This is a genomic window from Rahnella victoriana, from assembly GCF_021276285.1.
Taxonomy (GTDB): domain Bacteria; phylum Pseudomonadota; class Gammaproteobacteria; order Enterobacterales; family Enterobacteriaceae; genus Rahnella; species Rahnella victoriana.
Map to the genome: position 1 here is coordinate 1,959,407 of NZ_CP089919.1, position 57,671 is coordinate 2,017,077.

The 57,671-nt window shown below is 54.4% G+C and carries 48 protein-coding genes and 1 pseudogene (2 of these 49 running past the window's edge); 28 read left to right on the plus strand and 21 right to left on the minus strand.

Features of this window, described 5'->3' with window-relative positions; translation table 11 throughout:
* Positions 1–2,772, plus strand: partial view of an alpha-2-macroglobulin family protein gene (locus J9880_RS08985; protein WP_232770344.1) — the end only. Its footprint begins 3,237 nt before the window's first position; the window shows 2,772 of its 6,009 coding nt (coding positions 3,238–6,009); its start codon lies beyond the left edge, outside the window; the stop codon is at positions 2,770–2,772.
* A 58-nt stretch (positions 2,773–2,830) separates the two neighbouring features.
* Entirely contained in the window at positions 2,831–5,200 is a 2,370-nt protein-coding gene (gene pbpC, locus J9880_RS08990; RefSeq protein ID WP_232770345.1) for a penicillin-binding protein 1C, read from the plus strand.
* A 14-nt stretch (positions 5,201–5,214) separates the two neighbouring features.
* Here the strand turns inward: pbpC and J9880_RS08995 are convergent, their stop codons facing one another.
* The 4 genes from J9880_RS08995 to J9880_RS09010 all read right to left on the minus strand — a co-directional run bounded on the left by J9880_RS08995 (position 5,215) and on the right by J9880_RS09010 (position 10,297).
* Positions 5,215–6,330: a fimbrial protein gene (locus tag J9880_RS08995; protein WP_095923819.1), complete on the minus strand. Its 1,116-nt coding sequence runs from the start codon at positions 6,328–6,330 to the stop codon at positions 5,215–5,217.
* A gap of 9 nt (positions 6,331–6,339) precedes the next feature.
* A complete protein-coding gene (locus J9880_RS09000) occupies positions 6,340–8,883 on the minus strand; it encodes a fimbria/pilus outer membrane usher protein (protein WP_408637233.1) in 2,544 nt (847 codons plus the stop codon).
* A 72-nt stretch (positions 8,884–8,955) separates the two neighbouring features.
* Positions 8,956–9,642 carry a fimbrial biogenesis chaperone gene (locus tag J9880_RS09005; protein WP_095923817.1) on the minus strand — a complete coding sequence of 229 codons (687 nt, stop codon included), beginning with the start codon at positions 9,640–9,642 and terminating at the stop codon, positions 8,956–8,958.
* Positions 9,643–9,748: 106 nt separating this feature from the next.
* Positions 9,749–10,297: a fimbrial protein gene (locus J9880_RS09010; RefSeq protein WP_232770347.1), complete on the minus strand. Its 549-nt coding sequence runs from the start codon at positions 10,295–10,297 to the stop codon at positions 9,749–9,751.
* Between the two features lie 600 nt (positions 10,298–10,897).
* Here J9880_RS09010 and ompR point away from each other — a divergent pair.
* Together ompR and envZ are read left to right on the plus strand one after the other, a co-directional pair.
* The gene (gene ompR, locus J9880_RS09015; RefSeq protein ID WP_009635740.1) at positions 10,898–11,617 is read left to right on the plus strand and encodes an osmolarity response regulator transcription factor OmpR; all 720 of its coding nucleotides are present in this window, start codon (positions 10,898–10,900) and stop codon (positions 11,615–11,617) included.
* Positions 11,614–12,975 (plus strand): two-component system sensor histidine kinase EnvZ, encoded by a 1,362-nt coding sequence (gene envZ / locus J9880_RS09020; protein ID WP_095923815.1) that lies wholly within the window; start codon positions 11,614–11,616, stop codon positions 12,973–12,975. The genes ompR and envZ overlap by 4 nt, the downstream gene beginning before the upstream one ends.
* Before the next feature lie 338 nt (positions 12,976–13,313).
* Here envZ and J9880_RS09025 read toward each other — a convergent pair whose 3' ends face one another.
* The 7 genes from J9880_RS09025 to J9880_RS09055 form a co-directional block, all read right to left on the minus strand.
* Entirely contained in the window at positions 13,314–13,793 is a 480-nt protein-coding gene (locus J9880_RS09025) for a PIN domain-containing protein (protein ID WP_232770348.1), read from the minus strand.
* The gene (locus J9880_RS09030; protein WP_095923813.1) at positions 13,790–14,002 is read right to left on the minus strand and encodes a FitA-like ribbon-helix-helix domain-containing protein; all 213 of its coding nucleotides are present in this window, start codon (positions 14,000–14,002) and stop codon (positions 13,790–13,792) included. The genes J9880_RS09025 and J9880_RS09030 overlap by 4 nt, the downstream gene beginning before the upstream one ends.
* Before the next feature lie 103 nt (positions 14,003–14,105).
* Positions 14,106–15,728 (minus strand): phosphoenolpyruvate carboxykinase (ATP), encoded by a 1,623-nt coding sequence (gene pckA / locus J9880_RS09035; protein WP_232770349.1) that lies wholly within the window; start codon positions 15,726–15,728, stop codon positions 14,106–14,108.
* Between the two features lie 227 nt (positions 15,729–15,955).
* Entirely contained in the window at positions 15,956–16,840 is an 885-nt protein-coding gene (gene hslO, locus J9880_RS09040) for an Hsp33 family molecular chaperone HslO (RefSeq protein WP_232770350.1), read from the minus strand.
* Between the two features lie 22 nt (positions 16,841–16,862).
* Positions 16,863–17,267 carry a ribosome-associated heat shock protein Hsp15 gene (gene hslR, locus J9880_RS09045; RefSeq protein WP_095923810.1) on the minus strand — a complete coding sequence of 135 codons (405 nt, stop codon included), beginning with the start codon at positions 17,265–17,267 and terminating at the stop codon, positions 16,863–16,865.
* 24 nt (positions 17,268–17,291) lie between these two features.
* Entirely contained in the window at positions 17,292–17,981 is a 690-nt protein-coding gene (yrfG, locus tag J9880_RS09050; RefSeq protein ID WP_232770351.1) for a GMP/IMP nucleotidase, read from the minus strand.
* A 118-nt stretch (positions 17,982–18,099) separates the two neighbouring features.
* Complete coding sequence (locus tag J9880_RS09055; protein ID WP_232770454.1) at positions 18,100–20,232, minus strand: intracellular growth attenuator family protein; 2,133 nt, start codon at positions 20,230–20,232, stop codon at positions 18,100–18,102.
* A gap of 212 nt (positions 20,233–20,444) precedes the next feature.
* Here J9880_RS09055 and nudE point away from each other — a divergent pair, with 212 nt between their 5' ends.
* Entirely contained in the window at positions 20,445–21,002 is a 558-nt protein-coding gene (gene nudE / locus J9880_RS09060; RefSeq protein WP_119825301.1) for an ADP compounds hydrolase NudE, read from the plus strand.
* A gap of 74 nt (positions 21,003–21,076) precedes the next feature.
* Here the strand turns inward: nudE and mrcA are convergent, their stop codons facing one another.
* Positions 21,077–23,632, minus strand: a complete 2,556-nt coding sequence (mrcA, locus tag J9880_RS09065; protein ID WP_095923807.1) for a peptidoglycan glycosyltransferase/peptidoglycan DD-transpeptidase MrcA — start codon at positions 23,630–23,632, stop codon at positions 21,077–21,079.
* A gap of 121 nt (positions 23,633–23,753) precedes the next feature.
* Between mrcA and pilM the strand changes: the two genes are divergently transcribed.
* From pilM to trpS, 12 genes and pseudogenes are all read left to right on the plus strand, one after another.
* On the plus strand, positions 23,754–24,593 hold the full coding sequence (pilM, locus tag J9880_RS09070) for a pilus assembly protein PilM (RefSeq protein ID WP_119825299.1): 840 nt from the start codon (positions 23,754–23,756) through the stop codon (positions 24,591–24,593).
* Positions 24,593–25,156, plus strand: coding sequence for a PilN domain-containing protein (locus tag J9880_RS09075; protein WP_232770352.1), 564 nt, complete (start codon positions 24,593–24,595; stop codon positions 25,154–25,156). The genes pilM and J9880_RS09075 overlap by 1 nt, the downstream gene beginning before the upstream one ends.
* Positions 25,153–26,010, plus strand: a complete 858-nt coding sequence (locus J9880_RS09080) for a pilus assembly protein PilO (RefSeq protein ID WP_232770353.1) — start codon at positions 25,153–25,155, stop codon at positions 26,008–26,010. Before J9880_RS09075 ends, J9880_RS09080 begins: the two co-directional genes overlap by 4 nt.
* Positions 26,011–26,015: 5 nt before the next feature.
* A complete protein-coding gene (gene hofQ, locus J9880_RS09085; RefSeq protein ID WP_232770455.1) occupies positions 26,016–27,278 on the plus strand; it encodes a DNA uptake porin HofQ in 1,263 nt (420 codons plus the stop codon).
* Positions 27,279–27,626: 348 nt separating this feature from the next.
* Positions 27,627–28,148, plus strand: coding sequence for a shikimate kinase AroK (gene aroK / locus J9880_RS09090; RefSeq protein ID WP_014333540.1), 522 nt, complete (start codon positions 27,627–27,629; stop codon positions 28,146–28,148).
* Between the two features lie 57 nt (positions 28,149–28,205).
* On the plus strand, positions 28,206–29,288 hold the full coding sequence (aroB, locus tag J9880_RS09095; RefSeq protein ID WP_232770354.1) for a 3-dehydroquinate synthase: 1,083 nt from the start codon (positions 28,206–28,208) through the stop codon (positions 29,286–29,288).
* A 126-nt stretch (positions 29,289–29,414) separates the two neighbouring features.
* Positions 29,415–30,386 (plus strand): SPOR domain-containing protein, encoded by a 972-nt coding sequence (locus J9880_RS09100; protein ID WP_232770355.1) that lies wholly within the window; start codon positions 29,415–29,417, stop codon positions 30,384–30,386.
* A gap of 67 nt (positions 30,387–30,453) precedes the next feature.
* Positions 30,454–30,755: pseudogene (locus J9880_RS09105) on the plus strand (SPOR domain-containing protein); the annotation flags it as partial.
* Positions 30,756–30,834: 79 nt separating this feature from the next.
* A complete protein-coding gene (dam, locus tag J9880_RS09110) occupies positions 30,835–31,647 on the plus strand; it encodes an adenine-specific DNA-methyltransferase (protein WP_095923801.1) in 813 nt (270 codons plus the stop codon).
* Positions 31,648–31,697: 50 nt separating this feature from the next.
* Positions 31,698–32,375 (plus strand): ribulose-phosphate 3-epimerase, encoded by a 678-nt coding sequence (rpe, locus tag J9880_RS09115; RefSeq protein WP_095923800.1) that lies wholly within the window; start codon positions 31,698–31,700, stop codon positions 32,373–32,375.
* Complete coding sequence (locus J9880_RS09120) at positions 32,368–33,066, plus strand: phosphoglycolate phosphatase (RefSeq protein ID WP_095923799.1); 699 nt, start codon at positions 32,368–32,370, stop codon at positions 33,064–33,066. The genes rpe and J9880_RS09120 overlap by 8 nt, the downstream gene beginning before the upstream one ends.
* A 1-nt stretch (position 33,067) precedes the next feature.
* On the plus strand, positions 33,068–34,084 hold the full coding sequence (trpS, locus tag J9880_RS09125) for a tryptophan--tRNA ligase (protein WP_095923798.1): 1,017 nt from the start codon (positions 33,068–33,070) through the stop codon (positions 34,082–34,084).
* Positions 34,085–34,148: 64 nt separating this feature from the next.
* On the opposite strand, the gene J9880_RS09130 is transcribed toward trpS, so the two are convergent.
* The 5 genes from J9880_RS09130 to nirB all read right to left on the minus strand — a co-directional run bounded on the left by J9880_RS09130 (position 34,149) and on the right by nirB (position 41,716).
* Positions 34,149–35,861 (minus strand): ShlB/FhaC/HecB family hemolysin secretion/activation protein, encoded by a 1,713-nt coding sequence (locus tag J9880_RS09130; RefSeq protein ID WP_232770356.1) that lies wholly within the window; start codon positions 35,859–35,861, stop codon positions 34,149–34,151.
* Between the two features lie 106 nt (positions 35,862–35,967).
* On the minus strand, positions 35,968–37,119 hold the full coding sequence (locus J9880_RS09135) for a collagen-like triple helix repeat-containing protein (protein ID WP_232770357.1): 1,152 nt from the start codon (positions 37,117–37,119) through the stop codon (positions 35,968–35,970).
* A gap of 224 nt (positions 37,120–37,343) precedes the next feature.
* The gene (cysG, locus tag J9880_RS09140) at positions 37,344–38,741 is read right to left on the minus strand and encodes a siroheme synthase CysG (RefSeq protein WP_232770358.1); all 1,398 of its coding nucleotides are present in this window, start codon (positions 38,739–38,741) and stop codon (positions 37,344–37,346) included.
* Positions 38,742–38,816: 75 nt separating this feature from the next.
* Entirely contained in the window at positions 38,817–39,167 is a 351-nt protein-coding gene (gene nirD, locus J9880_RS09145; protein ID WP_095923794.1) for a nitrite reductase small subunit NirD, read from the minus strand.
* Positions 39,167–41,716, minus strand: a complete 2,550-nt coding sequence (gene nirB / locus J9880_RS09150) for a nitrite reductase large subunit NirB (protein ID WP_232770359.1) — start codon at positions 41,714–41,716, stop codon at positions 39,167–39,169. The genes nirD and nirB overlap by 1 nt, the downstream gene beginning before the upstream one ends.
* Before the next feature lie 223 nt (positions 41,717–41,939).
* On the opposite strand from nirB, the gene J9880_RS09155 reads away from it, so the two are divergent.
* The 8 genes from J9880_RS09155 (at position 41,940) to argD (ending at position 49,901) form a co-directional block, all read left to right on the plus strand.
* Entirely contained in the window at positions 41,940–43,223 is a 1,284-nt protein-coding gene (locus J9880_RS09155; protein ID WP_232770360.1) for a cytosine deaminase, read from the plus strand.
* Between the two features lie 144 nt (positions 43,224–43,367).
* Positions 43,368–43,934 carry a peptidylprolyl isomerase A gene (ppiA, locus tag J9880_RS09160; RefSeq protein WP_232770361.1) on the plus strand — a complete coding sequence of 189 codons (567 nt, stop codon included), beginning with the start codon at positions 43,368–43,370 and terminating at the stop codon, positions 43,932–43,934.
* A gap of 140 nt (positions 43,935–44,074) precedes the next feature.
* Complete coding sequence (locus tag J9880_RS09165) at positions 44,075–45,598, plus strand: helicase HerA-like C-terminal domain-containing protein (protein WP_232770362.1); 1,524 nt, start codon at positions 44,075–44,077, stop codon at positions 45,596–45,598.
* A gap of 244 nt (positions 45,599–45,842) precedes the next feature.
* Positions 45,843–47,048, plus strand: a complete 1,206-nt coding sequence (locus tag J9880_RS09170) for an aldose 1-epimerase family protein (RefSeq protein WP_095923789.1) — start codon at positions 45,843–45,845, stop codon at positions 47,046–47,048.
* Positions 47,049–47,147: 99 nt separating this feature from the next.
* Positions 47,148–47,318: a YhfG family protein gene (locus tag J9880_RS09175; RefSeq protein WP_232770363.1), complete on the plus strand. Its 171-nt coding sequence runs from the start codon at positions 47,148–47,150 to the stop codon at positions 47,316–47,318.
* A complete protein-coding gene (locus J9880_RS09180; protein ID WP_119825274.1) occupies positions 47,308–47,910 on the plus strand; it encodes a putative adenosine monophosphate-protein transferase Fic in 603 nt (200 codons plus the stop codon). Before J9880_RS09175 ends, J9880_RS09180 begins: the two co-directional genes overlap by 11 nt.
* A gap of 77 nt (positions 47,911–47,987) precedes the next feature.
* Entirely contained in the window at positions 47,988–48,563 is a 576-nt protein-coding gene (locus tag J9880_RS09185) for an aminodeoxychorismate synthase component II (protein ID WP_195817644.1), read from the plus strand.
* 123 nt (positions 48,564–48,686) lie between these two features.
* The gene (gene argD / locus J9880_RS09190) at positions 48,687–49,901 is read left to right on the plus strand and encodes a bifunctional acetylornithine/succinyldiaminopimelate transaminase (protein ID WP_119825272.1); all 1,215 of its coding nucleotides are present in this window, start codon (positions 48,687–48,689) and stop codon (positions 49,899–49,901) included.
* A gap of 196 nt (positions 49,902–50,097) precedes the next feature.
* Here the strand turns inward: argD and J9880_RS09195 are convergent, their stop codons facing one another.
* Both J9880_RS09195 and crp read right to left on the minus strand, forming a co-directional pair.
* A complete protein-coding gene (locus J9880_RS09195; RefSeq protein ID WP_095923784.1) occupies positions 50,098–52,173 on the minus strand; it encodes a YccS/YhfK family putative transporter in 2,076 nt (691 codons plus the stop codon).
* Positions 52,174–52,234: 61 nt separating this feature from the next.
* Positions 52,235–52,867, minus strand: coding sequence for a cAMP-activated global transcriptional regulator CRP (gene crp, locus J9880_RS09200; RefSeq protein WP_013573634.1), 633 nt, complete (start codon positions 52,865–52,867; stop codon positions 52,235–52,237).
* 363 nt (positions 52,868–53,230) lie between these two features.
* Between crp and J9880_RS09205 the strand changes: the two genes are divergently transcribed.
* Positions 53,231–53,638, plus strand: a complete 408-nt coding sequence (locus J9880_RS09205) for an OsmC family protein (protein WP_013573635.1) — start codon at positions 53,231–53,233, stop codon at positions 53,636–53,638.
* 1 nt (position 53,639) lies between these two features.
* Here J9880_RS09205 and J9880_RS09210 read toward each other — a convergent pair whose 3' ends face one another.
* Positions 53,640–54,551, minus strand: coding sequence for a LysR substrate-binding domain-containing protein (locus J9880_RS09210; RefSeq protein ID WP_095923783.1), 912 nt, complete (start codon positions 54,549–54,551; stop codon positions 53,640–53,642).
* Positions 54,552–54,744: 193 nt separating this feature from the next.
* Here J9880_RS09210 and J9880_RS09215 point away from each other — a divergent pair, with 193 nt between their 5' ends.
* Both J9880_RS09215 and J9880_RS09220 read left to right on the plus strand, forming a co-directional pair.
* Positions 54,745–55,935 carry an MFS transporter gene (locus J9880_RS09215; RefSeq protein WP_095923782.1) on the plus strand — a complete coding sequence of 397 codons (1,191 nt, stop codon included), beginning with the start codon at positions 54,745–54,747 and terminating at the stop codon, positions 55,933–55,935.
* 15 nt (positions 55,936–55,950) lie between these two features.
* Complete coding sequence (locus tag J9880_RS09220) at positions 55,951–57,135, plus strand: amidohydrolase (RefSeq protein ID WP_095923781.1); 1,185 nt, start codon at positions 55,951–55,953, stop codon at positions 57,133–57,135.
* A 5-nt stretch (positions 57,136–57,140) separates the two neighbouring features.
* Here J9880_RS09220 and J9880_RS09225 read toward each other — a convergent pair whose 3' ends face one another.
* Positions 57,141–57,671, minus strand: the 3' portion of a protein-coding gene (locus J9880_RS09225; RefSeq protein ID WP_095923780.1) for a phosphoribulokinase. Its footprint extends 339 nt past the window's final position; only the last 531 of its 870 coding nucleotides appear in the window; its start codon lies beyond the right edge, outside the window — the gene reads right to left on this strand; the stop codon is at positions 57,141–57,143.

The following is a 57,671-nucleotide window of genomic DNA, read 5'->3' on the forward strand; positions in this document are numbered from 1 at the left end:
ACCGTGGCCGGTAACGCCAACCTCAGTCGTTCGCTGGACAGAAATGCCGAGCTGAAGCTGAAACTGAATCAGGCGGAATATCAGCCGGGTGAAGAAATCGAGGTGTCAGTCAACGCGCCGTACACCGGCAGCGGGTTGATCACCATCGAGAAAGATAAAGTATACAGCTGGCAGTGGTTCCACACCGACACCACCAGTTCCGTGCAGAAAATCCGCGTACCGGCGGGAATGGAAGGCAACGGCTATATCAACGTGCAGTTCGTGCGGGATGTGAATTCCAACGAAATCTTCATGAGCCCGCTGAGCTACGGCGTGATGCCTTTCAAAATCAGCACCAAAGCGCGTCAGAACTACCTTGAAGTGGATGCGCCGGAAGTGATTAAGCCGGGCGAAAATCTGGCCATGACGGTGATGACGGACGGCCCGCAACAGGTGGCGCTGTTTGCTGTCGATGAGGGCATTTTGCAGGTGGCGCGTTATCGCCTGAAAGATCCGCTGGAATACTTCTTCCGTAAGCGCGAACTGGGTGTGGAAAGCGCGCAAATCCTCGACCTTATCCTGCCGGAATTCAGCAAGCTGATGCAGCTGGCGGCTGCGCCAGGGGGCGACGCCGGAGAAGGACTGGATCTGAACGTCAATCCGTTCAAACGTAAGCGTGATAAGCCGGTGGCGTACTGGTCGGGCATTACCGAAGTGAACGGCGAGAAGCAGTTTGATTATCAGGTGCCGGATTACTTCAACGGCAAGATCCGCGTGATGGCCATTTCCGTGACGCCGGACAAAATCGGTAAAGCGCAGACTTCTGCGACCGTGCGCGACAACTTCATCATGACGCCGAACGTGCCGTCGATGGTGGCGCCGGGTGATGAGTTTGATGTCAGCGTTGGCGTGAGCAATAACCTCGAAGGTCTGAATGGCAAAAGCATTCCGGTTGCGGTTCACCTGACCGTGCCACCGCAGCTTGAAGTGGTCGGTAAAGCCGAACAAAGCCTGTCACTGGCGGAAAAACGCGAGGGCGTGATGAATTTCCGTCTGCGCGCGAAATCTCTGCCGGGGGATGCGCCGCTGGTGTTTGACGCGACGTATGGCGACAAAACCAGTCGCCGGACGATCAGCACCTCGGTGCGTCCGGCGATGCCGTTCCGTACGCAATCAGTCATGGGACGCATGAGCGGCAGCAGTCAGAACGTCGATAACCTGCGTCAGATGTTTGATGCTTACGCGGTGCGCAAAGCGGCGGTATCCAACTCGCCGCTGGTGCTGACTAACGGGTTGTCGCAGTATCTGGCGGATTATCCGTATTACTGTTCTGAGCAGATTGTCAGCCGCTCGGTGCCGCTGATCCTCGAAACGGTACATCCGGAAATGCGCGGTAACCTCAGCCCGGCGGACAGCAACAAACAGCTTAAAGACATGCTGGCGGTGCTGCGTTCCCGTCAGAATGACAGCGGCGCGATTGGCCTGTGGCGCTCATCGCCGCAAACCGATCCGTTCGTCACGCCGTACGTGGTGCAATATCTGCTGGAAGCCAAAGCCGCGGGCGTTGCATTGCCAGCCGGAATGCTGGAAGAGGCCAATTCGGCTCTGCGCGAACTGGCGGCAAATCAGAATGATGATCTGTATACCCTGCGTCTGCGCGCGTGGGCGGTGTATCTGCTGACCCGTCAGGGTGAAATCACCACCAGCTCGCTGGCCTCGGTGCAGGACACCCTGCAACAGCGTTACCCGGACACCTGGAAAACCGATCTCAGTGCGATGTATCTGGCCTCGTCTTATCGTCTGCTGAAAATGGATGATGAGGCGAATACCCTGTTGCAGCCGACGTGGAAGCAACTGAGCAAGGCGTATGACAAAGCCTGGTGGACACAAAGTTACTTTGATCCGCTGGTACAGGACGCGACGCGGTTGTATCTGATCACCCGTCACTTCCCGGAAAAAGTCTCCGCCATTCCGCCGCAGGTGCTGGAAAATATGGTTAAGGCGCTGAAAGAGGAACGCTACACGACTTACTCCTCGGCGATGAGCATTCTGGCGCTGGAGAGTTATTCCGCCCAGGTGGCCGCGCAGGCCACGGCACCGGATGCGTTGAAAATTACGCAGATCAGCAAAACGAAAAACGTCGAACCGCAGGTCATTTCGCAGGTTCAGGGGCTGTTTGCGAAAGCGAACTTCACCGCCGACGCGAAGGCACTCCGCATTGAAAACGGCAACAATGCGCCCGCGTGGTACGTGGTGACGCAGGCGGGTTACGATCTGGCTGCACCGAAGAAAGCCATTTCACGCGGTCTGGAGATCACCCGTGATTACACCGATGAAAAAGGCAACGCCGTCACGCAGATTACGCTGGGGCAGAAGATCAACGTGCATCTGAAAATCCGCGCCAATTCGCAGGAAGGACAGGATAATCTGGCGATTGTGGATTTGCTGCCGGGCGGATTCGAAGTCGTCCAGCAAACGCCACCGGAACCGGAATCCGACGACAGTGATGAAAACAGCGACGCCGACGCGTCGGCATCCTGGCTGTCACCGCTGGCGGCATCGGGTTCCACATGGGCACCGGATTACAGCGATATTCGTGAAGACCGTGTGGTGATTTATGGCAGCGCCAGCACCGATGTGCAGGAGTTTGTGTATCAGATTAAAGCCACGAACACCGGCAGTTTCCTGATCCCTCCGGCTTACGGCGAAGCGATGTATAACCGCGAGGTTCAGGCGCTTTCCGTCAGCGACCAGAAACTGGTCGTCGTGCCCGCGGCTGACGCTAAAAAATAATAAACCGTCGCTAACGCCCCGCTAAAATCGCGGGGCGTTAGCGGGTCTGAGTAGCAAGATGATCACCTTTCCCGCGTTTTTCAAATCCACCAAACGGCTGCTGCAAAATATCGCGATGGCCGTTTTTTTACTGGCGCTGATGGTGCTGGCGTGCCGTCTGTGGCCGCATCCGCCTCTTTCTCAGGGACAACCTTTTTCCACCGTCTATTATGACCGGCAGGGTACGCTGATGCGCATCACGCTGGCGAACGACGACCGTTACCGGCTCTGGACGCCGCTGGAGCAGATATCTCCGCTGGCAATCAATGGCCTGTTACTGCATGAAGATCGCTGGTTTTATATCAACCCCGGTTTTAATCCGTTCAGTCTGTTGCGCGGATTCTGGCGCAGCTATGTGGCGGGCGGCAAAATGCAGGGCGGCTCGACCATCAGCATGCAGCTTGCGCGTATGCACTGGCATCTCAATACCCGCTCGCCTTCCGGCAAAATCATGCAGGTTCTGCGCGCGGTGCAGCTTGAACTGAGTTACTCCAAACACGATATTCTCGAAGCCTATCTCAACGCAGCGCCTTATGGCCGCAACATTGAAAGCATCGGCGCGGCCAGTCTGATCTATTTCAACAAAGCGCCGAAAGATCTGACCTTGCCGGAGGCGCTGACGCTGGCCGTTTTACCGCAATCCCCCAGCTACCGCATTGACCCCAAAACCGGTGTGCTGGGTAATGCACTGACGCAGGCGCGTAACCGGCTTTTCCTGCGCTGGCAGACGCATTATGCCACCGACAGCAGCCAGACCTCCTTGTTCCGGTTGCCGCTGGCGCTGCGTCAGCCTGAACGGATGCCGTATATTGCGCCGCATCTTATCGAGCAGTTACGCCAGCAAAACCAGCAACTTGCCGGTACGGATACCCGTACGGACACCACCATAGACGCCGGTTTGCAGCGGCTGACTGAGCGGCAGGTGAATGCGTTTATCACCCGTAACGAAAGCCGCGGCATTCACAACGCCGCCGTTTTGCTGGTCGATACCCGCGATATGGGCGTGCGGGCGCTGGTCGGTTCCGCTGATTATTACAACCGGACTATTCAGGGGCAGGTGAACGGCACCAACGCCCGGCGCTCGCCCGGCTCTGCGCTGAAACCGTTTATTTACGCGCTGGGCATGGAACAGGGGGTGCTGCATCCGATGACCATCCTGAAGGATGTGCCTTCGGCGTTTGGTGCCTACGCACCGGAGAACTTTGACCGGCGATTTCTTGGTCCGGTGACGGCCACCGATGCGCTCAACTTCAGCCGTAATATTCCTGCTGTGTATGTCGCGTCGCAGCTTCGCCAGCCGACGTTCTATCAGTTTCTGCGCCTTTCCGGCGTCGCGGATATGGCCAGCGAAAACCATTACGGGTTGTCGCTGGTACTGGGTGGCGGCGAAGTGACGATGCAGGAACTGGCAAAGCTGTATGCACTGCTGGCGAACCGGGGTGTGTTGCAGCCGTTACGGATGCAAAAAAGCGATCCGCGCCAGACAACGCCGGTGCGTTTGCTGAGTGAGGAAGCCAGTTTCATGACGCTCGATATGCTGCGTCAGCACCGCCGTCCGGGGGATACGCTGGCGCAGACGCCTTCCTCGCTGCCGGTGTACTGGAAAACCGGCACTTCGTGGGGATTTCGCGATGCGTGGAGCGTGGGGATTTTCGGGCCATACGTGTTAGTGGTATGGGAGGGGAATTTCGACAGCAAAGGCAATAACGTGTTTGTCGGCGCAGACGCCGCTGCGCCGCTATTCTTCAATATTATCGACAGCATTAACGCCAGCTATCCCGAATTGCAGGAGCCAAAACGCCCGTTGCCTAAAGGGCTGAAGCGGGTGGATATCTGCCTCGCCAGCGGTGATTTGCCGACGCCGTGGTGTCAGCAAAAAGGCAAAACCTGGTTTATTCCCGGCAAATCGCCGATCAAAGTGGATACCGTTTACCGGCCGGTGCGTCTCGATAAACTGACCGGTGAAGTGGCGTGCCCGCCTTTTGAGGAAGACCAGACCCGTACGGAAGTGTTTGAGTTCTGGCCGTCAGATCTGGCGAATGTCTTTGCGCAAGCCGGGCTGCCAAAACGCAAACCACCGGCCAGTCACTGCAAGGATGAAGGCATGGATGTCGGCGGTAACCCGCCGCGCATCACCTCACCGCTGAAAAACACCACGTACACCTTGCGGCAATCCCGGCAAGGCCGGGACCGGATTTCCTTTAACGCGGTGACGGATGCGGACAGCAAAACGGTCTACTGGTTTGTGGATGATATCTATCTCGGCAGTTCCGCCAGTAAAACCGCCATCGACTGGCAGCCCATCAATAACGGGCAATACCGCATCCGCGCAGTGGACGACCACGGACGCGCGGACAGCCGGTTGGTGAGTATTGAGATTGTGAACTAGGAGCCATCGCGGGCTTATCTGATATCGACTTTCAGCGTTGCCATACCACTGAACTCGCCGGTATCCAGCCCGCCACCAATGAGGTTAACCGGGTAGGCGGTCATAGATATATTGCCGATACCATTTTGGTTCATCGGAAGGTTTCCTGATTCGAAAGGGATTGCCAACCCGCCCGCGTTTTCAACCCGAATACCTATGTCAGCTTTGTTATCTGAAGGTCGGCGTCTTGCCACCAGCGTGTACTGATCCGCCAGATCGTCACCTTTCAGCAGCATGGCCAGCTGTGTACCTGTCGGGATCTGAGGCAATCCATGTGCTGTACAGTCATATGTGATGTTGAACGTGGAAGGAATAAAGCCCTTAGGGGGTTGACCGAGTGTGGTGAATTTGTTGGCTGCGATAGCACCGAAGTTGACAGTGATTGTCTCACCCTTATTGATTTCGCAACTTTGAGGCACGGTCAGTTTGCCACTGATGTACACGCGTGCAACGGGGGAGCCCAGCGGTGGCGCGGTCACTATCGCCGTACCTGAGGACAAGTAAACCTGTGCAATCTCTGTTCTTGGAATCTCCAGTTCACCGATGAAAGGAGTGGTAATAGAAAAGGATAATGAACCTTTTGCCCCAACATCGAAGCTGGCACGGGTATTTTGCTGGGCGCAAACGCCGTTATTATTGGCATCAGTGTGATGCGTCGCATCACCGAGTGTTTTCGCTGTTGGTACAGCAATACCTGTTGCTGGCGGCAGATCGAGCAGTGCTTTGACGTCAATATGATCGTTAATTTTGTAATATCCCGGCTCAGTGCCTTTAGGCAGGGCCGTTTTCACGGTGTACATCAGCAATACACCGCCACTGCTATTGGCATCATTGTCAGTACAGTTGCAGACGATGGTGTAATTCTGCATCCCCCCGTTCATATTCCGTTCATACTTTTTCCCTCTCTCGTTATCAGTCGCGGGAATATCTTCGTGAAGAAAATTTTCATAATCCGCCCCTGCGCCATCTTCCGGCGAACACATGGCTGACCCTGCCAGTGCAAAGGATGAAAAACTGTTGAGGGTAATCCCCAGAAGGGTGAGCTTTAAGAGAGATGTCAGGTTGCGCAGGATCTGTTTTTTAGTGTGCATAAATTATCCTTAAATACACTTAGTCGTCAGTGAGTTAACCTGAGCGGTTGAGGCGGAAAGGCTGATCTGAGCCTGACATTGCTGGGATGCGGCATTTCCCCATTTCACATGGAGCAGAACAGGTTTCTCCAACGGAATACCCGACAGATAAACGACGCCGCCTTCATCAACGATATTGCTTTGTTTTTCAGTCGTAGCGACGGCACCGAAAGGTACCGTCGCCCCGTTTGAGCGCACCAGCGTCACCAGCACCCTGGCGCCCACGCGGGCATCAAAGTGTGCGGTCACCATAGCGCCAGAATTGGGGATCACGGTGGCTGAGGTGTTTTCGATATCCACATCCCCCGGCAACGTCGTTGTATCCATCGCAATGCGGTTTTCGTTATACGCAGTCAGGTATGGGACGACAGCAAACCCGCGCCAGTCAGTTCTGACGCCGGGAAGGTTTTGCAGACGTGCGCCACTGGCACCATTGGTGTCTATTAATGCAAAAGATTCCCCGAGCGGTTGAGACAACGTGATGCCATGAGCATGAGCCACAATGCCCCCCGCAATGCCATAGCTGAATTGCTGCGAATCCTCGCTGTAGTTGTAACCGGCATTGAGATTGCCAAAGGACGAGCGATAGGATGAATACAGGTTGCTGCTGCTTTCGCTGTCCTGATCGGTGTAACTTTGCTGCATCGAATAACTCAGGCGACGATCGTCAAGTGCGGTTCCGCTCAATCCAACCTGATGACGCGTGCCTTCGCCTTTCTGGTTAGAGACATTGTAAGTGGCCCAGCTTTGAGGCAACCAGCGACTCAGAGGGATACGAAGGTTCAGGGATACCTGCTGATCGTCATCCTCACCTTGTAATTTGCTGTAGGAATAACTCAGGTTATAACTGATGCCAAACACGCTGTGGTTGAAGCCAAGCGAGAGATTTTTCTCTTTGCCGCTGTTGTTCCAGTAGTCCTGCTCATAACCTGAAAGATATAAGCTCGCACCGTCCCACAATGTCTGGTTGATATTGAACTGAACTTTGCTGCGCTTGTGGTAATCAAGAGCAGATGTATCCCCTTCATCAATATGCTGCGTTGATTCGTCAAAATCGTAATAACCGGCACTCGAATAGCGATAACTCGCCAGACTGAAATTGGTGTCTGTCATTTCTATATTCTTGGAATACTGGACGCGATATGACTGACCCGATGTGGTCTGATGGTTGTCCAGTGTCGTGCGGGCATGGGTAAAATCTGCGGAAATTCCGCCTAACCACTGAAGGTTATAGCCGAGCCCGAAAAGGGCTGAGAGGTAATCTTCCGATGCCACCGAGCCGCCGTAGATGGTGATGGTATTGGAAAAGCCATAAATAGCCGTGCCCTGGGCGAAAGTGGGCTCTTTTTCATCGGCATTCGTGGCCCGGTAAACACCCGCGGTTGCGGTATATTTCAAACGCCCCGGACGCTGCATGATCGGAATAGCGGAAAACGGCTGATTAAAGCGACGCTCCGTGCCATCCGCTTCTTTCACCGTTATCTCAAGATTTCCGCTATAGGAAGAAGGATAAAGATCGTTTATCTCAAATGCGCCTGGTGGTACAAAGGACTGATAAATAATGTGATCATTTTGCCGGATGGTCACTTCAGCATTTGAGTTCGCGACGCCCCGTATTGTCGGTGCGAAACCCCGCTGACTGTTTGGCAGCATATTATCGTCGGAGAAAAGCTGAACCCCTGAGAAAGGAACACTGCTGAGGATTTCCCCGGACGTTGAATTTTCACCGATCTGGAATTTTGATTTTAAGGCTTTTATATCCCGTTCGGCATAGGTTGAGATCGTATCCCAACGCTGCTCATCCCCGCTGTTACTGTAGGTCGTGTAATTGCGTACGCGCCACGGGCCAGCGTTAAACCCGTTTTGTAAATTCAGATACTGACTGGAGTCGTCGCTGCCATTGCGGTTGCTACGTTGGCCGCCGGAATAGGAGTAATTTGAGAAGAGGGCGGGTTCGCCATCATCCCATTTTGTCGGGTCAATATAATCCTGAGCATTATGGACGATCGCAGCCTGTGGAATGCTGAAGTTAAGCTGCATGAGGAAGAAATCAAATTTGACGTCGGCAGCAGGGATATATTGCGCAAGCTGACCCAGCGGGGTATCAGGCTGATGATTTTTTAACGCCGGAAAAGCATCAACATTGACGCCCAGTGCCCGCAATATATCAGGCGTAATTTGTGGCTCAAGCGTGCCATCTTCTCTGGATAAGTAGCTTATTGAACGACGTAATTTTAACTTTTTGTTCACATATAAAGCGGTGTCATAGTCACCGGGCAACTGTGCCTGATCATTATTCTGGAACAAGGAGAGATCAACTTCCCCCACATCCCCGGCTTTGCGCTCGATGAACTGAGGATCGAAATAGACGCTTTCTGAACGGGCGGCGTGAGAGGCGAGTAATCCAAAAGCCGTACCGGCCAGCAGGCGACTCAGTTTAAGCACGAGCGGCGCTGAGTGTTTTTTAACGTCTCCAGACAAGCGTGTCTGTAAAAATTTTTCATCCGTGAGCATAGTTTTCTCGTACTTCTGAGTGGTCGTCATCAGGCGATGGCTGCGAGTTATGGGGTGGCTTTGTTTGTCTGATTACAAAGGTTGTTCATAGGGTTCCGTTGTTCCGCCATAGTCATTAATCGCATCCCATTTCACGCTGCTGCCTGAAGTATTCGCCGGTAGAACGACATCCAGCTCACTTAAAGGAGCAATCATCGCCACTTCTTTTAAAAAGGTAGGGCCAATGCTGAGTGAGCTGAACACGACGTGATAGGGACTCGGGTTTTTAATAATGAGATGCCCGTTGTTTCGCGTAAAAGTGAGAGACTTTGGTGCTTCAAACGCTTTTCCTGACAGTGATGTCGGCCGGTAAAAGAGTTTTATCCGCGTATTGACCACCAGTTTGAGTTCATTTTTTGTATTTTTAGGCGTTGAAGGTATCGCCTTAACATTGATATAGAAAACAGACTCTCTGTCGGCAGGAAGAGACTTTCCGTTATAGGAAATGCGAAGGTTGCTTTCCTGTTGTGCATTCAGGCGAAATAACGGCGGCGTGATGATGAAAGGACCGCGTGTTTTTTCTCCCCCGGCATCAACCCAGGACTGTATCAGGAATGGATTGCTTTCTGAGTTGTTTTTAACAGAAAGACTCGCTTCTCTTTTATTCTCATCATAAATAACGCGGGTTCGCCCCACGACAATGCCACCCGCATAAGACAGTTGTGATGTGAGTAATGAAAATATAATCAAAATCAATGTAAGTGGATTTTTTTTACCCATACAGATATCAACCCTTAGAGTAGTAATATATTCAGACGATAATTAGATGAACGCTTAATAAAAATGCCCTGTAAGGATTTTCCCTACAGGGCATGATGAAAAGTGCTTATCGGTAATCGAGAGTAACTTTTACACGCGCGTCTGCGGCACCGGCAGTGATATCACCAGCTAATTTAAATGACTCATAGTATGCAAGCAGATCGACAGTCATGACTTTACCAGGGATAGGATAAATAATGTCTGGTAACCCGTTGATTTTCATAATCTGATTCGTTTTGGCATCTTCGACCCGAATACCGACGCCATCTGCCATGGCATCGCCATAATCATTGCCAAGGGCAATCAAATCAGTGGTATCAGCAACGGTATCTGCTTCCAGCCATATCCGGAAATGGGGAGTAGGGTTCGTCGCTGTAACGATAGGGCAGTTATCAAGTGGCAGGGTGAAAGGGATTTTTGGCGAGAGGTCACCAATTTCCTGGAATTGTGCTGCTGAATAAGTCCCTAACGGTATATTGAGTTCTTCCCCACCATTAATCTCACAGGCTTCTTCGACAATTGCCCCGGTAAAGTTTATGGCACCATCGATCGCATAGCTATTTGCAGCCATAGCCAAAAATATCCCGCCCGCTAAGAGCTTGAACTTGTTTTTCATTTTTTGCATCCATTCAGAAATAGAAAATAAAGGGTTGTCTAAAGATAAGTTGAGTCAATAAGAGTAAAGCCAATTCAACCTCTTTAGGCGGCGGATTCTATCAAGTGTTTTATACCTTGAATAGTAGAGGGTCGCTAATCGATTTCAATGATCTGAACTTTTTATCCTAATATATAAATATGGATGATCTTTAATATTTGAAAATTCACTTGAATGATCGGTTGGTGGCTAAATGATCTCTTTTTAAAAGAAAGCATCATTTTCACTCCTGTATTATTAAGTAAACTTATTTTTCGATTCATTAAAATTAATAATTATTTTACCGGACAGCGGTTGTTTTGCTTTTTTTTCACCCAAAAGGTCAGGTCAGAAAGGTCAGGTCATGTACAGCGGAAGGAGAGGCGCAGCTTTTCGTGGGTGGACAAACGGTAACAAACCAACCTTCGCGTGCGGAAGATTCCTCTGATATTGTTGATAAATTAGGAAATCCATAATCATTGTTACAATTTCGGCTAGAATATATACCATTAAACGCTGTTTGTTTTGGCTGACATTTCTAACAATACAAGCTTCAGGCACTCACGCCTTTGGGAGAGTTACATGCAAGAAAATCACAAGATTCTGGTGGTCGATGATGACATGCGCCTGCGCGCACTTTTGGAGCGTTATCTGACCGAACAGGGCTTCCAGGTGCGTAGCGTTGCCAATGCTGAACAGATGGATCGTTTACTGACCCGTGAGTCATTCCACCTGATGGTGCTGGATCTCATGTTACCTGGTGAAGACGGGCTGTCTATTTGCCGTCGTCTGCGCAGCCAGAGCAACCCGATGCCGATCATTATGGTCACCGCTAAAGGTGAAGAAGTTGACCGTATCGTGGGCCTCGAAATCGGTGCCGACGACTATATTCCTAAACCGTTTAACCCGCGTGAACTGCTGGCCCGCATCCGCGCTGTCCTGCGCCGTCAGGCCAATGAACTGCCGGGTGCGCCTTCTCAGGAAGAAGCGGTGATCTCCTTCGGTAAATTCAAACTGAATCTCGGGACCCGCGAAATGTTCCGTGAAGACGAGCCTATGCCGCTGACCAGCGGAGAATTTGCCGTGCTGAAGGCGCTGGTAAGCCATCCTCGTGAGCCGCTGTCCCGTGACAAGCTGATGAATCTGGCGCGTGGTCGTGAATACAGTGCGATGGAACGTTCTATCGACGTGCAGATTTCCCGTCTGCGCCGCATGGTGGAAGAAGATCCTGCTCACCCGCGCTATATCCAGACCGTCTGGGGCCTGGGCTACGTGTTTGTGCCGGACGGCAGTAAGGCATGAAGCGAATACGCTTTTCACCGCGTAGCTCGTTTGCCCGAACACTGTTATTAATCGTCACCTTGCTGTTCGTCAGCCTGGTGACGACCTATCTGGTGGTACTGAACTTCGCCATTCTGCCCAGTCTGCAGCAGTTCAATAAGGTGCTGGCATACGAAGTGCGTATGCTGATGACCGACCGGTTGCAGCTGGAAGATGGTACGTTACTGGCCGTTCCACCGGCATTTCGTCGCGAAATCTACCGTGAACTGGGCATTTCTCTTTATACCAACTCTGCGGCCGAAGAGAGTGGTCTGCGCTGGGCGCAGCACTACGAATTCCTCAGTCAGCAGATGGCGCAGCAGCTCGGTGGCCCTACCGATGTGCGCGTCGAGGTTAATAAGAATACCCCGGTGGTGTGGCTGAAAACCTGGTTGTCGCCTGACATCTGGGTGCGTGTCCCGTTAACCGAAATCCATCAGGGCGATTTCTCGCCGTTGTTCCGCTATACGCTGGCGATTATGTTGCTGGCCATTGGTGGCGCGTGGCTGTTTATCCGTATTCAGAACCGACCCCTGGTGGAGCTGGAGCACGCGGCATTGCAGGTGGGGAAAGGCATTATCCCGCCTCCGCTGCGCGAATACGGGGCGTCTGAAGTCCGTTCCGTGACCCGTGCGTTCAACCAGATGGCTGCCGGGGTCAAATTGCTGGCGGATGACCGCACCCTGCTGATGGCGGGTGTCAGTCACGATCTGCGGACCCCGCTGACCCGTATCCGTCTGGCGACAGAAATGATGAGTGATGATGACAGTTATCTCGCCGAGTCGATCAATAAAGACATCGAAGAGTGCAACGCAATCATTGAGCAGTTCATCGATTATCTGCGTACGGGCCAGGAGATGCCGACCGAAATCACCGATCTCAACGGTATTCTGGGGGAAGTGATTGCAACAGAAAGCGGTTATGAACGTGAGATCGACTCTGATCTGGCCGACGGCGAATTGCTGGTCAATGCGCATCCGCTGTCCATCAAGCGTGCCGTGGTCAATATGGTGGTGAATGCCGCCCGTTACGGCGATGGCTGGATTAAAGTCAGCAGTGGCCGGGAACTCCAGCGGGCGTGGTTCCAGGTGGAGGACGACGGTCCGGGCATTGCGCCTGACCAGCTTAAGCATCTGTTCCAGCCGTTCGTACGCGGTGAAAGCGCACGAACGACCAGCGGAACCGGACTGGGTCTGGCGATTGTTCAGCGTATTGTGGATGCCCATTCAGGCACACTGGATATCGGGAAGAGTGACCGGGGTGGATTACGGATCCGGGCGTATCTGCCGTTACCGGTGGAGATGCTGAAAGCGGTGGCGGTTCAGCAAAAACCGGTTTGATTAAGGGGAGTCTTAATGATCCTGTTTTCAGACGGATGAAAGTTTCGGTTTCTCCATTCGGGATTGCAGCCTCAGGTCTGCAACCTGTCATTCAGCACGTTTCTGAACCGCCCGCACGAGGCAGATTTGCTCCTCCCCCTGCGAAGGGGGAGGCAGGGAGGGGGTTTTAAGGGCTAACACCGGGTCAGAGCAAACGCTAACACCTTAATTTTTCTTTAATACCCCACCCCAACCCTCCCCTTCGCAGGGGAGGGCGTTTTACGGTTGTCGCTGCAGCACCGGAAGCAAAGTCAGCGGGCGGAGCGCGCAGTGAAAGGCCAGTGCCGGCAATCCACCCCTCAACTCTTCCTGCTCATCACATAATATTCTGCCGCTTCTTCCCGCCATCTCGGGGTCTCCGCTGCATCCCACGGATTAATCAGTTCTACGCCGGTGTGGACAAACACGTCTGCGTGATCCGTCGCCAGCGTTGCCTGATGGTTCAGACAGATTGCGGCGAGCTGAATATCACGCTCCGCCATCTCCATATTGGCCGCCTTCGATAAGGCCGTCACCCGCGGATAATACAGCGCGCTGGGCGCATCAAACGGCAACAGCCTGCCAGCGAAATCCTCATTGAGCATGTCCAGCAAGGCGGCAGAAAGTGCGACTTTGGGGTGTTCCGGTGCCAGATTGTCGACCCAGCTGAAAAGCGCCGCGACGCTCAGACTGGTCAGGTATAACTGTCCGATGTCCTGCGTATCCAGCCATTGCAGGACGTTTTTTTGCGGCCTGGGATGGATCATCTCAAGGATCACGGCGGTATTGAGAATCATCATTCGGGAGGCATTTCCAGTGGTGCGCTGCTCAGATCAGCGAAACGCTGGCGGAGCTGGCTGCCCAGCCCAAAATCAGGCGCCGTTGTGGTCAGCGCCTGTTTCAGAATCAGACGCGCTTCTTCTTCCATCGAATGGCCTTTTCTGGCCGCCGCGATGCGCAATAATTCCTTCACATCATCATCCAGATTCCGAACGGTAATCGTCGCCATATGAGGCTCCTCTGACAGCAATGCTGTCATTCTGAAATGCCGTGGGGCCGGTTGCAATAAAAAAGGCGCGGAAGTCCGCGCCTGTGATGAGATTGCCAGAAGATTAGCGTTTCGGGCCCGCACTGACCAACGCGGCACCGGCCGGGGTATCTGTGTATTTATCAAAGTTATCGATAAACAACTGGGCCAGATGTTCCGCTTTTTCCTGCCATTGCTCACGGCTGCCGTAGGTATTACGCGGATCCAGAATGTGCGTGTCGACGCCCGGCAGCGTCACCGGCACCGTCAGGTTGAACAGCGGTAACGTGAAGGTTTCCGCATCATCGATCGTCCCGTTGAGGATCGCATCGATAATGGCCCGGGTATTTTTCAGTGAGATGCGTTTGCCGGTGCCGTTCCAGCCGGTGTTCACCAGATACGCCTGCGCCCCTGCGGCTTCCATACGCTTCACCAGCACTTCGGAATACTGTGTCGGATGCAGCATCAGGAACGCCGCGCCAAAGCAGGCGGAAAAGGTCGGGGTGGGTTCAGTGACGCCACGCTCGGTGCCTGCCAGTTTGGCGGTGAAGCCGGACAGGAAATGGTATTGCGTCTGCGAGGGGGTAAGGCGTGAAACCGGCGGCAAGACGCCGAACGCATCGGCCGTCAGGAAAATCACTTTGCTGGCGTGGCCCGCTTTCGATACCGGTTTGACGATATTCTGGATGTGATAAATCGGATAGGAAACGCGGGTGTTTTCGGTTTTGCTGCCATCGTTGAAGTCGATTTTGCCGTCCGCACTGACCGCCACATTTTCCAGTAACGCATCGCGTTTTATCGCACCGAAAATTTCAGGTTCGGCTTCCTGACTGAGTTTGATGGTTTTGGCATAGCAGCCACCTTCAAAGTTAAACACGCCGTCATCGTCCCAGCCGTGTTCATCATCGCCGATAAGCTTACGTTTCGGATCGGTGGATAACGTGGTTTTACCGGTGCCGGAAAGCCCGAAGAATACCGCCACATCGCCTTTTTCGCCGACGTTCGCCGAGCAGTGCATCGAGGCGATCCCCTGCAATGGCAGCAGATAATTCATCACCGCGAACATGCCTTTCTTCATTTCGCCGCCGTACCATGAGCCGCCGATCAGCTGGATACGTTCGGTCAGGTTGAAGGCGATGAAGTTTTCAGAATTCAGCCCCTGTTTCTGCCAGTCCGGGTTGGTGCATTTCGCGCCGTTCATCACGATGAAATCAGGTTCGAAATTTTCCAGTTCGCTGTCGTCCGGGCGGATAAACATGTTTTTGACGAAATGGGCCTGCCAGGCGACTTCTGTAATAAAACGCACTTTCAGACGGGAATCGGCATTTGCGCCACAGAATGCATCAACGATAAACAGACGCTTGCCGGACAACTGTTTGCTGACCAGCGCTTTCAGCGATGTCCAGATTTCCTGCGACAGCGGTTTGTTGTCGTTTTTCCCCTTGCCCTGATCAGACCACCACAGCGTATCGCGGGTGGTGTCATCACGGACGATGTATTTATCTTTCGGCGAGCGGCCGGTGAAGATGCCGGTATCGACATTCACAGCGCCAAGCTCTGTCACCTGCCCGCGCTCAAAACCCTCCAGGCCCGGCGCGGTCTCTTCGGCAAAAAGAGTATCGTAATCAGGGTTATAGACAATTTCGCTATTCTGGTGGATCCCATAAAGGGCGAGTGTTTCGGCGGTGATCCCGATAGTGGTAGGCATTTCCCTGCTCCTTGCTGAACTTGAACCCCTCAGATAGGGATAAATCAGTTGTTATTGTAGGTATATATCGCGTTTGTGCCGCGACAGGTCTCAAAGAATAACGGGAGATGTGAAGGTTTTTCCAGAATTGTGATGAAAAACCCGAAAGGTGTGCAAATGAGGTTATGGAAAAGCAATAAAAAAGGGACTTTCCGGTGAAAAGTCCCTCAGGCTGAATGTGTTACCGATCAATGAACGTGGTCATCGCCGGAATGAACATCACCGCCCGCTTTCAGCGTCGCCATATCCATTGCGTCAAACTCATAGTCTGCGCCGCAATAATCGCAGTGCATTTCGATTTTGCCGTCAGCTTCCAGCATTTCGAGAATATCTTCATCCGGCAGCGTCATCAGCGCACCTGCACAACGTTCGCGGGAACAGGTGCAACGGAAACATACGGCCTGCGGTTCATACAGGGTGACTTCTTCCTGATGATAGAGGCGATACAGCACTTCGTTGGCGGGCAGGGTGAACAACTCTTCCGCCTTGATGGTGGTGGTCAGCTGTGCCAGATGGCTGAACTCTTCCGGGTCGGTATCTTCCGCTGGCAGAACCTGCAACAGCATACCGCCTGCGGCTGGCTGGCCTTCCACTTCACCGGTACGGATGAAAATACGGGTCGGCAACTGCTCGGACTGCATAAAGTAGTTTTCCAGGCATTCCGCCAGATTTTCGCCTTCCAGCCCCACGACGCCCTGATAGCGTTCGCCGACACTCGGAGAAATGGTGATCACCATATAGCCGTTGCTAATCATCTCTTTCAGCGAGCTGCCTTCTGCGATGTCGCCTTGCAGACGGGCGATGCCGCGTAGTTCCTGTTGGTTATTACCGTTAATCACCGCCAGTTTCAGCGGGCCATCGCCCTGCAACTGCACGGTAATATCGCCGTCGAATTTCAGGGTGGCGGTCAACAGGCTGGTCGCTACCAACATTTCACCCAACAGGTTACGCACTTCGGCCGGATAATCGTGACCGGCAACAATCTGCTGGAAAGTTTCTTTGAGCGAGACCAGTTCACCGCGGACGGCGTGATGGTTGAACAGGTAGCGATGCAGTTGGTCGTGGTTTGACATAATTTTCTCTCTTTGTGGCGATTTATTCCGAATCGCCATATTTAAATTTGATCAGGTTGCGGCGTTCCTTTTTGTCCGGACGGCGGTCCGGATGCGGCATGGCATTCATTTTGCGCGCCTCGGAGATTTTTTCCCGGCTGGCAATGCTCGCCCCGGTTTCCTGATACAGTTTCTGTGCTTCTTCCGCACTGCGGCGCTGAGTCGTCAGCCCCAGAACAATGATCGTTTTGGTGTCATTTCCCTGACGCAACGTAATTTCGGCATTCAGTTCCATCAGCTTGCTGGGTTTCCCCCGCTGGCCGTTGTAATGCACTTTGCCGCCATCAATCATCTCGCGTGCCAGCGCGCGGGTCTTATAAAAACGAGCCGCCCACAGCCATTTATCGAGGCGAACGGCATTATCGTCGTCTTCCTTTTTACCTTTCATGTTTCTCCCCTGAGCTTACCGGTATTACTGAGCCTGGCCTGTTACGGGGTGAATGGCGGGCAACAGGCTTCGGTAGTCACTAATGGAGGGATGCCCCTCAAATGACTTGTTTGCCATGGTCGAATCCGGATTTTCTATACCCAGACAATAGCGGATACCGAAGGTTTTTGCCGCATTGAGGATAGGTTCACCGTCATCGACAAATAAGGTTCTGTCAGGGTTAAAGCCTGTTTGCTGCTGCACCGCCGACCACAACCGCTGATCTTCCTTCGGATAACCAAATGTGTGGGTAGAAAGTAATAAATCAAGGTGCTGGTCTAATCCGGTATGTTCAATTTTAACGGAAAGACTGTGCGGATGCGCATTGGTCAGCAAAATGGTCTGTCGCCCGCTTTTCCGCAGATGCGCCAGAAAGGGCAGCGTATCGTCGCGTAAGCGCGCATTTTTGCCGATGCGGGTCGTCATCTGGTAAATATCCAGATCCAGCCTTTCGCTCCAGTAATCAAAGCAATACCAGTTCATGGTGTGCTGAACGGCAAGGTATTCGTCATGAATTAACTGGCGCGCATTTTCCAGCGGAATGGCGCGTTGCTGGCTGAGGGCGAGCGGCACGTCTTGTAGCCAGAACTGGCTGTCGAATGCCAGATCCAGCAGGGTGCCGTCCATATCCAGCAAAACGGTATCAATGCATTTCCAGTCAAAATCAGGGGGCATGAAAACTCCATGTCCTGCGGCCGGAGGGAACAGCGAACGCAGGAACGCATCAGTGAAAGCAGGGAAGGGGGTCAGATTAGCATAAACGGGCCGGGTGGCGCAGAGCCACCCGGCAGTTTCAGCCCAGCTGATGAGCCGGCATCGTGATCAGCGTAGGATGGAAACAGGAATTGTAATATTGCTGAATGTCGTCGATACGACGTTTATCTTGCACGAAACGGCGGATAAACAGCACGGTATTGACCACCAGTACGCCCACCAGCAGGAACAGCAGCAGACTGGTACCAAGATACCGCCACAACGTCGCAATATCCGGTTCACTGTGCAGCGAAATATGACGGGTGCCGTTGGCATCCACGCTGATACTGGTGATCACGCCCTGCGCGCTGAACGGCGTGTGCAACAACTGCGTTGATAAGTGTTGCAGCTGTTTCCATTGTTCCTGCGGCGGATTAGCAAATACGCCCACCGGCGGCACCGGCAGTTCAATCAGCTGACGACCTTCGTCATTGCTGATGAGGAAGCCACCCGGTGGCGGACTGTTAAGGCTGTCTGCCGCACGGCGGGTTTCCTGAATAAAGAACGAAGAGGTCGCGTTATTCACCAGTTCGCTCAGGGACTGGGCGCTGACCGGACGTAACAGAACGTTAATTCCCTGCAACGTGCCCGCTTTAGCCCGCTTCAGCAGCGAATTCCAGTTACTTGAATTACCCAGATTCACCAGCGCATTTTTCAGCCGGACGCAGTCGTTGCTGTTTCCGCACAGTGCTTCGGTTTTCAGTACGATATCCGCGAAGTCATCGAGCAGGATCATGCCGGATTTTTCAATGGCGGTGGCCAGCTGCGGGTTAATGTTTTGTTCGGGTGCCTGGTTCTGGCCGGGGTGTAACTGGTTGTTCACCGTCGTTTGCAGCGCCGTAGCGGCATCAATGATTTCTGACTGAGGCACCGGCAGCGGCGTCGCGGTATTCCAGTAAATGGCAGAACAATCAAAAGGCATAAAACCGGACGCAGAACGGCTGGCGGACGGCGGCACATAACACATGCCGGTTCCCTGAACTTTCAGGGTATCGCCGACGCGCAGGGCGGCCTTTTCCAGTTCCTGCACGCTGTTAACCTGTGAGCTTTGCGCGCCCTGAAGCCAGGCCACGCTGAGTTTGAGCGGCAGGCCAAGCGGAACATACACCAGTAACGCCAGCAGCAGAAGGAAGGCGCTGGTGGCGAGCACCAGATTTCTTCCCCATTGCTGGAGCGGAAATTTCTTCACCTCTTCATGCAGCGACAGCACACTGCCCTGACGCACGACGTGGCTGTTCATATAGACTTCCACATCCGTCGGCTGGCCGAGATCACGGCCAATATAGGGCTGCCAGTGCGGCGGATATATCAGGTCTACTGCACCGAGCGAAATATTGCTGATATCGCCCTGTTTGGATTCCCCAAACAAACCCCAGCGTTTGGGTAAACCGCGCAGGCAATGGATTTCCTTGCGGTTTTTACCTAAGCGTTCGCAGACCAGTCGCCAGATAACCCACACCGCCAGTCCGGCGGAAATGGCCAGCAGCCAGGGAAGGAACATCACCGGGCTTTGCAGCGTGACGAAAAACATCAGCAGGATCGCGGAAACCGCCAGCGCTTCTTTGACACCGTTGGAACGGGTCAGGGCGTGTTCCTCGCGGGTTTCGCGGCGGACTTTAACCAGTTCAATGTGTTCGCTTTCTTCATGACGAATCGAGGCGTTCTGCGGCTGTGAAGGCATCACCGCCGACACCGGCGCAGGTCCTTCATAAACGTGATCCGCCAGCGTATGGCCGTTGAGTGAAATCACCAGCGGCAGGCTTTGCGTCTTGATCAGTTCGACCTGATTTTCCTGAGCGATGTATTGCTCCCAGAACGGGGGCAGGTGAATTTCAGTCGCATCGAGGAAATAGCGCCATTTATTGGGATCTTCGCTCGCCACCCCATAGCGGGTGATCGCGCGTTTCAGGCTGTAAACATTTTCGCTTTTGGTGGTCAGCGTCAGTTTATCGCGCAGGATGATCAGATTATTGCGGTGGGTAATAGGGGTCTGGCCGAGGCCTTCGTTTTGACGCAGATAACGCTCAACAGCATCACGTTCTTTCTGAGAAAGTTTGCGCTGACTCGGTGTGGAGAAACGCACGACGGACTCGTCGCGTTGGCGGCGGCGCAATACAAGCCAAAAATAAGACGCTGTGGCAATAATTGCGATACACAACAACACCAGTGTCACCAGCCATAAGCTAACGTGCTTTTTTTGCACGATTAACGCTGTTTTTTTACGGGTATTTTGTACGGGAAATACGCAGGGGCAAGACCGTTTTTCAGTAAAGATTGCGATGCTGGCGTTCATTAACGCACAATGACGTCTGATAGCCGTCTGTAAACAGAACAACGAACCCATTTGAACACCTCTGGTCAGGTGAATAATACGTTGGGGAAGACATGACAAAACACCTGCAAAAACCGAAAATCATGAAGGTGGAAACCGTGGCCCGTTCGCGTTTGTTCACCATCGAATCTGTCGATCTGACGTTCAGCAATGGCGCTGAACGTGTGTATGAACGCATGCGTCCTTCCGATCGGGAAGCGGTGATGATTGTGCCGATCATTGATGATGAGCTGCTGTTAATTCAGGAATATGCCGTGGGCATCGAAAGCTACGAGCTGGGCTTTCCCAAAGGGCTGATTGATCCTGGCGAAGGTGTGCTTGAGGCGGCTAACCGTGAACTGATGGAAGAAGTGGGCTACGGCGCGCGCCACTTTGATGTGCTGGCAAAACTGACCATGGCGCCTTCCTACTTCTCCAGCCGCATGAATATCGTCATTGCCAAAGATTTGTACCTGAAAAGTCTGGAAGGCGATGAACCGGAACCGTTGCCGCAAACGCGCTGGCCGGTGTCGCGCATGATGGAATTGCTCGAACACCCTGATTTTTGCGAAGCCCGCAATGTCAGCGCGTTATTCCTGGCGCACGATTTTCTGACACGAAACGCCCGCTGATCCCGCCATAAAAAACCATTAAAAAAGCCGGTCATGCATGATGCAGACCGGCTTTTTGTTTTACAGCTCAGGCATCAGAACAACTCGTGTTCCTGACCGTTATCCATAATGGTCGTCCCGACTTCATGCACCGCATGTTCAGTCGGTTGCGTTCCGTCCACGAAGTATTCCGGACGGCTGTTACCGCCGCCGTCAGACAACTTACCGGTGCTCTTGTCGATAGTGACCGTCACCACGCCCGGAGGCGGGGTTTGTGGCTGCTCCGGCACACCGTCCAGCACGGCTTTCATATAATCATCCCAGGCTGGCTGAGCACTTTTCGCGCCGCCTTCAGCCCCGGAGATTTGATCCGGGATCACGCCTGAAGCTGTTGAACGCCCCAGGTCACGGCGGTGATCGTCAAAGCCAATCCAGACCGACGTCACCACGTCAGGGCCGTATCCGGAGAACCAGGCATCTTTCGAGCTGTTGGTGGTACCGGTTTTACCGCCAATGTCATGACGCTTCAGATCACGTCCCGCACGCCAGCCCGTCCCCATCCAGCCCGGTTCCCCGAAGATGTTAGAGTTCAGGGCATCACTGATCAGGAATGACAGCGGCGTGCTGATCACATGCGGCGCATATTGCTGCGCGGCATCGACCTGAGGCGAGTTCGGTGGCACCTGTTCCAGTTGCGGCGTAGGCACGCTGTTATTGCTGTTGGTGGCCGAGGTGGCAACGTTTTCGACGTTATCATCCGACAGCACCGCAGATTTTTGCGTATCGCCATAAATCACCGGAATATTACAGGTGCGGCAGGCGATTTTCGGTTTGGCTTCAAACTGAACCTGACCGGACTCATCCACGATTTTGGTGATGAAATACGGGTCAACCAGATAGCCGCCATTGGTCAGTGTGGCGTAACCGCGCACAACCTGTAACGGGGTGAATGATGCGGAACCCAGTGCCAGTGATTCGGAATGAACAATGTTCGCTGCCGGGAAGCCGAAACGTTGCAGATATTCTGCCGCGTAATCCACGCCCATCGCACGCATTGCACGCACCATCACCACGTTCTTCGATTCACCTAACCCCTGACGCAGACGGATCGGGCCGTAATACGTTGGCGGTGAGTTTTTCGGACGCCAGTCGGTGCCCGCACCGGCATCCCAGCGGGTAATCGGCATGTCGTTGAGGATGGTCGCCAGTGTCAGGCCTTTATCCATCGCCGCGGTGTACAGGAACGGTTTAATGTTCGAACCGAGCTGGCGAACCGCCTGATTGGCGCGGTTAAACTTGCTCTGGTTGAAATCGAAACCGCCCACCAGGGCTTCAATCGCCCCGTCGTTTGGATTGAGGGAAACGATGGCCGAGTTGACGTCAGGCACCTGTGCCAGCCACCAGTCATCACCCACTTTACGCACCCAGACCTGCTGACCAGGACGCACCACGTCAGACACTTTCTTCGGTGTCGGACCCTGAGCGTTGTCATTACGGTAAGGTCGTGCCCAGCGCATGCCACTGAACGGCAGGCTGATCACTGCGCGGTTAGACATGGTGGCCGTCGCCTGCGCATCATCCGTTGCGGTGATCACCGCCGGGAACAGCGGGCCATACACCGGCAGGGTTTTCAGCGACTGAACAATCTTGTCCTGATCCCACGCTGGTTCACCCACTTTCCACAGCTGATTTGACGGGCCGCGGTAACCGTGGCGCATATCGTAATTGAGCACGTTGGTGCGCAGGGCTTCCTGCGCGGCTAACTGGGTTTTCCTGGTAATGGTGGTGTAAACCATGTAGCCGTCGTTATAGGCATTGTCGCCATAACGTTTCACCATTTCCTGACGCACCATTTCGGTCAGATATGGCGCTGAGAATTCAATGTGCGGGGCATGGTAATTCGCCACCAGCGGTTCGGCACGGGCCTGATCGTACTGCGCCTGCGTGATGTATTTTTCATCCAGCATACGGGCCAGTACGGTATTCCGGCGGGCCAGAGAACGGTCATGAGAATACAGCGGGTTGAAGGTCGACGGTGCTTTTGGCAGACCGGCAATCACCGCCATTTCACTGAGTGTCAGCTGACTGACATCTTTACCGAAGTACACCTGTGCCGCAGCGCCCACGCCATACGCGCGATAACCGAGGTAGATCTTATTCAGATACAGCTCGAGGATTTCGTCTTTGGACATCATCTGCTCAATGCGGATGGCCAGAAACGCTTCCTTAATTTTACGGGTCAGCGTGCGTTCGGGGCTTAAGAAGAAGTTACGGGCTAACTGCTGAGTAATGGTACTCGCACCCTGTGAGGCGTGACCGGACACCAGCGCAACGGAAGCCGCACGGAAAATACCGATCGGATCCACGCCGTGATGTTCATAGAAACGACTGTCTTCGGTCGCGATAAACGCATGCACCATTTCCGGTGGGATCTGGTCAAGTTTCAGCGGGATACGGCGTTTTTCACCGTACTGGGCGATCAGATCACCTTCGGCACTGAAAACCTGCATGGGTGTTTGCAGGCGCACGTCTTTAAGCGTGGCGACGTCGGGTAGCTGTGGCTCGATATATTTATACAAACCGAAGATCGAGGCTGCTCCCAGCAAAATGCAACACACTGCAAGAATCAATAAATACTTTACGAACTTCACCTGAGATTTCCCATTAAGTGTCAATTGGGCAGTTTATAAACAACCGCGCGGTAGTATAAAGGCAAGCCAGCAACATGGATACGTTCTTTTATTTACTTGACGATATGGAGATTGGGCGAAAATGCGACTACAAGCATGGCAGGTAGGTCTGGATATTCAAGCCGGTTTTGCCCGAGCGATCGCCGTTCAGCGGCGGCGTCATGGCTGGCAATTACGTCACTGGTGGCAGCATCCGTTGCCCCCTTTCACATTGCGGGAGGGGATATTACATGAGACCGCGCCGCTGATCGCCATTTTATCGTGCTGGCGAAAAACGCTGCCGGCAGGTTTCTCATTGCGAATTAGCCTTCCTGCACAACGTATTATGCAGCAACGCATGGCCGCGCCGGATGCCCGTTTGTGTGAGCCACAGCGCAGTGCTTTCATCTTTTCCCATGCGGCAAAGCAGTTTCCCCTGAGCGTGGAACATCTGGTGATGGACTACCGCGCCGATCCCCACGGCGACAATCAGGTGGTTGTCACGGCGGCCAGACAACAGGAAATCGAACAGTGGATGCAATGCATGGCGCAGGCACAGCTGTTTCCTGAGGCCATCGAGCTGACACCCTGCGCGCTTCAGATCGCGGCTCAGGCTGCCGGGCTGCCCGGCGATGCCATGTTGATCCATCCTCTTGATGATGCCCTGCTGTGGGCTTCGCCGCACAGTTTGCCGTTTCAGTTTGGTCTGCTGGAAGGGGCAGAAGCCGAAACGAAAACGCCGCTGTCGCAGTACATCCGCTCACAATATCGTGCGGCGACACTGTGCAGCCGTGAAGACTATTACAGCGGCGAACCCGCCCCCGCCCCGATGCAATACTGGTCGCCTTTGCGTGCGATCACGCAACTGTCAGCGCCTTTGCCTGCCAGCCCCGGTGCGTTCGCGCCTGCCGTCGGGCTGGCATTGCGCGCGGCGGATTACTGATGCTGCAGGTCAACTTATTGCCGTGGCGCGCCCTGCGCCGCCAGCGACGGATGCGTGACTGGCTGAGGCTTTTTGCCGTCACGCCGGTACTGGTTATAACGGGGACTTTTCTCCTCGTTGCGTTTCTTATGCAGGAAAGGGCGCTGCGGCAACTGCACCTGTCCGCGCTGAATTCCGCTGCGCAAACGCTGGTACTCCGGCAGCAGCGTGTGGAAACCGCCGCTGTACAGCTAAACGCCCTGACAGAAAAACGTGCGCTGAGCCATCAGCGTCTGCAGCGAGGCCGGGATGACCTGCAGCTGCTGGAATTGCTGGCCTCCCGGATGCCGGAAGACATCTGGCTGAATGAACTGACAGAGCGGCAGGGAATGCTGATGTTAAAAGGCGAAGGGAGGTTCTATCACCAGATTCTGGCTTTGAGCGACACGCTGTCAGCGAGCGAATTACTGGGCCACGTCCGGCTTTCCGATGTGCAGCAAAAACCAGACGGAACGCTGAGTTTTGTCATGCAAACGCCGCTCCGGGCGGTCAGTTCTCCGGCTGCGGCGGAGGCATCGCAATGACGCGGCTCCTTGCTGAACGACTCGAACCGCTGATGGAAAAACCGGGCTGGCAGCGGGCGCTGATCCTGATCGCCTTTTTACTGGTTCTGATTTTCCTGATGTATCTGGCCGCAGTGCGGGGCATGTGGCAACAACTGCAGACGCTGACGCACGACATTGCCTCCGCGCAACAGGGCATCTCACGCACTCAGGCGGCATTGCTACGCCTGCCGCCGCTGGAACATCTGCAGCGCGAACTGAAACACCATGCGCAGGTTGAACGGCAGAGCCTGCCGCTGGAACAGCAATTTGCCCAACCGCTGCAAGCGTCTCAGGCGCGGCTGATCCGCTGGCAACCCGTGCCTGATGCGAAAGCGCAGCCGGAGGGCGAGCTGGAATTACAGGCGTCTTTTACCGGACTGATGGATTTTCTTTATGCGATGCAGCAAGGGTCTCAACATCCTGCCCTCAGTGAGCTGAGTCTGCACACAAACGACGCCGGTTTGGTGGTTTCGGTACTGCTCACTCAAACCCCTGATGCGGAAAAAACGACGGAACTTACGCAGGCCGTCGTCGCCCGGCGTGACCCTTTTGCCGCGCCGCAATCCTCCGCCTGTGCGAGTGTTTTGCAGGCGGCTGACTGGACGCTGAGTGGTGTGTCACAGACGGGTGATCAACGTTCCGGCTGGCTGCTGTCTCCTGACGGGCAATGGAGCAAAGTCGAAACCGGCACCCGCTTCGGCACGCCACCATGGACAGTCGAACTTCTGAGCGCCTCGCAGGTGGCACTCACTCTCAGTGACGCGCGCTGCGGCGTTCAGCGTCAGATCCTCCGCCTCGGCACACGCAATGATTCTCCAGGGAAGGGACAATGAAAATGATGAAATATGTTGGCAGCAAAATGGTGCTGTCGTTGCTGTGTTTATGCCTGAGCCCGGTAAACGCCGCCGCACCGGCGCAGGTGTCACTGGAATTCCAGTCATCGCCGGTCGGGTTAGTGTTGCAGGCTCTGGCGGATTCGCGGCAGTTGAATCTGGTGACCGCGCCGGGTGTGGAAGGGCAGATAAGCGTGAAACTCAAAGATGTGCCGTGGCAGCAGGCGCTCGACATTATTTTGCGAATGAACCGCCTTACCAGCCAGTTGCAGGGCAATGTCTTACTGATCTCGCCCGAAGTGGACCAGCAGGCTGCGCAACAGCAAATAAAAGAGGCTGCCGAACAACAGGCGCTGCAACGTCCGGTGGTCAGTCTCACGGTACCGTTAAACTATGCGGATGCCAAAGAGACGGCAATGAGTCTGAATGCGCAGAAAGGCTCGCTGCTTTCGGCAAAAGGCATTGCGACAGCGGATGTCCGTACCAATACGCTTTTGCTGCGTGATACGCAGGAAGCGCTGGATATCGTGGCACCGTGGATAAAAGAAATGGATTTGCCGTTACAACAGGTGCAACTGGCAGCGCATATCGTGACCATGAACAGTGAAAGCCTGCGCGAACTTGGCGTGCGCTGGGGATTCACCGGTGAGGAAGCCATCACCAAAGCCGTACGCATGAACAATTTCAGTATGGGGATGCCGGTGGAGAACCCGATATTCACCGCCGGTTTTAATCTGGCGCATATCAGCGGACGGATACTCGATCTGGAACTGACCGCCCTTGAGCAGGAAGACAAAGTCGATATTATCGCCAGCCCGCGTCTGATGACCGCCCACATGCAAACCGCCAGCATCAAACAGGGAACGGAGATCCCGTATCAGGTTTCCAGCGGAGCCAGCGGCAGTACCTCCATTGAATTTAAAGAAGCGGTACTGGGCATGGAAGTGATGCCGAAAATTCAGCGCGACGGACGCATTCAGCTGGCCTTACAGATAAGCCAGAACATGCCCGGAAGAAGTATCAAACAGGCGGAAGGCGAGGCGCTGGCGATTGATAAACAGGAAATCAAAACGCAGGTCACCGTAAAAGATGGCGAAACCCTGGTCCTCGGCGGGATTTTCCAGCGCAAAAATCAAAAAACCGATACCAAGGTGCCGGTGTTGGGGGACATACCGGTGGTCGGTTCCTTGTTTAAACATCAGTACAACAATGAACAACGGCGCGAGTTGGTGATTTTCATTACCCCGACCTTAATCCGCACCCGTTAAATGGGTATTCTGACTTAACGGAAATCGCACAATAACGTTGAGCACATGCAACTTTTTGCGTCGTGAGGGGCTTCTGAGTTTGACGCTGCGTTCGATTTAGCTTACAAGGGTTACCGAATTGAGCACCGTGATCTTTTTATTACGACAGACACGCCGATAAAAACGTACGGTTTCCCTCCTGCGGCGTGCAAAGTGATTTATTCGGTTGCCAAACTACCAAGAGTGTTGAGATAATTTTTTTCTGATCTCGCACTATATCGCTCATGAGGTTTCAGTTTAGGTCCCGCCGCTAATTTGATTGGCGGGGCGGGTTATCATCAACGAATTGTCTTAGTAATACCGAAAAACATGGCAGAGAAACGCAATATCTTTCTGGTTGGGCCTATGGGTGCCGGCAAAAGCACTATTGGTCGACAGTTAGCTCAGCAACTCAATATGGAGTTTTTCGACTCCGATCACGAAATTGAGCGACGTACCGGAGCTGATGTGGGCTGGGTATTTGATTTGGAAGGCGAAGACGGATTCCGCGACCGCGAAGAAAAAGTGATCAACGAACTGACCGAAAAACAAGGCATTGTTCTGGCAACAGGTGGCGGTTCCGTGAAATCACGTGAAACCCGTAACCGTTTGTCAGCGCGTGGCGTTGTCGTCTATCTTGAAACTACCATCGAAAAACAACTGGCGCGTACACAACGCGACAAAAAACGTCCATTATTACAAGTGAGTGCTCCGCCACGTGAAGTGCTTGAAGCACTGGCGAGAGAGCGTAATCCTTTGTATGAAGAGATTGCCGACGTCACTATTCGTACCGATGATCAAAGTGCCAAAGTCGTGGCTAACCAGATTATTAACATGCTGGAAAGTAACTGATTATTGGTGTCCATCATTGCCTGAGGGTGTCAGTTAAAGAAGGTCACAGAGCGCGACATGGAGAGGATTACCGTAACGTTAGGGGAGCGTAGCTACCCGATTACGATTGCTGCCGGATTGTTCCACGATCCGGCTTCTTTTATGCCGGTAAAGGCAGGCGATCAGGTCATGATAGTGACCAATGAAACCCTCGCCCCTCTCTATCTGGACGCACTCCGTTCAGTACTGGAGCAGGCAGGCGTTCGTGTTGATCAGGTGATTTTGCCTGATGGTGAACAATACAAATCCCTGACTGTTCTGAATGACGTGTTCTCCGCGCTGCTCGAAAAGCCGCACGGACGTGATACTACGCTGATCGCCCTTGGCGGTGGCGTTGTCGGTGATTTAACCGGCTTCGCTGCGGCCAGTTATCAGCGCGGTGTGCGCTTTGTACAGGTGCCAACCACGCTGCTTTCTCAGGTTGATTCCTCCGTTGGCGGTAAAACGGCGGTAAACCATCCACTCGGAAAAAACATGATCGGCGCGTTTTATCAACCTGCGTCGGTGGTGATTGATCTCGACTGTCTGCGAACGCTGCCTGCCCGTGAAATGTCATCGGGTCTCGCAGAAGTGATCAAATACGGCATTATTCTGGATGCCGACTTCTTTGTCTGGCTTGAAGACAACATGGACGCTTTACTGGCGCTGGATATGAACGCGCTGGCCTATTGCATCCGTCGTTGCTGCGAGCTGAAAGCCGAGGTTGTGGCTGCCGATGAACGTGAAAACGGCATGCGCGCCTTGCTGAATCTGGGCCATACTTACGGCCATGCTATTGAAGCGGAAATGGGTTACGGTAACTGGTTGCATGGCGAAGCTGTGGCGGCCGGTATGATGATGGCCTGTTATACGGCCCATCGCCTGGGACAATTCAGTCTGGGCGATATTGCCCGGGTGAAAGCCTTACTGACCCGCGCAGGGTTACCTGTGACCGGCCCCGACGTTATGGACGCGCAGTCTTATCTGCCGCACATGATGCGTGATAAGAAAGTACTGGCTGGCGAACTGCGTCTGGTTTTACCGAAAGCAATTGGTCAGTCTGAAGTACGCTCCGGCGTATCGCATGAAATGGTGCTGGCTTCGATTGAAGATTGCCGTTAAGACTGCGGCCAGAGTTTTGGCCAGATAACGACCGATTTTACGTTTGCCCGCAAAGCTTTATATTTTTAGTCAGGATAGTTGCTCCGCGTAAAGCCTTTCAGGCTTTTGCCGGGTTGGAGGTTTTAGATGGATGATTTAACACCGGAAGACGATCTCAAACCAGATACCAGCGATCGCCGCCCACCGCGCGCGCGCAAACCGTCTCCTTCCCTTCCAAAGGTCGCTGTTTCCCGTCAGTACGTGATGATCGGCATCGGTATCGTGGTGCTGGTTCTGCTGATTGTCGGTATCGGCTCGGCCATGAAGTCACCTTCCTCCAGCCAGTCTGCTCAGCAGAACAACGGACCGAAAGACATTAGCCTCGCGGGTAATGACGCGGCGGCACCTGCTCAACCTTCCGCGCAGGCTCAGGCCAATACCGCGCAGGCCATTGATGGTCAACAGCCCGCTGACGGCCAGCAACCGAAGAGTATCGGCTTGCCGCCGGTCTCTCCGACACCGACTGAAGCACAGCCTGTGCCTGATAACGGTCAGGTGAAAGAACGTGTCGATTTGCCGGGTGACATGAGCGATGCGCTCTCAGCTCAGCAAAATCAGGTGGATGGCGTGGCACAAGGCAGCATGGCGCCTGCCGCTCAGTCACTGACCTCTCTGCCCACCGCGCCGGCAACGGTGAACGGCTCGGCACGGACTCAGGCTCCGGCGGGTTCTCAGCCTTCCGCGACCCATACCCGTCCGGCGCAGCCTTCACGCAATACCCAGCCTGCGCATACCGCCAAACCGGCTGAGCATAAGCCTGCGGCGACGCACACGGCGAAAACACCGGCAACCAAATCTCAGACTGCCGTCCCTGCGGCGTCGGCCCCGGTCGTGGCTTCCGGCAGTGCATCTGCCATCAAGTCTGCACCGGGCACGCACTTTACCCTGCAACTGAGCGGCGCGTCGCAGTCGAATACACTGAATGCATTTGCCAGACAGCAGGGCCTGAAAAATTATCTGGTTTATCAGACAGCCCGCGACGGGAAGCCGTGGTTTCCATACCCGTCCGGCGCAGCCTTCACGCAATACCCAGCCTGCGCATACCGCCAAACCGGCTGAGCATAAGCCTGCGGCGACGCACACGGCGAAAACACCGGCAACCAAATCTCAGACTGCCGTCCCTGCGGCGTCGGTCGTGGCGGCAGTGCATCTGCCATCAAGTCTGCACCGGGCACGCACTTTACCCTGCAACTGAGCGGCGCGTCGCAGTCGAATACACTGAATGCATTTGCCAGACAGCAGGGCCTGAAAAATTATCTGGTTTATCAGACAGCCCGCGACGGGAAGCCGTGGTTTGTGCTGGTGAGTGGTAACTATGCTTCTTCTGCAGAGGCGAAACGTGCTATTTCCAGCTTGCCTGCGGAAGTTCAGGCGAAAAAACCGTGGGTCAAGCCTGTACATCAGGTACAGCAAGACCTGAAAAAATGAAACTGATCTCAACGCGATTTGCTGTCTAAAAACAGGATACAATCCGCGGCTGTGAATTGTATAAGTAGCTACTGACGGCATGAAGAAGAACCGCGCGTTTTTGAAGTGGGCTGGCGGCAAATACCCGCTGATTGATGACATCAAACGTCATCTTCCGGCGGGAGATTGTCTGATCGAGCCTTTTGTTGGCGCGGGCTCGGTGTTTTTAAATACCGAGTATGACGCTTATATTCTGGCAGACATCAACAACGATCTGATCAATCTCTACAACATTGTGAAGACACGCACCGAGGAATTCGTGCGTGATGCTCGTGTGCTTTTTACGCCAGAGTTTAACGAATCAGATCGTTTTTACGTCCTGAGGGCTGAGTTTAATGCCAGCAGCGATCCTTATCGTCGTTCGGTACTTTTCCTCTATCTCAACCGCCATTGTTACAACGGCCTGTGTCGTTATAATCTCAGTGGTGCGTTTAACGTGCCTTTCGGACGTTATAAAAAACCGTATTTCCCTGAAGAAGAACTCTACTGGTTCGCTGAAAAAGCGAAGAATGCGGTGTTTGTGTGTGAGCATTATCAGGACACGTTGCTGAAAGCGCAGGCTGGCTCGGTGGTCTATTGTGATCCGCCTTACGCGCCGCTTTCCGCCACCGCCAATTTTACGGCGTATCACACCAACAGTTTTAGTATGGATGATCAGCGCAATCTGGCCCGGCTGGCGTATCAGCTCTCTCATGAGAACAGTGTGCCGGTGCTGATTTCCAACCATGAAACACCACTGACTCTGGAATGGTACGCAGAGGCCAAGCTGCACCGCGTGTCAGCGCGGCGTACCATCAGCAGCAAAGTTGCACAACGCAGCATGGTGAATGAACTTTTAGCGCTATATCGCTGATTGCTGGCCCGCCGGTGATCGTCAGGTAACCCTATCGTATGGAGAAGCGGATGAAACAGTTTTTGATTGCACCGTCCATTCTGTCTGCTGACTTTGCCCGTCTGGGTGAAGACACAGCCAAAGCCCTGGAAGCGGGCGGAGATGTTGTCCATTTTGATGTGATGGATAACCACTACGTCCCAAATCTGACGATGGGGCCTGCTATTCTTAAATCGCTGCGCAATTACGGCATTACCGCACCGATCGATGTTCACCTGATGGTCAAACCGGTTGATCGTCTGATCCCGGATTTTGCCGAAGCGGGTGCCTCTTACATCACATTCCATCCTGAAGCCTCCGAGCACGTTGACCGTTCGCTGCAACTGATTAAAAGCCACGGCTGTAAAGCCGGTCTGGTGTTTAACCCGGCAACCTCTCTGAGCTATCTCGATTATGTGATGGATAAACTTGATGTGATCCTGCTGATGTCGGTCAACCCCGGCTTTGGTGGTCAGTCGTTTATTCCCGGCACGCTGGATAAACTCCGTCAGGTGCGCAAAATTATTGATGCCAGCGGATATGACATTCGTCTGGAAGTCGACGGCGGTGTGAAAGCGGAGAATATCGGCGAAATCGCCGCCGCAGGCGCTGACATGTTTGTCGCCGGTTCGGCCATTTTCAACCAACCGGATTACCGCACGGTGATCGACCATATGCGCAGTGAACTGGCTAAGGTCTCCCATGACTGAGGTCCTCGCCGCGCGCGGTGTCGGTTTTGATCTCGATGGTACGCTGGTGGACAGCGCGCCGGGTCTTTCCGAAGCGATGGATCTGGCGTTGCAGGATTTTGGATTGGCTGCTGCCGGTGTTGAGCGTCTCAGTACCTGGATTGGCAACGGTGCTGATGTCATGGTCGAGCGCGCGGTGCGCTGGGCCGAAGGCGATCTGTCAGCGGAGTATCTGCAAAAAGTCCGCGACAAATTCGATCACTATTATGCGGATACCGCCGCAACCGGCAGCCGTTTATATCCTCAGGTCAAAGAGACGCTGGCGGCACTGGCCGCAGCGGGGCTGCCAATGGGGCTGGTGACCAACAAACCGACGCCGTTCATCGCGCCTTTATTGCAATCGCTCGGTATCGACAGCTATTTCACCGTGGTGATTGGTGGCGACGATGTGGTGGCGAAAAAGCCGCATCCGGCTCCGGTCTATATGACGCTGGCTCTGCTGGGATTGCGCGCCAGTGAAATGGTCTTCGTGGGTGATTCACGCAATGATATTCATGCTGCACAGGCCGCTGGCTGCCCGTGTGTCGGCATGACTTACGGTTACAACTACGGCGAAACTATCGCGCTGACCAAACCCGATCGCGTACTGGATAATTTCGCCGACCTTTTGCCCACTCTGGGGCTGTCATCTTTAAAAGATCAGGAAGCATAAAATGAGTAAACCCATCGTATTTAGTGGCGCACAGCCCTCCGGCGAATTGACCATTGGCAACTACATGGGTGCGCTGCGTCAATGGGTCAAAATGCAGGACGACTACGAATGCATTTATTGCATCGTCGATTTGCACGCGATCACCGTGCGTCAGGATCCGGTAAAACTGCGCAAAGCGACGCTCGACACGCTGGCGCTGTATCTGGCGGTCGGCATTGATCCGAAGAAAAGTACCATCTTCGTGCAGTCTCATGTTCCTGAACACAGCCAGCTGAGCTGGGCGCTGAACTGTTACACCTATTTTGGTGAGCTGGGTCGTATGACGCAGTTCAAGGACAAATCCGCGCGCTACGAAACGTCCAACAGCGAAAGCATCACCGCCGGTCTGTTCGATTATCCGGTGCTGATGGCCGCCGATATTCTGCTGTACCAGACCAATCAGGTGCCGGTCGGTGAAGACCAGAAACAGCATCTGGAACTGAGCCGCGATATCGCTGCCCGTTTTAACGCGATTTACGGTGATGTGTTCACCGTGCCAGAACCGTTTATTCCTAAATCCGGTGCGCGTGTGATGTCGTTGCAGGAACCGACCAAGAAGATGTCCAAGTCGGATGACAACCGCAAAAACGTGATCGGCCTGCTGGAAGATCCGAAAGCGGTGACCAAAAAGATTAAAAGCGCGATGACCGATTCTGAAGAGCCACCGGTCATTCGTTACGATATTAAAAACAAGCCAGGCGTGTCGAACCTGCTGGATATTCTTTCCGGTGTGACCGGCAAAGCGATTCCTGAGCTGGAAGCGGAATTCGAAGGCCAGATGTATGGTCATCTGAAAGGCGCGGTAGCCGAAGCGGTATCCGGCATGCTGACCGAGGTGCAGGAGCGTTTTAACCGTTTCCGCAGCGACGAAGCTTACCTGCAACAGGTGATGAAAGAAGGGGCGGAGAAAGCCCGCGCCCGCGCCAGCGTGACACTGAAAAAGGCCTATGAAGCCATTGGTTTCGTCAGCTACGAATAAGTCAGGCCCGGCACTCCATCAAAAAGCCACGTCTTTTCGGACGTGGCTTTTTACTTTCAGGATTTCACGAGCCGGTGTTGAAGTTATAGGTAAAGGTCGCGTTATAGCGCCAGTCGCGGGACGAACTGTCGAGCGGCACATCGCCAATCGGTCTGGCGGCTTCCACGGATAACGAATAGTGACGGTTATCGCCAAACATCACGCCAATGGCGTAAGACGACAGATTTTGTTTGGGCAGCCCCGGCTGGTTAAATCCGGTATGTGCGGCATCCACTACGGCGTAAGGCTGAATGGTTTTCAGCCATTCTCCCTGTTCCAGACTGTGGATATAACGCATTTCCACCTGTCCGCCGACACCGTAATCCCCCTGGGCATCACTGTCGGGATAACCGCGCCCGTAATGCAGCGCACCAAAATTCACACGCTCCGGTTCAGGTAAATCATTATCCGACCAGTCACCTTCCACGGATGAACTCAACCGCCATTTTTTATCGAACAGATAGGCCGCATCGCCGTTAAATTTCCAGCGGGTAAACGTCAGATCTGCATTGGGTGTGGAGTTCGTCGCCCCCAGACCGTCGATCCCCTGACGGACATTGAAGGTGGTATGCCAGTAAGCCTGATCATATTCCCGGTAGCCAGTCAGTGACAGTTCTGCGGCCGGATAGCGGATCCGCTGGCTGACCTGCGGCAGGTCAATCTGCTGATTGCCCAGCCTTGCCCGCAAATCGTATTGGTATTTTTTATCGAGATAATCCAGACCGCCGCTGACCGTCCATTGTTTTTTCCGCGTCAGCTGCAACGGATAGCTGAATACCACGCCGCCGTTATATTGTGTCTGGGTGTTTTGCGCCCCGACGTCGATGCCGTTGGGCAGCAGTAATATGCTGTTGTAATCCTTATCTTTCTGCTGGTAATAACTGCCTTTCAGCTGCATCAGCAACCCGTCGTCGCCAAGATATTGCTGATAGTTCAGACCGGCGTAGGTTTTACGGGTATCGCTTTCCAGCGGGATTAAGGTCGCAATGCCGAACTGCTCGCCGTAGGTGCTCAGGCCGCTCAGCGTGGCGTTAACCACGGCAGAACTGTCACCTTTGCGGGTATCGACCGCTGTCGCAATATTCCAGTTCCGCTGGCGTACCGCGTCGACATTCAGCGTGGTCGCGCCGTAAATGTTGTTCGGATTATTGGCCGAGGCGCTGACTTTGGTATCCGGCGTGCGCCCCATCAGAAGGGTGTACCGTTCAAAGGTATCCTGCGTCAGCGGCTTCTCCGCCATGATGTGCTGCGATAATTTACTCAGCCAGCGGCCCACCTGCTGATTGTCACTGCGGATTTGCGTACCGGAAATGTATCCCTCCACCAGACCGATGCTGAGCACGCCCTCTTTAAAGTTATCGGCCGGAATATAGGCGTAAGAGAGAATAAAACCGTCGCGGTGATAGCGTTGGGTGATCGTGTCGGTGGCCGCCAGTAATGCCGAAAGCGGCACCTGTTTGCCGATAAAGGGAGCGAAGGGTGCGGCCAGTGAATCCAGCGGATACTGAGTGCCGCCGACAAACTGAATGTGTCTGACGTCAATCAGGGTCTGGGGTGTCAGGCTGGGAGGAGACTTTTGTGCGGGCAAGGCGATATTTTGCGTTTTGGCCGGAGGCTGGGAAATCGGCTGCGCCAGTTTGGCCGGGTTATTCGGGTCGATCAGGGTAGGAAACATATCTGCCGAACTGTAGCCAATGGCAGAACCCAGTAAAGCCACTATGCAGGATTTTATTCTCATAAACATTCCTTTGAACGCACAGGGAAACGTTACCACTCAGAGATGCCAGCCCGCTCTCCGCCAGAACCGGAAAGCGGGCTTTTTCTACCAACGCTCATTAACAGATTTACGGCGTGGTTTTGACTTTCAGACCCAGGCCGCCGGTCAGTCCTCCCACTGTCGTGCCTACCCCGGCCAGTAAACCGCCGGATTGCGTGACGGATGCGCCAGCGCCCGCCGAAATGCCGCCGGAATTGCTGGCGGTCGTGGTGGTTGTGCTGCTGGCAGGAACCAGAATGGTCCCGGTTTTAGACACGGCCTGTCCGGTGCCGGTCACCACCTGTCCGAGACCGGCCAGCGCCGGTGTGGTGGTTGCCAGTTGCGTCCCTGCGCCGCTGACGGTAGTGCCCACCTGATTCAGCAAGCCGTTAACCGGTGTGCCCAGCCCTGTTGCGCCGCCGACGGCTTGTGTGGTGCCCTGAACTTTGGCGACAACGGGCGTCACGATACCGGTGGTCGCCGTGGTGACTTTAGAAAGCTCACCGCTTTGCACGTTTGTCGCTAATCCGTTACCCGTTGTGGTGACCACTTTCCCGACGTTATTGACCAGCCCGCCTGCTGCGGATGTCACGCCGCTGACCGGTGTTCCTGTGGTATTGGCAGCCAGTGAGGTCCCCAGCCCTGACACGCCGGTGCCCAAATCCGCCACGGCAATGGGCACGCCGGCGACGGTGGTGCCGACGGCATTCGGATTGGTACCGAGTTGTCCCAGCCCGTTTTTCACGCCGCTGCCCACGTCAGTCACCGCTTTACCGGTACTGTCGATGATGGTCACGACGCCAGTACCGGCGACCGGAATATTACTGATCGGTGTCTGGGTGGCGATGCTGCTGACCTGCGTACCCAGACCACTGACCGCGCTGCCTGCGCTGCTCAGGATCGTCGCGCTGGCAAGCGTGGTTGACGGTGTTGTCCCTGTGCCGCCGGTTCCTGTTCCGCCGCCAGTCCCGGTTCCGCCACCGCTACCGGTGCCTGCCCCGGTACCCGATCCTGTGCCGCTTCCATTCCCGGCGGTGGAGGTTCCGTCACCGCCCGTTGAAGTCCCTGTCCCTGTCCCTGAACCTGTGCCATCGCCGGTCGTTGCTGAGCCGGTGGTGGACGTTTTTGCCGTATGAGAAGAACCGCCGCCGCCACTGCCGCTACAGGCAGCCAGTGACAGGGCGACTAAGATTGCCAGGGCAACCTTGTTTACATGACCAACATGAATGGTATGGCGCATGAGATGACCCTCCACGGGAGAATACGCCACAGTTGGCGCTCTTAAAGTTTAAGTTTAAGATGCTGGATATTCCATTTGACAGGGGGTTTTATTTCAAAATGAGATCAGGGTTTGCCGTGTATAAGGAATTATATTCTGTTATCAGAATCTTCCCATAATGCGACAGGGAGAAGTGAAATGTTATTCACTTCTCTGAATTGATTAATAAAATAAATGGAGTTTTTTTAAGCAGAAGGCGCGGATTGCGGCGTTTCGCTGGCAAACCAGTTGAGTTTCTGCCGCAGGCTGACCACGCTGCCGACAATAATCAGGCTGGGACTTTGGACCTGTTTCGCCAGTTTTTCGAGTTCAGTGAGCGTTCCGGTGACTACGCGCTGCTGCTGGCTGGTGCCATTTTCCACCAGCGCGACAGGCGTTTCTGCTGCCAGACCGTTTTCCAGCAAACGGCGCTGGATCTCGCCGGCCTGCGTCAGTCCCATATAAAACACCAGCGTTTGCTGGCTTTGCGCCATGCATGCCCAGTCAATAATGCCGTCCTGTTTTGCATGACCGGTGATAAGCCTGACGCTTTGCGCGTGGTCACGGTGAGTCAGCGGAATGCCGCTGTAGGCCGAACAACCTGAGGCGGCTGTGATGCCCGGTACGACGGAAAAGGCAATGCCCGCCGCTTTCAGGGCTTCGAGTTCTTCGCCGCCACGACCAAAAATAAACGGATCGCCGCCTTTCAGCCGGACAACCCGTTTGCCCATCTGCGCCTGTTCCAGCAGGATTTCATTGATGCGTTCCTGCGGCACACAATGGTGTCCGCCACGTTTGCCGACGAAAATCCGCTCCGCGTCGCGGCGCACCAGATTCAGCACGCTGTCAGACACCAGCCGGTCGTACACCACCACGTCGGCCAGTTGCATCTGCTGCAAGCCTTTGAGCGTCAGCAGTCCGGCGTCGCCCGGCCCCGCACCGACCAGGATCACTTCGCCATGCTTATCCACCGGCTCGCGGAACATTGCGTCGAGATAGTCGCGGCTTTGCGTGTCGTCGTTATTCGCCAGTGACTGTGCCAGACGATGATGATTGAACAGTTTTTCCCACCAGCGGCGGCGCTCAGAGGCGTCAGGAAAATGCGTTTTGACCCGCGCCCGCAGTCCGCCCGCCACCTGCGCCAGCTTGCCCAGATGTTGCGGCAAAATGGATTCAAGACGTTCGCGCAGCAGACGCGCCAGCACCGGCGCGTTCCCGCCGGAAGACACCGCGATCATCAGCGGAGACCGGTCGATGATGGACGGCATGATCACGCTGGCGCTTTCCGGCGCGTCCACCACGTTACAAAACACGCGGCGATGCTCAGCGGCTTCGCTGACTTCCTGATTCACCAAATCGGAATCGGTCGCGGCGACCACCAGCCATTTTTCATCCACCAGCAGCGGTGAGAATTCGCCGCGCAACAGGCGGACTTTGCCTTCGTCTGCCCAGATCTGAAATTGCGGCGTAAAGGTAAGCGCATTCACCGTCAGTGTTGCACCGGCATCCAGCAGCAAACGTGCTTTACGTTCAGCCACGTCACCGGCACCCACCAGCAGACAGGCTCTGTTTTTTAACTGACAAAAAAGGGGCAGGTAATCCATAGACAGTGTTCTCTGAGACAGCATGTTTTGAAAAAAGAATAACGCCGCCCGGAGGCGGCGTGGAAAGCGCGGAGTTTAGCAGGTTACAGCCTGAAGGCTGGCGGTATTGATTTCCACCTTCCCGTCGCGCACACGGACTTCGTAAGCCGGAACCGAATACTGGCTGTCTTCCATGCACAGGCCGTCAGTCAGGCGGAAATGTTGCTTTTTCAGCGGACTGGCGACCCACAGCTCGCCCTGATGTTCAGCGATAATCCCGCGTGAAAGTACGCTGGCCTGCGCGAACGGATCGATATTCGACAGGGCAAAAATCTGCTCATCGGCGTAAGGGCGGAACAGCGCGACCTGCTGATCGCCTGCCAGTGCGCACACGCCGCAGGCAGGCAGGATCTGATCGACAGAACAAAGCGTTAACCACTGGCTCATCATACTTCCTCCCCGTCAGTGACCAGCGTCACCGGAATACGTTCGTCAGGACGCGCCGGACGATGCTGCTGACGTTCACCGACAAACTGCACGTTCGGATCACGCTGGCTGCTGTTGATAAAGTGGCTGAAGCGGGTTTGTGCCGCCGGATCGTTCAGCGTTTCCTGCCATTCACAGACGGCGGAATCGCGCAGGCGCGCCAGTTCGGCTTCCAGCTGTTCGTTAAGACCAAGTTTGTCGTCGATGATGACTTTACGCAGATAGCTGATGCCGCCTTCGAGGTTGTCCATCCAGACTGACGTGCGTTGCAGCTTATCGGCGGTGCGGATGTAGAACATCATGAAACGGTCGAGATAACGCAGCAGCGTGTCGTTATCCAGATCGGCGGCCAGCAAATCGCCGTGGCGGGGTTTCATGCCGCCGTTGCCGCAGACATACAGGTTCCAGCCGTTTTCCGTGGCGATAATCCCGACGTCTTTACCCTGCGCTTCGGAACATTCACGGGTACAGCCCGACACGCCGAACTTCATTTTGTGTGGCGTGCGGATGCCTTTATAGCGGTTTTCCAGACTGATGCCGAAACCGAGGCTGTCGCCCACGCCGTAACGGCACCAGGTGCTGCCGACACAGGTTTTCGCCATGCGCAGGGCTTTGGCGTACGCCTGACCGGTTTCGAATCCGGCGTTAATCAGTTTCTGCCAGATGGCCGGTAAATCGTCTTTTTGCGCGCCGAACATGCCGATGCGCTGCGAGCCGGTGATCTTGGTGTAGAGATTGTATTCCGCCGCGATTTCGCCGATGGCCTGCAATCCCTGCGGGGTAATTTCACCGCCCGGCGAGCGCGGGATCACGGAATACGTGCCGTCTTTTTGCATGTTGGCGAGGAACACGTCGTTGGTGTCCTGCAACGGCGTGTGCTGCGGTTTCAGTACGTAGTCATTCCAGCATGACGCCAGCAGCGAGCCGACGGTCGGTTTACACACTTCACAGCCGTAACCTTTGCCGTATTTGTTCAGCAGATCGTCGTACGAACGGATGCCTTCCACGCGGATCAGGTGATACAGCTCCTGTCGGGAATACGCGAAGTGTTCGCACAGATGATGGTTCACTTCGATGCCTTGCTTGCTCAGTTCAGCATTCAGCACCTGCGTGACCAGCGGAATACAACCGCCGCAGCCGGTACCGGCTTTGGTCGCTGATTTCAGCGCCGCGACGGTATGGCAGCCGCCCTGAACGGCTTTGATGATGTCGCCTTTGGTGACGTCAAAACAGGAACAGATTTGCGCGCTTTCCGGCAGGGCATCGGTGCCAATCACCGCGCTGATCCTGCCTGCATGAGCGGGCAGGATCAGCGCGTCCGGATTTTCCGGCAACGGAATGCTGTTCAGCACCAGTTGCAGCAGGTTGCCGTAATCGCTGGTATCCCCGACCAGTACCGCGCCGAGCAGGGTGGTGTTGTCTTCGCTGACCACCAGACGTTTGTACAGCGCCTTGCTTTCATCCAGATACACATAGCTGCGGGCACCCGGCGTACGGGCGTGGGCATCGCCGATACCGGCCACATCAACGCCCAGCAGTTTCAGTTTGGCGCTCATGTCTGCGCCGGTGAAGGCGTTATCGCGACCAAGTAAATGGTCGGCGGTGACCTGCGCCATTTTGTAGCCCGGCGCGACCAGACCGAAGGTGCGCTGATTCCACGACGCACATTCGCCGATGGCGTACACGTCCGGATCGCTGGTCTGGCACTGATCGTTAATCACGATGCCGCCGCGCGGGGCGATCTCTAGATCACACTGGCGTGCCAGTTTATCCTGCGGGCGGATACCGGTGGAGAACACGATGAAATCGACTTCCAGGAAGGTGCCGTCGGCGAATTCCATCGTTTTACGGGCTGACGTGCCGCCCTGAACAATCTGTTGAGTATTTTTGGCGGTGTGAACCCGCACGCCCATGCTTTCGATTTTCTGGCGTAGCTGGCTGCCGCCCATGGTATCAAGCTGTTCCGCCATCAGGCCGGGGGCGAACTCGACCACGTGCGTTTCCACACCGAGGTTTTTCAGCGCACCGGCGGCTTCAAGGCCAAGCAAACCGCCGCCTACCACGGCACCGCGTTTGCTGCGACGGGCGCAGGATTCGATGGCGTGTAAGTCTTCAATGGTGCGGTAAACGAAGCAATCCTGACCGTCGGAACCCGCGATTGGCGGCACCCACGGGTAGGAACCGGTGGCGATAATCAGTTTGTCGTAATACACCGTGCGGCCGCTGCTGGAATGAATGACTTTTTCCTTGCGGTTCAGCGTAATCGCCCGTTCGCCAATCAGCACGTTGACGTTGTGTTTTTCGTAGAAGCCTTCGCGAACCAGTGACAGTTCTTCGGCGGTATGATGGGAAAAATAGGAGGAAAGATGGACGCGGTCGTAGGCCACGCGCGGTTCTTCACACAATACCGTGATCTCGAACTGACCCGGTTCTGCTTTATCCAGTAAATCTTCGATAAAGCGATGGCCCACCATGCCGTTGCCTATTATCGCGAGTCTGACTTTGCTCATAAATGCCTCAAATTTGATTTTCTACGGCTAAACATAACCCGCGCGTAACAGGGGGTATTGATGCAAATCAAGCCGGTTTCAATATACTCCTTAGGTGGTATTTGTCTGATTTTATTGGGTTTTTATGTAACCTTTCGATTTATAAACACTTTCAGGCTATTGTTCTAAGATTGGCTCTCCCCTCACTGACAACGCAGTCTTTCTAAAAACGATGAGGTAACGCGTGACGAAAACTCTTTTGCGTACCATTAAAAATGTACGATTGCCTGACCGGGAAGGGTTATGGCAGATCGATATCGAAGACGGCATGATCCGCCAGATTGTCTCCCAACTGGACAATGCCGATTACGGCGAAGATATTCTGGATGCCGGCGGCGGGCTGGCAATACCTCCCTTTATCGAGCCGCATATTCATCTTGATACCACCCAGACCGCCGGTCAGCCCGCGTGGAATCAGTCCGGTACGTTGTTTGAAGGCATTGAACGCTGGGCAGAACGCAAGGCGCTGCTGTCGCACGAAGACGTCAAACAGCGCGCATGGCAGACGCTGAAATGGCAGATTGCCAATGGCATCCAGCATGTGCGCACGCACGTGGACGTCTCTGATCCGACGCTGACCGCGCTGAAGGCCATGCTGGAAGTGAAAGCCGAGGTGGCGCCTTGGGTGACGCTGCAAATTGTGGCGTTTCCGCAGGAAGGCATTATGTCGTACCCGAATGGCGAAGCCCTGCTGGAAGAGGCGCTCAGGCTGGGCGCGGACGTGGTCGGTGCCATTCCGCACTTCGAATTCACCCGCGAATACGGCGTGGAATCGCTGCATAAAACCTTCGCGCTGGCGAAGAAATACCATGCGCTTATCGACGTGCATTGCGATGAAATTGACGATGAACAGTCACGGTTTGTGGAAACCGTCGCCGCGCTGGCCCTGCGTGAGAATATGGGTTCACGCGTCACCGCCAGCCATACCACGGCGATGCACTCCTACAACGGCGCCTACACCTCGCGTTTGTTCCGTTTGCTGAAAATGTCGGGTATTAACTTTGTCGCCAATCCGCTGGTCAACATCCACCTGCAGGGACGGTTCGATACCTATCCGAAACGCCGCGGTATCACGCGGGTCAAAGAAATGCTCGATGCCGGGATTAACGTCTGTTTCGGCCATGATGACGTGTTCGACCCGTGGTATCCGCTAGGCACCGCCAACATGTTGCAGGTGCTGCACATGGGGCTGCATGTTTGTCAGCTGATGGGATATCAGCAAATCGATGACGGCCTGAAACTGATCACCACTTACAGCGCCCGCACCATGAACCTGCAAGGCTACGGTCTGGAAAGCGGCCACGCCGCCAGTCTGGTGATCCTGCCTGCGCAAAGCGGTTTTGATGCGGTGCGTCGTCAGACGCCGGTGCAATATTCCCTGCGTGAGGGCGTGCTGATCGCACAAACGCAAATGGCGAAAACGACAATTCATCTGGATAAAGATTACCCCGTAGATTTCAACAGCTAACGCGGCATTTATCCGATGTAATATTTTGAAATATCTGAATAAATTATTCAAGAGCGTAAATAAAGGTAAAGGTCTGGCGCTGAGCGTAAAGGCTCTTTAGAATCAGTGAGATCTGTTGTTTGTATTCTGGAGAAAGGAACCGTCATGTTTAAACGTACTTTAGTGGCCCTGACTGCGCTGCTATCCCTGTCAGCCCTGTCGACTGCTTTTGCGGCTGGCCAGACTCACGTCATGCTGACCACGTCAGCAGGGAATATCGAACTGGAACTCGACAGTGCGAAGGCACCGGTTTCTGTGAAAAACTTCGTTGATTACGCCCAGAGCGGCTATTACAACAACACCATTTTCCACCGTGTGATCCCGGGCTTCATGGTACAGGGCGGCGGTTTCACCACTGACATGCAGCAGAAAGCCACCAAAGAGCCGATCAAGAACGAAGCCGACAACGGCCTGCGCAACCTGCGCGGTACGGTCGCCATGGCGCGTACTGCTGATAAAGACAGCGCCACCAGCCAGTTCTTCATCAACGTGGCAGACAATGCGTTCCTCGATCACGGCCAGCGTGATTTCGGCTATGCCGTATTCGGTAAAGTCATCAAAGGAATGGACGTGGTAGACAAAATGTCTCAGGTTAAAACCGACAATGTCGGGCCTTACCAGAACGTGCCGACGACCCCGATTGTGATCCTGTCTGCGAAAGTGCTGCCTTAATTTTTCAGCCTTTCTGCCAGAATACTGTTTTTCTAAGCCTCCGGTTCCGGGGGCTTTTTATTGCCCGTTTATTGACGCTCCTCTGATGAGACTTATAGTTTTAAGTAACGCGCCCGCGTCCCCCTTTCAAGGAAAATGACATGAGTGAAGCCCGTCTGATCGCCAAAGCCATGAGTGAAGGTAAACCGGTGGATGATCTGGTGATCCTGCCTGCGCTGGCCAACCGGCATGGACTGATTACCGGCGCGACCGGTACCGGTAAAACCGTCACGCTGCAACGGATGGCGGAGCAGTTTTCCCGCATTGGCATTCCGGTTTTTCTGGCGGATGTGAAAGGCGATTTGTCCGGTATTGGCGCAGAAGGCGTGCTGTCGGAAAAACTCACCGCGCGGCTAAATAATATCGGTGTGACGGACTGGCAACCGCAAGCGTGCAGCATTATTCCGTGGGATATTTTCGGAGAAAAAGGCCATCCTATCCGTGCGACGATTTCTGATCTGGGGCCGTTGCTGCTGGCGCGGTTACTTGATCTCAATGAGGTGCAAAGCGGCGTATTACAACTGGTGTTTAAGATTGCCGACGACAACGGACTGTTGTTGCTCGACATGAAAGATCTGCGGGCGATGGTGCAGTTTACCGGCGATAACGCGAAACAATTTCAGACGCAGTACGGCAACATTTCCTCAGCCTCCGTCGGGGCGATTCAGCGTGGTTTGCTGACGCTGGAAGGTCAGGGCGCCAATCAGTTCTTCGGCGAGCCGATGCTGGATATCAATGACCTGATGAAAACCGACAGCAACGGTCACGGCATTATCAACCTGCTGGCAGCGGATAAGCTGATTAACCAGCCGAAACTCTACGCCGTTTTCCTGCTGTGGCTGCTGGCGGAGTTGTTTGAGCAACTGCCGGAAGTCGGCGACCCTGAGCAACCGAAACTGGTGTTCTTTTTTGATGAAGCGCATCTGCTGTTTAATGATGCCCCGCAGGCATTGCTGACCAAAATCGAACAGGTGGTGCGCCTGATCCGCTCCAAAGGCGTGGGGATTTACTTCGTGACGCAAAACCCGCTGGATATCCCTGACAGCGTGCTCGGTCAGCTCGGCAACCGCGTACAACATGCCCTGCGCGCGTTTACGCCGCGTGATCAGAAAGCGGTAAAAGCGGCAGCACAAACGCTGCGTGCCAATCCGGCATTTGATGCGGAAACGGCGATTACCGAACTGGGCGTCGGCGAGGCGCTGGTGTCATTCCTTGATGAGAAAGGGCGGCCGGAAGTGGTACAGCGGGCGATGGTGATCGCCCCGGAATCTAAAATGGGCATGCTGGGCGAGGAAGGGCGCAACAAAGCCATCAATCAGTCGCCGCTGTATGGTCGCTACGAAGACAGTATTGACCGTGAATCCGCCTACGAGAAAATCACCGCGCAAGGGTTTGGCACCGTCGCCACACCGCAATCCGCCGGTTCGGCCAAACCCGCCGCAGAAGCCCCTTCCGGTGGCGGGCTGATGGGCGGACTGAATGAGATCCTGTTCGGCAGCACCGGCCCGCGCGGCGGCAAACGTGACGGCGTGGTGCAGGTTGCCGCAAAAAGCATGGCGCGGGATTTAGGGCGTCAGATTTTGCGCGGCGTGCTTGGCTCCATTATGGGCGGCCGGAAAAAGTAATCCCTCTTCAGCTTACGTTCATCAGCTGAAACGCATCAGCTGATGAGCAGATTATCGTGTCTGATATCTCAGTTTTGCCTGCAATTTCTCACTGACTACAAGGCTTTTTGCGAAACCTGGCACGTTGCTGCCAGCCGTTCAGGGGTAAAACCGTTCAACTTGAAGGCTGTCACGTTTTTCGCCTGTGCGGGTTTGTAGGCTGAATTGCTTTTGGGCTAAATCAATTCAGCAAAAAGGAGTTATTGTGAAAAAATTACTCGTTACCGGGATCGTTATGGGGCTTTTTTCGTGGCAGGCTGCAGCACAAACTATTGTGCTGACGGATGCTGAAGCCGGTACAGAACTGGGAAACTGGAAGACTGACAGCAAAAAGCTGAATATCGCAGGGGCAGATTTCAGCATCGAACAGAAAGTGCTGCATGGCGGTAAACAGGAAGGGTCAAAAGTCATCACGATTACCAGCAAAGGGCTGACGATTGCCCTGAGTCCGACGCGGGGGATGGATTTGCTGCATGTGACCGGCGATAACATCCGCTTAGGCTGGGATTCACCGGTTCAGGAAGTGGTCAATCCGGCGTATATCAACCTTGAAAGCCGTAACGGTGTGGGCTGGCTGGAAGGTTTCAATGAAATGATGGTACGGTGCGGCTTTGAATGGACCGGACATCCGGTGACCGCCGACGGCATGATTTATACGCTGCACGGCCGGGCGGGCAATACACCCGCCTCTAAAGTGGAGATTGATATTGCCGACAAAGCCCCTTATGCAATCACTGTGCGCGGCTTGCTGAAAGAAGACACCTTTAAGAAAGCCAGGCTGGAAACCTGGACCGCGCTGCGTTACGTGCCCGGCAGCTATTCCTGGACCATTCACGATACCCTGACAAACGCGTCGGATTATCCGCACGACTACCAGATTATTTATCACAGTAATTTCGGCCAGCCGATCCTTGAAGAAGGTGCCCGTTTCATTGCGCCGCTGAAATCGATTTCGCCATTCAATGATTACGCCAAAAAAGGGTTATCTGACTGGCAGACTTACGCCCGGCCGACCAAAGACTTTGATGAAATGGTCTTTAATATGGTGCCGCTGGCAGATGCGCAGGGCAAAACCATTGCCGGTGTGGTGAACAAAGCGGGAAATAAAGGGGCATCGATTGAATTCGATACCCATCAGTTGCCGCTGCTGACGCTGTGGAAAAACACCGATACGCTGAGACAGGGCTACGTGACCGGTATTGAGCCGGGGACGAATTATGCCTATCCGGTGACCATCGAACGTGAACAGGGACGGGTGAAACAACTGCAGCCGGGCCAGAGCACGGTGTTTGAGCTGAAATATTCCCTGTTGCCGGATGCCGAAGCGGTGAAGCAGCTTGAAGCGCGGGTGAAAACGCTGCAAGCGGATCATAAAACGGACGTGAACGAGACGCCTGTCGCTGTTGAATAATCCGAGTTTAGGGCGCCGTGACGGGCGCCTTTTTTTCTCTGTCTATACTTAACTCCACAAGGTATGCGCCCGACTGGCGATACCCAGGGAGGAAATAAGATGGCGAAGAAACTGACACTCAGGCAGCAGGAAAAACTTTTTCGCGAACGTCAGCGGCAAAACTTTCAGGCCAGCAGCGCGCTGGACGGCGTGCAGGTAGAGGTTATCACGCTGGATAACGAACAAATCTCGCACCGTCTCACCGAACTGAGGAAGCACTATGAACGATAAACTCGTGGCCGGTGCCGACCCTTATTATTATCCCGGCATCAATGTGCTGAAAAACCGGCTGGAAATCCGCGAAGCGCATCGTCTGTTACAGGCTGAACAGGAATTTACTGCCCTGCGCGCGGCGATCATGCCACTCGGTCCTTCCGCGATGGGGTTACCGCATCTTTGCGCGGTGCATCTGGCTTTGTTCCAGGATATTTATCCGTGGGCGGGTCACTTTCGGGAAATTGATATCTACAAGGACGACACCCAGTTCTGCCATTTCGGCTACATCGAAAAGGAAGGCAATGCCCTGATGCAGGAACTGGAGGAAGAAGAGTTTCTGGTCGGGTTACCGCTGGATAAGTTCGCTGAGCGTCTCGGACATTACTACACCGGCCTGAATCTGTTGCATCCGTTCCGTGAGGGCAACGGGCGCGCGCTGAGGATTTTCATCGAGCAACTGGTGATCCACGCCGGTTACGACATTGAATGGGCGAAAGTCGATCGTGACCGCTGGCTGGCGGCCAATAAAACCGCCGTGTTTGGCGATGAAACCGATCTGGTGGCGATTTTCAATGACGTCGTCAGCGAAATCCACGATGAACATTGATCGACATAAAGCTGAAGCCTGAACGGAAAATTGCGTAGAATTGCCCGGTAAATTCTTTCACTTTTACCGGGTACGCTATGCTGCTGCTGATCGACAACTACGACTCCTTCACTTACAACCTCTACCAATATTTTTGCGAGCTTGGCGCGCAGGTAAAAGTGATGCGTAACGATCAGCTGACGCTCGCGGATATCGAACAGCTTGCCCCGTCGCATCTGGTGATCTCTCCCGGCCCGTGCACGCCGGATCAGGCCGGTATTTCCCTGCAAGCCATTACCCATTTTGCTGACCGTATGCCGATCCTCGGCGTGTGCCTCGGGCATCAGGCGATGGCACAGGCATTTGGCGCGAACATCGTGCGGGCGCGTCAGGCTATTCACGGTAAAACTTCGCCCGTCCGCCACACCGGTAAAAGCGTTTTCAGCGGGCTGAACAATCCGCTGACTGTCACCCGCTATCATTCGCTGGTGGTGGCGCCGGAAACGTTGCCGGACTGTTTTGATGTCACGGCATGGACAGAGCGCGACGGCGACCGCGATGAAATCATGGGCATCATGCACAACACCTTGCCGCTGCATGGGGTTCAGTTCCATCCCGAAAGCATTCTGAGCGAGCAGGGGCATCAGCTTCTGGATAATTTCCTTAAAATCTAATCAGTTAATTCTGCTGAAAAAATTACTTACCCATCAGGTGCGATTTCTGTTTGCCTGCGTGTGATTTTTTATGCATATTTTGTGAGTATATTTTCATATCAATGGCAGGAAGGGAGAAGGGTAATGGCAGAAAAATCAGCGGTAGATCGGGGCACGTTCGACAAAGTCATTTTGCCGGTTTATTCACCTGCGAAATTTATTCCCGTAAAAGGTAAAGGCAGTCGCGTCTGGGATCAGCAAGGCACCGAATACGTTGATTTCGCGGGCGGTATCGCGGTAACGGCGCTCGGGCATTGTCATCCTGCCCTGGTGAAAGCATTGCACGAGCAGGGCGAAACCCTGTGGCATGTCAGTAACGTCTTTACCAATGAACCCGCACTGCGACTGGCGCAGAAGCTGATCGACGCCACCTTTGCCGACCGCGTATTTTTCGCCAACTCCGGGGCGGAAGCCAACGAAGCCGCCTTTAAGCTGGCGCGTTACTACGCCTCGCACCGCCACAGCCCGTACAAAAGTAAGATCATCGCTTTCCATAACGCCTTCCACGGCCGCACGCTGTTCACGGTTTCCGTGGGCGGTCAGCCAAAATACTCCGACGGCTTTGGCCCGAAACCTGCTGACATCGTCCACGTGCCGTTTAACGATCTGGACGCCGTAAAAGCGGTGATCGACGATCACACCTGCGCCATCGTCGTGGAACCTGTTCAGGGCGAAGGCGGTGTCACGTCCGCCACCCCGGAATTCCTGCAAGGTCTGCGCGAGCTTTGCGACAAACATCAGGCGCTGCTGGTGCTCGATGAAGTACAAAGCGGCATGGGGCGCAGCGGTAAGCTGTTCAGCTATATGCATTACGGCGTGACGCCAGACATTCTGACCACCGCCAAGGCGCTGGGCGGCGGCTTCCCGGTTTCCGCCATGCTGGCAACCGAAGACGTAGCCTCGGTGATGGAGCCGGGCAAACACGGCACCACATACGGCGGAAACCCGCTGGCCTGCGCCGTCGCCGAAGCCGCGCTGGACATCATCAATACGCCTGAGGTGCTGGCCGGTATCAATGAACGCCGCGAGAAATTTATCAGCGCGCTGGAAGCCATCAATCAGAAATATCACATCTTCAGCGAGTTCCGTGGTCAGGGTCTGCTGATCGGCGCTGAGCTTTCCGATGCATATAAAAACCGCGCCGGAGAATTCCATGCCGCCGCCGCCGACTGCGGGCTGATGATGCTGGTCGCCGGACCGAACGTGATGCGGTTTGCGCCATCGCTTGTTATCGACTTCGCGGATATTGAAGAGGGGATGGAAAGGTTTGAGAAAGCGGTAGCAAAGGTCGCAGGCTGACTGCTCCTCCCGCTGCGAAGGGGCCGATCGACGTTTTACTTCTATCCTGCAATGGCTGAACGGTTTTGCTTTTGCTCCTTCCCCTTTCACGAGGGGAAGGCTGGGATGGGGTGTTGGTTTGAGGGCAACCCAGACAATTAAGCCGACTTTAATACCCCACCCCAACCCTCCCCTTCGCAGGGGAGGGAGTTATAAATCACGCCTTCCGCGTCAGCCAGATCCCATGATGCGGCCTCTGCTTCCACGCCAGTGACGAAATGGTATGCATCACGCTGAGATGCGAAATCACCCGCCGCAGATGACGTTCCATCTCCGTCAGCGGCATGTCAGGGTGAAGCTCCGGTGCGTTAAACAGGTTGTTTTCACTGCCCGGCCCGTCGTAAAGCAGACGTTGCTGACAGCTCTGCAACGCGATTTCACAGGTCTGTAAATACTCTGTCGCCAGCGCCTCCGGCAGCATGTAATGCTCGCGGGCAAGGATCGTCATCGCATTGATATGCTCGACCACGAACTGGCTGTGCGTCACCCACAGACGCATATCCGCCAGATAATGCGAGTTAAACCCCGGTTCCTGCATCGCCTGATTCAGTGAGGTGAACAGCTTGTTGTGTGCCTGATTGACCTGCATACGGGTGTACGCCAGTTTGGCGGTGTCCGGGTTTTCCTCAAGCAAAAGCCGGATGGCGTCCTGATAGGTTTCCAGCGCCTGATGCGCATTCTGGCGCAGCAAACCGCTTTGCCATTGCGGCCACAGCCAGATGGTGCCACCGAACGCCAGTGCGCAGCCGATCAGCGTGTCCACCAGACGCGGCACCAGAAAATGTATGCCATTCATCGCCAGCAGTTGCAGGGTATAAACCGCCGTCACCGTCATACCGACCATCGCCAGCCCGTAGTTTTTACGCAACACCGTATACGACAACAAGGTGATCAGCAGCATGCATAACAGCGTGGTGCCTTCCGGCAGCTCCAGTTTTAACAATCCTGAGGCAATCAGTAATCCGGCCAGCGTGCCCAGCGCACGGTGCTGGATCCGCACGCGCGTGGCGTTATAGCCGTTCTGACTGACCAGCATGATGGTCAGCAAAATCCAGTACGGTTTGGGCAGATTGAAAAACAGACCTAGGCTGCTGCCAATCGCCAGAATAATGCCCAGACGGGCGGCGTTACGCAGGGCGACGGATTTGAACGAGAGATAACTTTTCAGCGCGGGCCAGAAGGGCAGACGCGGCTGCGTGTTCATCAGGTCACGTTTGTACAATGGCCGCTGTGTGCGTAACAGACGGGCAATGCGGCTGAAATGGTAATAACAAAACTGACCGACCGGATTGTCCGGCGTGCGCGCGGCGATTTTCTCCAGCGCCGCCAGTTCATTCGCCATCGTAAAACGCCCGGATAACCGGTGATAAAGAATGTCGTCGGCGATCACCCGCAGCCGCGCAGAAATCACCTGCGCATTGCGGCGGATCACCGCCTCGGCATGGCTTTCTTCCACCAGCCTTTGCACTTCTTCCGGCTGATGCAGGCTGACGGTGATGTGCTCCTGCAAATCGAGCGCGACCTGAAAACGCTGAAACAGCCGCTTATGGTGATGATGATGCCCGTGCTGCGGCAGCATGTGCAGTTGCTGGTAGAGCAGGGCAATCAGGTCGATGACTTTCTGCTGGCGCGCCAGTAAGGGCGGCAGGGCGGTTTCGGGATCGGTGTGTTGGGTCAGCAGGCTGTATTTGGCTTCGAAATAATCCGCCAGTTGCAGATAAAGCTGGCTGAGGGTTTCGCGCATCGGCTGTTCTTTGGAGATACGAAACCATAACCAGTTAAACAATCCGTACCAGGCGGTGCCGGCGGCAAACAACACCGGTGCCTGCCACATCGGCCGGATCCCGGCCATGCTCAGCGTGAAGATGGTGGCGACCAGCGCACCGGGCAACAGACGCGCATGCAGCGGGCTGATTTCGCCGGTGACGCCGAGCAACAGGGCCAGAGACAGCATGATCAGCGGCAGGGGAATGTGCCAGTTTTCCAGCATCAGTTGCAGCAGAATGCTGCTCACAGCAAAGAGTGAACCGCCGATCATCAGGCGTTTAAAAAAGCGTTTGTGCGGGGTATCCAGACCGGCGACGTTACAACAGGCCGGACAGAGTGAAAAAAGCAGACCCATTTGCAGGTTGCCGAACAGCCAGCAAATGCCGACAGGCAGGCACAACACCAGCGTCTGGCGCAGCGCGTAATTTATTTCAGGATGGTAAAACAGTCTTCGCCATAGCGTCATGGGTAAAGCTTAGCCCATAAAAAAGGCGCGACAGTGTTCTGCCGCGCCGATTTTTGAGGGATTAACGTGTGCCGTAAACGACAATCGTTTTACCGTGTGCGGAGATCAGGCTCTGATCTTCCAGCATTTTGAGAATACGTCCGACTGTTTCACGTGAACAACCGACGATTTGGCCGATTTCCTGACGGGTGATCTTGATTTGCATCCCGTCCGGATGGGTCATTGCATCAGGCTGTTTAGCCAGATTAAGCAAGGTTTGAGCGATACGGCCTGTTACGTCGAGGAAGGCAAGGTTGCCGACTTTCTCTGACGTCACTTGCAGACGGTTAGCCATCTGCGCGGAAAGACGCATCAGAATATCCGGGTTTACCTGAATCAGCTGGCGGAATTTTTTATACGAAATTTCAGCCACTTCGCAGGCAGTTTTAGCACGTACCCAGGCACTGCGTTCCTGACCTTCTTCGAAGAGTCCCAGCTCGCCGATGAAGTCACCTTGGTTCAGGTAGGACAGTATCATCTCTTTGCCTTCTTCATCTTTAATCAGGACGGCAACCGACCCTTTCACGATGTAGTACAGCGTTTCGGCTTTTTCACCCTGGTGAATCAGCGTACTTTTAGACGGATACTTATGTATATGACAGTGAGACAGGAACCATTCAAGAGTCGGGTCTGTTTGTGGCTTGCCGAGAACCATTTGCTATTATCCTCTGTTGTTATCGCTGCCCAAAATCACAGGGCTCAGAGTTCCCTGTACGGCACTTCAACGTAAAAAGCGCCCTTTCAGCATATAACTCCCCAGAAATGCTGCAAGCGGGTGTCGGAGTGCAACAGCCTGTTTATTGCTGTTATCACCGTGGGTTCTGTTCTTAAACCGCGAAAACCGTCACCGCAATTCACTGGAAAGTATGTTTCGGCTTTGTTTGTAGCACAGGTTTGGGATGCTGTCTTCTGTTGTCTCGCTTCAGCATGATGGCGATCGGGTTACGTTGCCAGATTTTAGGTGAAAGGGTACTCTGAGAGCGGATATCGACAAGTTTATTCACCGGGAGAATAGTTCATGCACGCACGTGTTAAATGGGTTGAAGGGCTGACATTTTTAGGTGAGTCAGCGTCAGGGCATCAGATTTCAATGGATGGTAACGCGGGCGATAAAGCCCCCAGCCCGATGGAAATGCTGCTGATGTCTGCGGGCGGTTGCAGCGCGATCGATGTGGTGTCAATTTTGCAAAAAGGTCGCAACGACGTGCGCGATTGTGAAGTGAAACTGACCTCGCAGCGCCGCGAAGAAGCACCGCGTTTATTCACGCATATCAATCTGCATTTCATCGTCACCGGTAAAGATCTCACCGATAAGATTGTTGAGCGTGCGGTCAGCCTGTCTGCCGAAAAGTACTGCTCCGTGTCCCTGATGCTGGGTAAAGCGGCCACCATCACCCACAGCTTTGAAGTGATTGCAGCCGAATAAGTTACGACCAGTCATGCGCGTGGCACTGGCTGCGCAATAAATCCAAAAATCGCCGCGCGGCAAACGTCAGCGGCGATTTTTGCGAGTAAAGCACACAGTATTCTGCCTGCGGCAGGGTATCGATATTGAGCACACTCAACCTTTCTTCCAGCCCAAACGGCGCTTTCATCGCCCGGGCCACAATGGTCAGATAATCAGACTGCAACACCATATTTAGCCCGCACACCACCGAATCTGTATGCACCGGCATTTCCGCTGCCGGCTGATGAAATCCTCCCATCGATATCCTGATTTGCTGGTAATACCCCATATCCGTTTCGGGCAACAGCCAGCGCGCATCCTGTAATTCCGCCAGAGTTGTGGCGTCTGCCAGCGGATGTCCACGCCGGGCGATAACGCAGAAAGGGGCGCTGAACAGCGACTCACGCACCAGATCTTCCAGCGGAAATCCCGGTCCGGCGGTGCCGACCGCGAAATCCAGTTTCCCTTCGCGCAGTGCAGGTAACAACGTGGAAAGTTGCCCCTCTTTGATCAGCAGTTTGGACTGCGGAAACTGCGTCTTAAATTCTCCTGCCAGTCCGGGAAAAACCGTCAGCGCCAGCAGCGATGAAAATCCAATGGCGACGGAGCCCTGCGAATATTGTTCGATCTGGCGAATTTCATCGGCGGCGCGCTCAAGTTCTTCGAGGATAAATTGCATACGCTGCGCAAATGCACGCCCCGTTTCGGTCAGCGTCATCCCCTGATTACCACGCACAATCAGCTGCGTATCGAGCGTTTGTTCCAGTTCACGCAATGTTCTGCTGACCGCCGGTTGTGACTGATTCAACGCCCGCGCCGCGCCGCGAATACTGCCGCTGCGGATAACCTGCTGGAAAACCTTCAGTTGCTGTAATTTCGGCAAATAGCGCATCACGATCCCTATCAGTAAAAAGCATCACCCGCCCAAAAATTGCATCTTATGGTCAGGCTGTAAAGCTGATAGCGTCAGGATTGAGAAAAATAATATGTTGTTATTCAGTTGATTACGTGACGCATGTCGCATTTTACGATTCATCCGGCAGTGAGAAAATCTGACGTGGTGATAACAAAAAGGGATATCCGCTATGAAAAGTCGTTCCCTGATGATCTTCCTGCTATTTGTCGGTTACGCCGTGGTGTATATCGATAAAACAGTGATGGGCTTTGCGCTGCTGCCCATCGAGCGCGAATTTAATCTGCAACCTGAACAGCTGGGGTATATCACCGGCATTTTCTTCCTGGCCTATTCGCTGTTTCAGATCCCCGCGGGCTGGCTGAATGACCGGTTCGGCTACAAAAAAGTGCTCGGCATGTCGCTGTTCTTGCTGGGCGGCTTCGCGCTGTGTTTCGGAACGCTGGGCCTCAGCCTGGGATTACTGGTCACGTTCCGGTTTCTCTCCGGCGTCGGCCATTCCGGCTATCCTGCGTCCTGCGCCAAAGCGGTAGTGTCTAATTTCGCAGTTGAGAAGCGAACCTTTGCGCAGTCGATTTTGCTGTCTTCCGCCGGACTGGCGATGACTGCCGGACCGCTGATTGCGGTTTACAGCCTGGATCATCTTGGCTGGCGCGGATCGTTCTCCATTCTCGGATTGCTGGCTTTTGCCATCGCCGTAGCGATTGTGATTTTTGTGCCCAATCCGCCGGAAGCGCAAGCCCGTACCGGCGCGAAAACCGGTTATCGGGACTTACTGAAAAACCCGATTGTCCTGCTGCTGTTTGTCTCAATTTTCTGCATCAACATTCCGTCTTACGGCCTGATGGCGTGGTTGCCGAAATATCTGGTCCAGCAGCGCGGTATGTCACTCGACGTATCCGGCATGGTGGTCGCGACAGGCGGGCTGGGTATTTGGATTTCTTCACTGGCAACCGGCTGGCTGGTCGGACGCTATATGCAGGGCAAAGAGCCGAAAGTGATTTTCTGCTGCGCACTGCTCAGTGCGCTGTGCATCTGGCTGGTCTTTACGTCGGCATCGGCGGTTACGGCCGGGTTGTTCCTGTTCCTCGGCTACGTTTTCCTGATGGCGTCCTTTGTGACCGTCTTTACGCTGCCGATGAAACGCCTGCCTTCTGACGTCATGGGCGCGGCGATGGGGATCATTAATACCGGCGGAACTCTCGGCGGATTTGTGGCGCCGATTGCGATGGGATATCTCATCACCGCCAGCCACGGTTACCTTTCTACGTTTGTATTTCTGGCGCTGGCGATGGTGGTGGCCGGTCTGGCTATCCTGCCGCTGGCAATAAAACCTCGTGCGCCAATGCGCGATGTGGCTTAACTGAGGAGAAGAGTGATGACTTTTAATTTCGAAGCAATGCTGGCTGAAGTCAAAGCGGACGTGCTGCGCTGGCGCAGACATATTCATGCCCATCCTGAACTCTCTTTTCAGGAGCATAAAACGGCGGCGTACATTACTCAACAGCTGGAAAGTTTCGGCGGTCTGACCCTGACACATCTGACGCCCAACAGCGTGATTGCCGATCTGAAAGGGGCGCATCCGGGGCCGGTATATGCGCTGCGGGCGGATATCGATGCCCTGCCGATTCAGGAAGAGAACGATGAACCTTTCTGCTCAACGGTCCCCGGCGTGATGCACGCCTGTGGTCATGATGCTCACACCGCAATGTTGCTGGGTGCGGCAAAAGTGCTGACCCAATGTCAGTCTGAGTTGCATGGTTCTGTGCGGTTTATCTTCCAGCATGCTGAAGAAGTGCCACCGGGCGGGGCACAGGAACTGGTGGATTTAGGTGTGCTGGATGGCGTTGAGAAAATCTTCGGCCTGCACGTGATGCCTAATTCTCCGACCGGTGAAGTGGGGCTGAAAGAGGGCGTGTTCTGCGCGTCCACAGATAACTTCGACATCACCATTACCGGCAAAGGCGGCCACGGTTCTATGCCGCATTTGTGTATCGATCCGGTGGTGATCGGCGCGGAAGTTGTCACCGCACTGCAAAACGTTGTGGCGCGCCGTATTGATCCGCTTCAGGTGCCGGTGCTGACTATCGCAACCTTCCAGACGGGCGAAAGTTATAACGTGATCCCGGAGCGGGTGAAGCTCGCCGGAACGCTGCGGACGCATCACAGCAACGTGCGCGAACAGGTGCCGCAGGTGATGGAGCAGATCATTTCGGGGATCACGGCAGCGCATGGCGCGACATACGAACTGCGCTGGACACGCGGCTATGTGAACGGCGACAACCATCCTGAGGCCTGTGCGATTGCGCGTCAGGTGATTGAAAAAACGCTGGGACCGCAGGCGCTGCGCGAAGTGACTCAGCCGCTGTTTGGCGGAGAGGATTTCTCTTCCTACCAGCAAAAAGTGCCGGGGTGTTTTCTGTTTATTGGCAGCGGGAATGAAAAAATTGGCGCGACTTATGGCGTGCATAATCCGCGTTTTCGTCTCGATGAAGAGGCGTTACAGACGGGCGTCGCGCTGCATGTCGGGTTTATCCGTCAGTTGCTGATGAACGACGCCTGAGTCCGTTACTCGATCTTTTTGCCTTCCATCAGGCGCTGCACCAGCGGCGCCATAATCAGCTCCATCGCCAGCCCCATTTTTCCGCCCGGCACCACCAGCGTTTTGATGTGCGAGATAAACGAACCCTGCAACATCGCCAGCAGATACGGGAAATCAATGTCATCCAGCCCCTGGAAGTGGATCACCACAAAGCTTTCATCCAGTGAAGGAATGGCTTTAGCGGCAAACGGGTTGGAGGTATCGATAGTCGGTACGCGCTGGAAGTTGATGTGCGTGCGCGAGAACTGCGGCGTGATGTAACTGATGTAGTCATCCATCGAACGCACCACGGAATCCATTACCGCTTCGCGGGAATGTCCGCGCTCGCCGGTATCGCGCACCAGTTTCTGGATCCATTCAAGGTTAACGATGGGCACCACGCCGACCAGTAAATCAACCTGTGCGGCAACGTCAATTTTGTCTGCGACAACGCCGCCGTGCAGCCCTTCGTAGAACAAAATGTCAGTCGGTTCCGGCAGCGCCTGCCACGGCGTAAA

Bases quoted from the DNA above. Each gene is read 5' to 3' on its own strand.
- pbpC (WP_232770345.1), top strand. From the start codon at position 2,831: ATGATCACCTTTCCCGCGTTTTTCAAATCCACCAAACGGCTGCTGCAA.
- J9880_RS08995 (WP_095923819.1), bottom strand. From the start codon at position 6,330: ATGCACACTAAAAAACAGATCCTGCGCAACCTGACATCTCTCTTAAAG.
- J9880_RS09000 (WP_408637233.1), bottom strand. From the start codon at position 8,883: ATGCTCACGGATGAAAAATTTTTACAGACACGCTTGTCTGGAGACGTT.
- J9880_RS09005 (WP_095923817.1), bottom strand. From the start codon at position 9,642: ATGGGTAAAAAAAATCCACTTACATTGATTTTGATTATATTTTCATTA.
- J9880_RS09010 (WP_232770347.1), bottom strand. From the start codon at position 10,297: ATGAAAAACAAGTTCAAGCTCTTAGCGGGCGGGATATTTTTGGCTATG.
- ompR (WP_009635740.1), top strand. From the start codon at position 10,898: ATGCAAGAAAATCACAAGATTCTGGTGGTCGATGATGACATGCGCCTG.
- envZ (WP_095923815.1), top strand. From the start codon at position 11,614: ATGAAGCGAATACGCTTTTCACCGCGTAGCTCGTTTGCCCGAACACTG.
- J9880_RS09025 (WP_232770348.1), bottom strand. From the start codon at position 13,793: ATGATGATTCTCAATACCGCCGTGATCCTTGAGATGATCCATCCCAGG.
- J9880_RS09030 (WP_095923813.1), bottom strand. From the start codon at position 14,002: ATGGCGACGATTACCGTTCGGAATCTGGATGATGATGTGAAGGAATTA.
- pckA (WP_232770349.1), bottom strand. From the start codon at position 15,728: ATGCCTACCACTATCGGGATCACCGCCGAAACACTCGCCCTTTATGGG.
- hslO (WP_232770350.1), bottom strand. From the start codon at position 16,840: ATGTCAAACCACGACCAACTGCATCGCTACCTGTTCAACCATCACGCC.
- hslR (WP_095923810.1), bottom strand. From the start codon at position 17,267: ATGAAAGGTAAAAAGGAAGACGACGATAATGCCGTTCGCCTCGATAAA.
- yrfG (WP_232770351.1), bottom strand. From the start codon at position 17,981: ATGCCCCCTGATTTTGACTGGAAATGCATTGATACCGTTTTGCTGGAT.
- nudE (WP_119825301.1), top strand. From the start codon at position 20,445: ATGACAAAACACCTGCAAAAACCGAAAATCATGAAGGTGGAAACCGTG.
- pilM (WP_119825299.1), top strand. From the start codon at position 23,754: ATGCGACTACAAGCATGGCAGGTAGGTCTGGATATTCAAGCCGGTTTT.
- J9880_RS09075 (WP_232770352.1), top strand. From the start codon at position 24,593: ATGCTGCAGGTCAACTTATTGCCGTGGCGCGCCCTGCGCCGCCAGCGA.
- J9880_RS09080 (WP_232770353.1), top strand. From the start codon at position 25,153: ATGACGCGGCTCCTTGCTGAACGACTCGAACCGCTGATGGAAAAACCG.
- hofQ (WP_232770455.1), top strand. From the start codon at position 26,016: ATGAAATATGTTGGCAGCAAAATGGTGCTGTCGTTGCTGTGTTTATGC.
- aroK (WP_014333540.1), top strand. From the start codon at position 27,627: ATGGCAGAGAAACGCAATATCTTTCTGGTTGGGCCTATGGGTGCCGGC.
- aroB (WP_232770354.1), top strand. From the start codon at position 28,206: ATGGAGAGGATTACCGTAACGTTAGGGGAGCGTAGCTACCCGATTACG.
- J9880_RS09100 (WP_232770355.1), top strand. From the start codon at position 29,415: ATGGATGATTTAACACCGGAAGACGATCTCAAACCAGATACCAGCGAT.
- dam (WP_095923801.1), top strand. From the start codon at position 30,835: ATGAAGAAGAACCGCGCGTTTTTGAAGTGGGCTGGCGGCAAATACCCG.
- rpe (WP_095923800.1), top strand. From the start codon at position 31,698: ATGAAACAGTTTTTGATTGCACCGTCCATTCTGTCTGCTGACTTTGCC.
- J9880_RS09120 (WP_095923799.1), top strand. From the start codon at position 32,368: ATGACTGAGGTCCTCGCCGCGCGCGGTGTCGGTTTTGATCTCGATGGT.
- trpS (WP_095923798.1), top strand. From the start codon at position 33,068: ATGAGTAAACCCATCGTATTTAGTGGCGCACAGCCCTCCGGCGAATTG.
- J9880_RS09130 (WP_232770356.1), bottom strand. From the start codon at position 35,861: ATGAGAATAAAATCCTGCATAGTGGCTTTACTGGGTTCTGCCATTGGC.
- J9880_RS09135 (WP_232770357.1), bottom strand. From the start codon at position 37,119: ATGCGCCATACCATTCATGTTGGTCATGTAAACAAGGTTGCCCTGGCA.
- cysG (WP_232770358.1), bottom strand. From the start codon at position 38,741: ATGGATTACCTGCCCCTTTTTTGTCAGTTAAAAAACAGAGCCTGTCTG.
- nirD (WP_095923794.1), bottom strand. From the start codon at position 39,167: ATGAGCCAGTGGTTAACGCTTTGTTCTGTCGATCAGATCCTGCCTGCC.
- nirB (WP_232770359.1), bottom strand. From the start codon at position 41,716: ATGAGCAAAGTCAGACTCGCGATAATAGGCAACGGCATGGTGGGCCAT.
- ppiA (WP_232770361.1), top strand. From the start codon at position 43,368: ATGTTTAAACGTACTTTAGTGGCCCTGACTGCGCTGCTATCCCTGTCA.
- J9880_RS09165 (WP_232770362.1), top strand. From the start codon at position 44,075: ATGAGTGAAGCCCGTCTGATCGCCAAAGCCATGAGTGAAGGTAAACCG.
- J9880_RS09175 (WP_232770363.1), top strand. From the start codon at position 47,148: ATGGCGAAGAAACTGACACTCAGGCAGCAGGAAAAACTTTTTCGCGAA.
- J9880_RS09180 (WP_119825274.1), top strand. From the start codon at position 47,308: ATGAACGATAAACTCGTGGCCGGTGCCGACCCTTATTATTATCCCGGC.
- J9880_RS09185 (WP_195817644.1), top strand. From the start codon at position 47,988: ATGCTGCTGCTGATCGACAACTACGACTCCTTCACTTACAACCTCTAC.
- argD (WP_119825272.1), top strand. From the start codon at position 48,687: ATGGCAGAAAAATCAGCGGTAGATCGGGGCACGTTCGACAAAGTCATT.
- J9880_RS09195 (WP_095923784.1), bottom strand. From the start codon at position 52,173: ATGACGCTATGGCGAAGACTGTTTTACCATCCTGAAATAAATTACGCG.
- crp (WP_013573634.1), bottom strand. From the start codon at position 52,867: ATGGTTCTCGGCAAGCCACAAACAGACCCGACTCTTGAATGGTTCCTG.
- J9880_RS09205 (WP_013573635.1), top strand. From the start codon at position 53,231: ATGCACGCACGTGTTAAATGGGTTGAAGGGCTGACATTTTTAGGTGAG.
- J9880_RS09210 (WP_095923783.1), bottom strand. From the start codon at position 54,551: ATGCGCTATTTGCCGAAATTACAGCAACTGAAGGTTTTCCAGCAGGTT.
- J9880_RS09215 (WP_095923782.1), top strand. From the start codon at position 54,745: ATGAAAAGTCGTTCCCTGATGATCTTCCTGCTATTTGTCGGTTACGCC.
- J9880_RS09220 (WP_095923781.1), top strand. From the start codon at position 55,951: ATGACTTTTAATTTCGAAGCAATGCTGGCTGAAGTCAAAGCGGACGTG.